A 57,671-nucleotide genomic window follows, 5' to 3' on the forward strand; every position below is an offset into this window, starting at 1 on the left:
GGGCGGCGGTGCACCGCACCGCCTGCCGCAGGACCTCGGCGTAGTCGGACAGGGGCAGGTCGGGGTGGTCGGCGTGCCAGCCCGGGTCGAACGGGGCGGCGGTGAACTGGCCGCGGTGCAGTTCGACCCAGCGGGTCGGGGAGTGCGGGCGGAGGGTGTCGATCAGGGCCGGCCAGTCGACCTGGCCCTCCCCCACCGGGCAGAGCAGCCGGGTGGCCGTGTCACCGTCGAGGACGAGCACGGCGTCGTCGAGGATCAGCTGGGCGACCGCCGCGCCGAGGCGGCCGGCGGCGACGACCGGATCCTCCAGGTTGACCAGCAGGTTCACCGGGTCCAGCGACGCGCAGGCGACGTCCGCGCCGACAGCGTCGACCAGCCGGGCGACCTCGCCGCCGGTGATCTCCTCGTGGGTCTTGAGGGCCAGGCGCAGCCCGTGGTCGCGCAGGACCGGCGCGAGCCGGCGCAGCAGTCGCGCGGTCAGGTCGAGCTGATCGGGCCAGGGGGTCAGCCGGTCGTAGCGGTCCTCGATCCGGCCGACGATGACCAGCAGCTCCCGCCCGGGCAGCAGGGCCGACGTCTCGACCATCCGGGCCAGGCCGGCCCGGACGTCGCCGTCGCCGGCGGCGAGCAGCCGGGCGTCCTGCCCGACGCGGAACGGGTGCAGGTTGACCGAGCCGACCGCCACCTCGACGCCCCGTTCCGCGGCGGCGTCGCGCCGGGCGGCGATCTCGCCCGGGTCCAGCGTCGGGCTGACCTCGAAGACCGAGCCGAAGAGGCAGGCGGCGAAGCCGTGCCCGGCGGCGCGGGCGATCGCGGTGTCCGCGTCGAGCCGCTCGTCGGCGAGGCTCCCGGCGAACACGCCCAGGCGGTCGGCGTCGGTCATCCGGCCAGCCCCGCCTCGGCGACGATCGTCCGCAGCACGTCGGCGCTGGCCCGCGCGGCCTGGACGGCCTCGTCGAACCCGAAGGTGTCCGGCGCGCACTCGTCGAACGTCGGCAGCGTGCCGGCGGCGATCAACGCGTCGCTGTGCCGGGCCAGTTGGAGGTAGGCGCCGAGTTCGGCGACCGACATGTCGGGGTGGCCGGCCTGCCACGCGGGGTCGAAGACCTCGACCAGGGTGCGGCCGCGCAGCGGTATCTGCTCGGTGGTGAAGGTGGGGTAGGTGACGGCCACCTCGTCCCAGGGCTGCGCGTTCTCGATGGTGATGGTGAGGTCGGGGTTGGCCGCGTGCAGGATCGGCAGGATCGCCCGGAGGTCGACGACGCCGAGGCCGACGGTCCGCTCCTGGTAGAGCACGCCGTCGGGGGTCAAGCTCAGCGCGGCGTCCTTGATGTGGGTCTGCCGGACGTACGGGGCCACCCGCTGGGCGGTGCGCAGCGGGTGCTCGCCACGCTGGAGCAGGTTGGAGGTGTCGAAGACGATGCCGAACGTGTCCGGGCCGGCCGCCTCGACGAGGCGGACCACCTCGAAGCTGGTGATCTCCTCGTGCGTCTCCAGGTTGACGTGCACCCCGTGGTCGCGGGCGATCGGGGCGAGCCGGCCCAGGAACTTGGCGGTGGCCGCCAGCTGGTCGGACCAGTCGACGTCGGTGCGGAACCGGTCGTAGGCGTAGCGGCCGCCGTAGGGCTTGTAGTTTGCGGTGCCGGCCCACAGCTCGGTGATGCCGACCCGGGCGCAGGCGGCGATCATGCGGGTGAAGCCGAGCAGCGTGTCGCCGTCGCCGGCAGCCCGCAGCTCGGGGGCCTCCGCCATCGCGTACGGGTTGACCTTGCCGAGGCCGGCTTCGAGGTAGAGGCCCAGCTCGTCGGCGCAGTCCCGCACGTCGCGGAGCACGCCCGCGTCGAGGGTCGGGGTCATGTCGAGGACGGTGCGGAAGAAGATGCCGTCCATGCCGAGTTCGTGCGCGTACCGGACGTTGTCGACCGGGCCGCGCCCCACGCTCCCCGGTATCTTGCGACCGTCGATGCCGATCCGCATGGCTGTCGGTGCCTCCTGTGGTCGTCCTGGCGGTGGCGACCGCAACCGCTGCGAGTTGTATACAGAACACAAGTCACAGAACAATTTCCGCGTGTTGCAGTCGTGTTTCCGGGGTCGGCAGGTGTTGGACCGTGTGCCACCATCGGCGCCATGACCAGAATCGACACCGCCGTCTCGCCCGGCGACCTCGACCGCGCCCCGGCCGGGGCGCTGGCCCGGCTCGCCACCGAGATCCGGGCGCTGCACCGTCGGATGCACCCCGCTGACGTGGTCGTCGTCGATGTGCCGTGCGGCGTCCTGGCGATGGGGCGGCACGAGGTGCCGGCGCTGGCGATGCTCTTCGAGCACCACGACGCCGACCCGTCCACCGCTGCGGTCGCCTGGGAGCGCGCGGTCGGGTATCTCGCCACCGGGCGGCTGGAGCGGGGCTGACCCGGCCCCCCGAAGCATCGCCGAAACAATCGGCTTCTAGTGTTCTGTATACCAAGAAGCCGAGGATTCCGGAGGTGTGCCGTGCAGGCAGTCGACCAGGACCAACTGATGAGCGAGGCGCTGGACATGGCCCGCGAGGCGCTCGCCGCCGGCGACCATCCGTTCGGGTCGGTGGTGGTCACCGCCTCGGGAACGGTCGCCGAGCGCAACCGGGTCGTCTCGACCAGCGACCCGACCGCGCACAGCGAGGTGATGGCCCTGCGGACCGCGGCGGCCCGGTGGGGCATCGACAGCCTCCGGGGCGCGCTGCTGCTCACCACCTTCGAGCCGTGCCCGATGTGCTTCGGCGCGATCCTGGAGGCGGGCGTCGGCGCGCTGGTGATCGGGGCCCGCCGCACCGTCGGGGAGGCCCCGCTCGGCGACTACACCGTCGAGGCGCTGCTGGGCCTGCTCGGGCGTGCCGGTGACATCGCCGTCGCCCAGGACGTGCTCGCCGCGCCGATCGCCGAGTTCTACGCCACGGCGGGCTGAGTGGGCACCGCTCCCCGCCCGCTGGCACTGCGCGCCGCGCGGATCCTCACCGGCGACGGCGAGCCGGCCCGACCCGACGCCGTGGTGCTGGTGCGCGGCGGCGCGATCGAGGCGGTGTGCGCCGCCACCGACCCGTTGCCCGACGACACCGTCGTGCTCGACCTCGGCGACGCCACGCTGCTGCCCGGCTTCGTCGACGCGCACGCCCACCTCACCCTGCCGGCCGACCGGCGCGGCTACGAGGCGGTGCACGAGCTGCCCGACCCCGACCTGCTCGCCTTCGGCCGCGCGAACGCCGAACGTCACCTGCGCTGCGGCGTGACGACGGTCCGCGACAACGGGGCGCGCGGCACGCTCGGCGTCCGGCTGCGGGACCTCCTCGCCGGCGCCCCGGCCGCGCCCCGGGTGCTGGCGGCCGGGCGTCCGCTCACCCCGCCCGGCGGTCACTTCCACTTCTGCGGCGGCACCGCCGGCACCCCCGCCGAGATCCGGGACGCCGTGCACCGGCTGGCCGACGAGGGCGTCGACCACATCAAGATCATCGCTTCGGGCGGCGGCACCGCCGGCAGCCGGCCCGAGGAGTGCACCTACTCCGGGGAGCACCTGCGCGCGGCGGTCGGCGCGGCCCGGGCCCGGGGACTGCGTACCGCCGCGCACTGCCGGGCCGCCGAGTCGGCACGCCAGGCCGTGGCCGCCGGCGTCGACTGCCTGGAACACCTGGACTTCCTGCGCCCGGTGGCCGGCGGCGACCCGACCGTCGAGTACGACGCCGAGACGGTGCGGATGATCCGCGACGCCGGGACGTACCTGAGCATGACCATGCAGGCCGGCGGCTACGACACGCTGCTCGACCAGCGGGGCCGACCCGACCCCGACGAGCGGGTCGTGGCCCGGCTGGAGCGGTACTTCCGCGACAAGCTCGGCGTGCTGCGCCGGCTGCTCGACGACGGACTGGGGGAGCGGATCGTGATCAGCACGGACGCCGGGCCGGCGGACACCCGGTTCGGCCGGTTCCACCTCGGTCTCGCCCTGGCCGCCGAGGCGGGCTACCCCGCCGCCGACGTGCTCCGCGCCGCGACTACCCGGGCCGCCGAGGTCTGCGGGCTCGGCGCGAGCACCGGCCGGATCACCCCCGGCCACGCCGCCGACCTCGTGGCGGTCGGCGGCGACGTGCTGGCCGACGTCGCCCGCGCGGCGGACGTCCGGCTGGTGCTGGCCCGGGGAACCGTCGTCGGCACCGGGATCCCCGCGTGAACGCCCACCCGGTGGACCTCGCGTCCCGCGCCCTCGGCGGTTCGGTGCCGTGGGCCACCGACGAGTTCTTCGCCGAGAAGGAACGCCTCGTCCAGCCCGGCCCCGCCGCCGCCCACCCCGAGTTCGGCCCGCGCGGCAAGGTGTACGACGGCTGGGAGACCCGCCGCCGCCGGCCCCGGGCCACCGCCGACGACGCCGACCGGGTGATCGTCCGGCTCGGGGCGAGCGGCGTGGTCGAGCGCCTCGTCGTCGACACCGCGCACTTCACCGGCAACTACCCGCCGCTGGTCTCCGTCGACGCCACCACGGTCGACGGCCACCCCGCGCTCGCCGACGTGCTCGCCGCGCCGTGGCAGCCGCTGCTGCCCCCGTCACCGGCGGCCGGCGACCGGGAGAACAGCTACCCGCTGGCCGACCCCCGGCGCTGGACCCACCTGCGGCTGGCCATCCACCCCGACGGCGGGGTCGCCCGGCTGCGGGCGTACGGCCGGGTGCTGCCCGACCCGCGGCTGCTGACCACGACCGTCGACCTCGCCGCCGTCAGCAACGGCGCGGTGGTCGAGGACTGCTCGGACCGGTTCTACTCCGACCCGACGCACCTGCTGCTCCCCGGCCGCGCCCGGTCGATGGGCGAGGGCTGGGAGACCGCCCGCCGCCGCGACGACGGGCACGACTGGGTGCTGGTCCGGCTCGGCCTGCCCGGGACCTGCGAACAGGTGGTGGTCGACACCACCCACTTCCTCGGCAACGCGCCCGACGCCGTGGAAGTGACCGGCCGGGTCGCCGGCACCGACGACTGGGTGCCGGTGCTGCCGCCCACCCCCGTGCAGCCCGACCAGCGCCACCGGCTCCCGGTCGCCGCCGGCCCCGAACTGTCGCACGTGCGGGTGGCGATCCACCCCGACGGCGGCTTCGCCCGGCTGCGGGTGCTCGGCACGGTGTCGGCCGCCCGCCGCCGCGCGGCCCTGGCCGAGTGGCAGACGACCGGCGGCACCGGAGGACCAGCGTGATCGTCCTGCGGGCCGACCGGGTGGTGACCCCCGACGGGATCCGCCCCGCCGCCGTGGTGGTCGGTGACGGCCGCGTCGTCGCCGTCACCGACCGGCACGCGCCCGTCGACGGCGACCAGGTCCGCCTGGCCGACGACGAGGTGCTGCTCCCCGGGCTGGTGGACAGCCATGTGCACGTCAACGAGCCGGGGCGCACCGAGTGGGAGGGGTTCGCCAGCGCGACCGCCGCCGCCGCGGCCGGCGGCATCACCACCCTCGTCGACATGCCGCTCAACAGCGTCCCGCCCACCGTCGACGCCGCCGCCCTCGCCGCCAAGCGGGCCGCCGCCCGGGGTCAACTCGCCGTCGACGTCGCGTTCTGGGGCGGCGCGGTGCCCGGCAACGCCGAGCGGCTGCGGGCGCTGCACGACGCCGGGGTCGTCGGGTTCAAGTGCTTCCTGGCCCCGTCCGGGGTCGACGAGTTCCCGCCGCTGGACGCCGTCGCACTGCACACCGCCATGACGACGGTCGCCGGCTTCGACGGGCTGCTCGTCGCGCACGCCGAGGACCCGGACGTCCTCGCCGCGGCACCGCCGCCGGTCGGCCGCCGCCACCTCGACTTCGTCGCGTCCCGGCCGCCCGAGGCGGAGTCGCGCGCCGTCGCGCGGCTGGTCGACACGGCCCGCCGCACCGGCTGCCGCGCCCACGTCGTGCACGTGTCCAGCGCGGCGGTGCTGCCGCTGCTGCGGGCGGCGAAGGACGAGGGGCTGCCCGTCACCGCCGAGACCTGCCCGCACTACCTCGTGCTGCGCGCCGACGAGGTCCCCGACGGAGCCACCGAGTTCAAGTGCTGCCCGCCGATCCGGGACGACGCCAACCGCGCCGCGCTGTGGGCCGGACTGCGCGACGGCACGATCGACTGCGTCGTCTCCGACCACTCGCCGTGCACCGCCGGGCTCAAGGCGCTCGACACCGGTGACTTCGCCGCCGCGTGGGGCGGCATCGCCTCCGTACAGCTGAGCCTGCCGCTGGTGTGGACCGAGGCCCGGCGGCGGGGAATCGGCCTCGACCGGGTGGTCGGCTGGATGGCCGCCGCGCCGGCCGCCCTCACCCGGCTGTCCGGACGCGGGGCGATCACCGCCGGCAACCGGGCCGACCTGGTGGTGTTCGCCCCGGACGAGACGTTCGTGGTCGACCCAGCGCGGCTCGCGCACCGCCACCCGGTGACCCCGTACGCCGGTCGCCGGCTGCGCGGCGTCGTCCGGCAGACCTGGCTCGCCGGCCGACCGGTGCGACCCGGCGAGCGCCGGGGCAGACTGGTGGCCCGGACATCGACGGAAGTCTTCGGGTAGGAAGGACGACAATGACCGTCATCGTCAGCGGGCCGGAGGTCGACCGGGCCGGGGAGATCCTCACCCCCGACGCGCTCGACTTCGTCGCCGGCCTGCACCGCCGGTTCGCCGCCACCCGGGCGGAGCTGCTGCGCAGCCGCGCCGAACGCCGCGCCGAGGTCGCCCGCACCGGGCGGCTCGACTTCCTCCCGGAGACGGCCGACGTCCGCTCCGGCGACTGGCGGGTGCCCCCGCCCCCGGCCGGCCTGACCGACCGGCGGGTCGAGATCACCGGTCCCACCGAACGCAAGATGATGATCAACGCGCTGAACTCCGGCGCGAAGGTGTGGCTGGCCGACCTGGAGGACGCCAACACGCCGCACTGGCACAACGTGGTGTCCGGCCAGGTCAACCTGCGCGACGCGATCGCCGGCACAGCCTCGTTCACCGCCGCCGACGGCCGGGAGTACGCGCTGCGCACCGACGCGCCGCGCGCCACGATCGTCGTCCGGCCCCGAGGCTGGCACCTCGACGAGCGGCACCTGCGCATCGACGGGACACCCGCGGTGGGGGCGCTTGTCGACTTCGGCCTCTACTTCTTCCACAACGCGCGGGCGCTGCTGGCCGCCGGCTCCGGCCCGTACTTCTACCTGCCGAAGATGGAGAGCCACCGCGAGGCGCGGCTGTGGCACGAGGTCTTCGCCGCCGCCGAGGAGCACCTGGGGCTGCCGGCCGGGACCATCCGGGCCACCGCGCTCATCGAGACCATCCCGGCGGCGTTCGAGATGGCCGAGATCCTCTACGAGCTGCGCGAACACGCGGCGGGGCTCAACGCGGGGCGCTGGGACTACCTGTTCAGCATCATCAAGTACTTCCGCGACGCCGGCCCGGCGTACGTCCTGCCCGACCGCGCATCGCTGACCATGACCGCGCCGTTCATGCGCGCGTACACGGAGCAGTTGGTGCGGACCTGTCACGCCCACGGCGCGATGGCGATCGGCGGCATGGCGGCCTTCATCCCGTCGCGCCGCGACCCGGAGGTCAACGCGCGGGCGCTGGCCAGGGTCCGGGCCGACAAGCAGCGCGAGGCCGCCGACGGCTTCGACGGCTCCTGGGTCGCCCACCCGGATCTCGTCCCGGTCTGCCGCGAGGAGTTCGACGCGGTGCTGGGCGGGCGCCCTCACCAGCTCGACCGGCGCCGCGACGAGGTGGCGGCCGACGGCGCCGCCCTGATCGACCTGTCCGCGTCGGTCGCGCCCCCGACGGCCGCCGGGCTGCGCGCCAACGTCTCGGTGGCGCTGCGCTACCTGGCCGCCTGGCTGGCCGGCAGCGGCGCGGTCGCCATCGACAACCTGATGGAGGACGCGGCGACCGCCGAGATCTCCCGCTCCCAGGTCTGGCAGTGGGTGCACGGCGCGGTCACCCTCGACACCGGCGAGCCGGTCACCGCGGAACTGGTGCGGCGGCTCGTCGACGCCGAACCGCTCGGCGGGCCGCACGCCGACGCGGCCCGGGAACTCTTCGTCGAGGTGGCGCTGGCCGACGAGTTCGTCGACTTCCTCACCCTGCCCGCCTACCGGATGATCGACTGATGGTGGACCCCGCAGTCCTGCGCCGGCTCGACGCCCTCCTCGCCGACGACGACCGGCAGCGGGCCGCGCGCTACCCGGGCCTGGCGCCGACGGGCCAGCCCGTGCACACCGTCTACGTGCCGGCCGACCGGTACGGCCCGGACACCGTCGACGAGTGGCGGGCCGCCGCGCTCGCGGCGCTCGACCGGCACGGCCCGCTGCCCGGCGTGGCCGACGCGCTGGCCGCCCGGGTCCGCGCCAAGCTCGCCGCCGAGCCCATCGAGGACCTGCGGATCGACTTCGAGGACGGGTACGGCGTCCGGGACGACGCCGAGGAGGACGCCGCCGTCCGGGCCGCCGCCACCGCGCTCGCCCGGGGGCCGGTGCCCCGCCACGTCGGGCTGCGGATCAAGTCGCTGGAGCCGGCGACGCGCCGCCGGGCGGTACGCACGCTCGACCTCTTCCTCGACGCGCTGCTGCGGCACCGGACCCTGCCCGACGGGTTCCGGGTGACCCTGCCGAAGGTGACGTCGCTGCCCCAGGTCGAGGCGATGGTGCAGCTCTGCGCCGAGTTGGAGGCCGCCCACCGGCTGCCGTCCCTGCGCTTCGAGATCCAGGTGGAGACCCCGCAGGCCGTGCTCGGGGCCGACGGCACCGCGACCGTCGCCCGGATGGTGCACGCCGCCGCCGGGCGCTGCGTCGGGCTGCACTACGGCACCTACGACTACTCCGCCGCGCTGGGGGTCGCCGCCGGCTGGCAGAGCCTGGAGCATCCGGTGGCCGACCACGCCAAGGCGGTGCTCCAGGTGGCGGCGGCCGGCACCGGGGTCGCGGTCAGCGACGGGTCGACCAACGTGCTGCCGGTCGGCGACCGCGCGGCGGTGCACGCCGGCTGGGAGCTGCACCTGCGGCTGGTCCGCCGGTCCCTGGAACGCGGCCTCTACCAGGGCTGGGACCTGCACCCCGGGCAGCTGCCCACCCGCTTCGCGGCGACGTTCGCCTTCTATCGGGACGGGCTGCCGGCGGCTGCCGGGCGGCTGCGGGCGTACCTCGACCGGGCCGACAGCGGCATCCTCGACGAGCCGGCCACCGCCCGGGCGCTCGCCGGGTTCCTGCTGCGCGGGCTGGACTGCGGGGCGCTGGACGACGCCGAGGTGGTCGGCCTGGCTGGCGTCGACCGATCCCACCTGCGCGAGACGGCGGGTGGCCGGCCGATGAGTTTGGGATGATGCGCCGGTCTGCCTACCGAATCACCTGATCCCAAGGGGGCATCCGATGGCGAAGGTCATCTCCACGCTCTTCATCTCGGCCGACGGGGTGGCCGAGATCGATCCCGACTGGCACATGCCGTACTTCGACGAGAACATGGGCCGCGCCGTCGGCGAGGACTACGACGCCGCCGACGTGCTGCTCATCGGCCGCGAGACCTACGACAGCTTCGCCGGGGCCTGGCCCGACCGCGAGGCCGCCGGTGGGGACGACGCGCCGTTCGCCAAGCAGCTCGGGGACATGCGCAAGGTGGTCGTCTCGCGCCAGCCGTTGGAGTTCTCGTGGCGCAACTCCGAGCTGGTCGACGGCGATCTCCTGGAGGCTGCCGCCTCGCTCAGGGCCGACGCCGGCATCCGGGGCGTTCTCATCCCCGGCTCGATCTCCGTGGTGCAGCAACTGCTCGCCGCAGGGCTGGTCGACGAGCTGCGCCTGCTGGTGCATCCGGTGGCGGCGCGCAAGGGGCGCAGGCTGTTCGACGAGGGGGACGCGCCGTACCACCTGAGGGTGACGGCGACGGAGGCGTATCCGACGGGTGTGCTCCGCGTGATCTACGCCCCCACCGCGGCGCCCGGGAAGGTCGGCTACGACGAGATCAAGGACCAGGTGCCGGGCGGGAGGTAGCGCGCGGGTCGGGTCAGCGGCTCCGGCGGCCCGGGTAGGCCGGTCGCGTGGGACGCCCGGAGCCGCGCCCCGCAGCCGGCCGCTCGGCCCGGGGCGGCTGCGGCGCGCGCCGCCGGTCGGCGAGGTTCCAGTGGGACCGCTCGTAGAGCGCGATCCCGGCGCAGACGGAGACGTTCAGCGACTCCGCGGCCGGGTTGATGGGGATCGACACCGAGTGGCTGGCGATGCTCTCGAAGGAGCTCGACGTGCCGGTCTTCTCGCTGCCGAGCAGGAGCGCGAGCTGCTCGTCGGCGTCGCGCAGGTCGCCGACCGCGAGGTCGCCCTCGGTGTCGAAGGCGACCAGGGGGACGCCGGTGCGCCGGAAGTGGGCGATGGCGTCGGCGCGCGACGCGAGCACGATCGGGAGCGAGAAGACGTAGCCCCGGCTGGCCCGGACCAGGCGTCGGTCCGCGATGGTGGTGAGGTCGCTGTCCACGAGCACGATGCCGCCGGCGCCGAGCGCGAAGGACGTGCGCACGATGGCGCCGATGTTGCCGACGATCTTCACGCCGTCCAGGACGATGATGTCGCCGGTCGTGCGGGCCAACTCGTCGAAGCTCCACGGCCTCGGGACCCGGGCGATCCCGAACGCCTTGGGCTTCTTGTCCGTCTTGAACAGGTCGTTCATGATCGGTGCCCCGACCAGGCGGACCGGGATCTCCCGCTGCCGGCAGGCCGCGAGCACCTCGCCGGGCAGTGGGGTGGTCTCCACCCCGTAGACCTCGATGAACTCAAGCCCGGCGCGGATGCACTCGACCAGCGGCTCGGCGTCCTCGATGAGCACGGTGCGGACGACGGACCGCGAGGGTTTGGTGACGTCGGCGATCCGCTGCACGGCCGGATCCGACCGGTCGGTGATGACGTCGAGGTTTACCACGAAATCGACCCTAACAGAGGCGTGATCGGCCCCGTCCGTGGTGGACCGGCCGTTCGTGGTGGGCCGGCCCGGCGCCACCGAGTCGCTTGCGCCGCCCGCCGGCCGCCGCTAACGTACAACCATATGGTTGTAGAAATGGTGAGCGGGGAGCATGCCGACCGCGTCTTCCACGCCCTCGCGGACGCCACCCGGCGCGACATCGTCGCCCGGGTGATCCGCCACGCGGAGTCCGTCTCGGCGCTCGCCCGGCACTACCCGATGAGCTTCGCGGCCGTGCAGAAGCACGTCGCGGTGCTCGAAAGAGCCTCGCTCGTGACGAAGGAGCGGCGGGGGAGGGAGCAGCTCGTGCACGCGGACATGACCGTGCTCCGCCGGGCCGCCAGGCTCCTCGACGCGTACGAGGAGATCTGGCGGGAACGTGTGGCCCGCATCGACCAGCTGATCGCCGAAGACTGAGAGGGAACCGAACCATGCCCGTGACGAGCATCCAGAAGGACGCCGAGGCGTTGACGCTGACCTTCGTCGCCGAGTTCGACGCCGGGATCGAGCGTGTGTGGCAGGTGTGGGCGGACGCCCGCCAGCTGGAGCGGTGGTGGGGGCCGCCGACCTGGCCGGCCACGTTCGAGCAGCACGACTTCGTGGTGGGGGGCTGGTCCCACTACTACATGACCGGCCCGGAGGGCGAGAAGGCGCGCGGCTGGTGGCGGATCACCGCCCTCGACGCGCCGCACCGGCTGGAGTTCGACGACGGCTTCTCGGACGAGCACGGCACTCCGACCGACACCGACCGGCCGACCCACGCCGTCGCGACGCTGACGGCCGACGGTACGCGCACCCGACTGACGCTGGTCAGCAGCTTCGTCGACGCCGAGCAGCTCGAGCGGATGGTGAACATGGGCATGGAGGAGGGCCTCCGCGAGGCCCTGGGCCAGATCGACGGCCTGCTCGCCGGGTAGGGCCAGCCCCACCCGAAGACTCGGTCCAGCGTCCTGGTTCGCACCGGTCCCCTTGGCTAGCTTGGGCGCATGACGTCGACGACCACGCTGCTCAGGGCGGTGATGCGGCCTGGTTTCCTCCTGTCGACGTGGCCGTGGCGCGGGATCGCCTACACCCTGACCACGGCCGTGGCCTCGGGTCTGCTCTGGCTCGTGCTCTCCGTCCCGCTGGCTCCGCTGGCCCTGGCCATCGGGGTGCTGAGGACGGAAGGGGCGCGGGCGGTCGAGGCGGCGCCACACTGGTGGGCCGGCACCTACGTGTCGGTCGCGGTGGTGCTCAGCCTGGTCGGGGTGGGCCTGCTCGCGCTGACGGTGCCGAGGCTGGCCACCGCCGTGGCCGGCATCGAGCGGTGGCGGTTGCGGCTGGCCGACGACGCCCCGGCGGTGGCGCGTCGAAGCGGCAACCTCTACACCGACCCGGCCACCTGGCGTTCCGTGGCCTATCTGCTGCTCCTCGGCATCGTCGCGCCGGTGTGGCTCGGCGTGCTGGGCCTCGCCGGCCTGCTCGTCGTCTCCACCCCGATCGCGGTGCACTACCGGCTGGTCACCATGGAGTCGACGGGCAGCGCGGTCAGCCGCGCCGTCCTGGGGCTGGTGCTGATCCCGGCGGTGCTCTATCTGACCTCGGCGTTCGGCGGCGGGCACGCCGCGCTCGCCCGGCTGCTGCTGTGCTGCGAGCCCGACCCGGCCGCAGCCGAACTGGTCGAGGTGACCCGGTCCCGGGCGCGGCTGGCCGACGCGTTCGACGCCGAGCGGCACCGCATCGAGCGTGACCTGCACGACGTCGCCCAGCAGCGGCTGGTGAGCCTGACCATGCAGCTCGGCCTCGCCAGGCTCGACCTGCCGAGCGGCTCGCCCGCGGCGGTCGCGGTGGCCTCGGCGCACGACCACGCAAAGACCCTGATGGCGGAACTCCGCGACCTGATCCGGGGCATCAGCCCACAGACGCTGCGCGAGCTCGGGCTGCGGGCTGCGATCGAGGAGCTCGCCGCCGGCAGCCCCCTCCGGGTCCACGTCGACGTCGACCCGGGTCGGTTCCCGCCGGCGGTGGAGACGGTGGCCTACGCCGCCGTGTCGGAGGCGCTCGCCAACGCCGTGAAGCACGCCGCCGCCACCGAGGCCACCGTCGCCGCCCGACGATCCGGCGTCATGCTGACGGTCCAGGTGCGCGACGACGGGCACGGCGGCGCCGACCCGTCGCGCGGGTCGGGCATCACGGGCCTCGCCGACCGGGCGGCCGCAGCCGGCGGTCGGCTGCTCATCTCCAGCCCGCCCGGCGGGCCGACGACCCTGCGGGTGGAGTTGCCGTGCGCGTCGTGATCGCCGAGGACTCGGTCCTGCTGCGCGAGGGGCTGGTCGGGCTGCTCTCCCGGTTCGGCTTCGACGTCGTCGCCGCCGTCGGTGACGCCGCCGCCCTGGTGACGGCGGTGGAACAGACCGCCCCCGACCTCGTCGTCACCGATGTCCGCATGCCGCCGGGCTTCACCGACGAGGGGCTGCGGGCCGCCGTGGCCCTCCGCGCAGCGCGCCCCGACCTCGCCGTGGTGGCGCTCAGCCAGTACGTGCAGCACAGCTACGCCGGCGAGCTGCTCGGCTCGGGCCAGGGCCGGGCCATCGGCTATCTGCTCAAGGATCGGGTGGCCGACGTCGCCGAGTTCGCCGACATGCTTCGGCGGGTGGCCGAGGGCGGCACGGTCGTCGATCCCGAGGTGGTGCGTCAGCTGATGCTGCGGGGCCGAGACCCGATCGAGCACCTCTCGCCCCGGGAGCGCGAGGTGCTGGCGTTGGTCGCCGAGGGCCACTCCAACGCCGCGATCGCCCGCATGCTCACCCTGACCGAGGCCGGCGTGGGCAAGCACATCGGCAACGTCCTCGCCAAGTTGCGCCTGCCGGTCAGCGACGACACGAACCGGCGGGTCCTCGCCGTCCTCACGTACCTGCGGGGTCGACCGTGACCCACGACCGGGACGGCGGGCCCCGCTCACCCACTCGATCGATCCAGGGAGCCCTCGTGATCAGTTCCGCTGCCCCGCCGCGCCCGGCGGGCGCCTCCGGCCGGGTCATCGCCGCGCTCGGCGTACTCGCCGCGGCCCTGGTCGTCGCCTTCGTCGTCGCCCCGCCCGCGCTGACGGCGGACCGGGCGGGTGGCATCGTCGACAGGCGCGACCTCAGCGAGGCCCTGCGGGCGGCGTTCGTCGCATACTGGCGCTCCGGCGACCGGGACCTTCCCCCGGACCTGGCGCGGGTGGTCGACTACTGGTCCCGCTACCACCTGGTCAAGGCCGTGCTCGCCGCGCTGTTGCTGACCGTGCTGGTCGCCCTCGGCTTTCGTCTCGCCAGGGCGTTCGTGACGACCGGCGGTCTCGGGGCGGGGAAGCGGGCCGCCCTCGCGGCGGCCGGCGTCCTCGTCGCGGTGCTCGCGCCGTTCTCGTTGGCGATGGTGATGGCCAACGTCCAGGGTGCCGTCGCGCCCTTCGCCTCGTTGCTGCCGATGCTGACCGAAGGCGTGACCGACGCGGACCTCGCCGACACCCTGACCCAGGTCGAGCAGGGACTGGCCGAGTCGGGCGGCACCGGCGGCAGCAGCTCGCCCGCCCTCGACCTCATGATCGACGACTTCTCCTGGTATCACGAGGCGATGGCCGGGACGGCCGCCGTCGTGGCGGTCGTCCTCGTCGCCACGAGCGTGCTGGCCTGGCGGAGATTCGCGGCGACCCGCCCCGCTCGGAAGCGGCAGGTGCTCGCGGCGTACGGCCTTCTCTCGGCGCTGTTGCTGCTGCCGGCGGTCGCACTGGCGGTGGCGAACGCGACCACTGCGGCGGACCCGGCGCCGGCGCTCCTGGCCTTCTTCCAGGGCGGCTGGTGATCGGGTTCCCCCTGGTCAGGTCGCCTGGTGCCGGGGAGCGTCCCGGACGGGCCTGGTCACCTGCTTCGACACGCAGGCCGGCAGCCCCACGGTGCTGAGCGCCGCGCGCTGCCGGTAGGTGCTGGGCGGCATCCCCACCAGCTCGGTGAAGCGGGTGCTGAAGGTGCCCAACGACGCGCAGCCGACCGCGAAACAGACCTCGGTGACGCTGAGGTCGCCGCGGCGCAACAGCGCCATCGCGCGCTCGATGCGTCGCGTCATCAGGTAGGAGTACGGCGACTCGCCGTAGGCGAGGCGGAACTGGCGGCTGAGGTGGCCGGCCGACATGTTCGCCCCCCGGGCGAGCGCCTCCACGTCCAGCGGCTGGGCGTAGTCCCGGTCGATCCGGTCGCGGACCCGCCGCAGCCGCGCGAGGTCACGCAGGCGCTGGGCTTCGGCGGCACCGCTGGTCACTCCCGGGATCATGCCACCCCGTCCGCGCCGCGACGAAGGACCGTGCCGCGGGCATCGCCATCTCCTGCGGTCGCTCCCTCCCGAGCGCCGATCGGTGACGTAGAGTCGCCGTCTCGCTCGACGGCCCACCCCACCGGGCTCCCTTTGCTCTGCACCCACCTGCGCAACAGCCACGTAGAGTCATCGGCCGTCGCGGCCTTGATCGTCGGTGCTCTGGTGCGAGCGCTGGTCGGGCGAGGTGCTGCGCCGATGGGTGCAGAGCAAAGCGGTCGAGGGCATCGGTGGGGGCCGGAGGAGAATCACGAAGAGTCAGGTCGACTGGCCGCAGGGTGCGCGGCCCCGCGCTCATCACGGGGAGTGCCCAAGGCATGCCGGGTTCCGCGGCCCACCGGAGGCTGCCCAGCCGGGAGGGCCCGGCCGAACGGCCGGGCCCCGGTGACCGACGGACGCCCGGGTCAGGGCGTGGCCACCTGGATCCGCACCGGCACGGAGTCCACGCCGACCAGCCCGGCCGAGTCGAAGACCTCCAGCCACACCGACCAGGTGGTGACATTGCCCGCGCCCAGGCCCAGCTCCGCGCTGAAGCCGGCGCAGCTCTTCGGCAGGACGATGTCGTCGACCGGGCCGCCGGTGGGCACCGCGCTGCCCTGGCAGAGCACCTTCTTGACGCCGCCGTCGCCGTAGGCGGTCCACCGGTAGCGGGTCCCGGCGACCGCGCCGTCCTCCACGTCGGTGGCCGTGCCGGCGAACGCGACGACCTTCGGCTTGCCGTCGATCACCGACAGGTCCAGCGCCGCCGCCGGCTTGGTGATCGTGGCGGTCGGCCGGTTCTGCCCGGCCAGCAGCGCGGTGACCGTAAAGCTGCGCTGCGCGCTCGCGCCGCCGGCCGTGAACGTCGCCGTGTACGACCCCGCCGTGACCTTGCTGGCCGGCAGGAGGGCCAGGTGCCCGGTCTGCTGGTGGACCACCGTCCCGCCCCGCCGGACCGTCCAGGACGCCTCGGCGTCGGGCACCGGCCCGAACGCGTCCGGGTCGTTGGAGGTGCCCACCAGGCTGACCGACTGTCCCGGGGCGATCGTCAACCCGACCGGCGGCGAGACGATGGCCGCGGTCGTCGGGCTGTCCACCACCGTGACGGAGACGGTCGCCGAGCCGGTGCGCCCGAGGCCGTCGGTGGCCTTGGCGGTGATGACGTGGGTGCCGGGCGACAACGACGGCACGAACGTCTGCGACTCGTGGCCCAGCACGCCGTCGAGGCTGCTGATCCAGGTGATCGGGAGCTGCTTGCCGAGGAAGTCGGTCGCCTTGCCCCACAGGTCGACCGACTGGCCCACCCCGACGTGCTGACCGGTCGTCGGCGCGCTGATGCTCACCGCGGGCTTGTCGACCTTGACCCCCAGTGCCTTGGCGACGGCGGCCAGGGCGTCGATGCGGCGCTGGCTGCCCGTCACGTGGGCACCGAGCCCGCCGACGTGCGCGGTGTCGTTGAGGATGTCCCGGACCTGCGCGGCGGTCAGGCTCGGGTCGGCGGCCATCACCAGCGCGGCGACGCCACCCACGAACGGCGCGGCGACGCTCGTGCCGCAGGCGTCGGACCGGGTCTCGTTGACGGCCGGCTTACCGGGGTCCTTGAGTCCCATGACGCAGTAGGGGCCGTAGATCTCCACCGAGGTGGTCAGGTCGCTGGTGCCGTAGTTCGACTTGTTCGCCAGCGTCGCGTCCGTCCTCATGCCGCCCACGCACATGACGTGGGTGCTCTCGCACGGCACGTAGAGGGTGTCGCCGTCGATGTTCACGGCGTCGTTGCCGGCGGACGAGACGATCAGTGCGCCCGTGTCGCGGACGTGCTTCATCCGCCGGTCGGTCCACTTGCTGGCGTGGGACTTGCCGAGGTTCACGTCCCGGGTGAAGCTGAGGTTGACCACGTCCGGGTGGCTCGCCTCGGCGGCCTTCTCCAGCCGGCGCAGCACCGTCCAGTAGTCGATGCCGTTGCGCACGGCGACCAGCTCGTCGACCACCGGCCCGGCCGGCCCGGCGGTGCCGTAGCCGTTGTCGACCCGGCCCATCGCGGCGAGCACCACGTCCGTGGCGTGCCACGGGCAGGGATTGCCGCCCGTGCAGTCGTTGGTGTTGGTCTTGCCCCACTCGACCGAGTGCAGGGACACCTTGGTCGGGAAGTCGGGGTTGGACTGGAACCCGCCGTCCTGCACCAGGTACTTCACCTGCTTGGTCAGCTTGCCCTTGGCCTCCAGCAGCTGCCAGGCCGGCGCGACCCCGATGTCCATCGCGCCGCCGTACTCCATGAACATCCAGTCGAAGACGTTGTTGGTGATGTCGGGGGCCTCGTAGACCTCGCCGTCGACGATGCCGGTCGGCTCCACCAGCCAGTCGAGGACCAGCTCGGTCCCCGCCCGCCACTCGGCGGCGGCGAGCGCGAGCAGCCGCAGCGCCCGCTCGTCGCCGACCCGGTAGGCCCCGGACTGGCCCGGCTCGGCGGCCCGCAGGTCCTCGACCAGCTTGGTGGGGTCTGCGCGGTCGGCGTCCACCCGGACCAGGTGGTCCTGCCCCTGCTCGTCCGGCGCGAACGAGTCGAGCACCTGACCGCCCCAGCGGGTCAGGAAGGCGTCCAACTCGGCCTGGTCGGCGACCCGCACCATCACCTCGTCGAGCACCAGGCCGGCGGGCGAACCGTCCGGCCCGGCCACCACGCCGAGCTGCCGGTCGGTGCCGAGCCGGCCGACGGGGTCGATCGGCAGCCGGGGAGCGGGCAGCCCCGGGTCGATCCGGAAGGCCAGCGGTTCGCTGCCGGTGCCGCCGGGCGTCGCGGCCGAGCCGGCGGGTGCCGGCGCGGCGGTGGTGGTGGTTGGCGCCGGCGCCGCGACGGCGGCCGCCCCGGTGTTCGTGACCATGCCTGCGGCGAGCGCCGCCGCCACCGCGGCGGCCAGGAACCGGCGCGGTACGGCGGCGGTAGGGCGGCTGGCGGGTGTCGGTGTCATGAGCGTCTCCTCGGTGTCGGCGGTGCGCTGACACCGGTGGGAGCGTGGACGGGTCGGCATGCCAACAGAAACGCACCGGGATTTATCTTTTCCGTTCTACTGGACCGGTCGGAGAGCGGTGGGGGCACGGATGGACACGGCGGCACAGGACGACAGGGCGCTCGTCGAGGCGGTGCGCCGGGGCGACCGGGCCGGTCTGGAGGGCATGTACCGGCGGTACGCCGACCGGCTCTACACGTACGCGCGGGTGCTGGTGCGCGAGCCGGAGGCCGCCGCGGACGTCGTCCACGACGCGTTCCTGATCGCCAGCGGGCGCATCGACCAGCTCCGTGACCCCGACCGGCTGCGGCCCTGGCTGTACGCGATCGTGCGCAACGAATGCCTCCGGCAGTTGCGGGAGCGGTCCCGCTCCTCCGCGCTGGAGGAGGCGGGCGACCCGGTCGCCGACACCGTCGACCCGGCCGCCGGGGTCAACGCCGACCAGGTGCGTGAGCTCGTGCACAGCGCGGCGGCGGCGCTCAACCCGGGCGACCGCGAGGTGGTGCACCTGGCGATCCGTCACGATCTGTCCTCCGTCGACATCGGCGCGGCTCTCGGGGTGCCCACCAACCACGCCCACGCCCGGCTGTCCCGGGCCCGTTCGCAGCTCGAACGGGCGCTCGGCGCGCTGCTCGTCGCCCGCAGCGGGTCCCGGGACTGCCCGGCCCTCGCCGGTGTGCTCGACGGCTGGCAGGGGCGGCTGACCCCGACCCTGCGCAAGCGGGTCGCCCGGCACATCGACGGCTGCGCCACCTGCGGGCTGCTCCGGCGCGAGCAGCTCAACCCGGCGGCGCTGCTCTCCGCGTACACGGCTCCGGGGTTCCTGGTCGTCGCGGACACGGTGTGGCCGAGACTGGCCGACTCGGTGTGGCCGGGGTCGCCCGACGGCGGGCCGGCGGAGGGCGCGGCGTCGGAGGGGGGCGGGCACACCGCGAGGTCGGCGGAGCGGCCCGCCGCCGGGCCCGCCACCGCGTTGGTCGGGGGCGGCGCGGCGGCTCCGCGGGCCGGGGCGGAGGCTCCGCGTACGGCGTCGCGGTCCCGGCGGCGGCGTCGGTTGGCGGCGAGCGCCGGGCTGCTGGTGTTGCTCGTCGCGGCCGGCACCTGGGCGCTCGGGCCCGGTCGTCCGGCTGCGGACCGGGTGGCGGCGACCTCCGGCGCGGCGGCCGACGGAACGGCGACGCCCCCGGTGGGGTCGGCGGGCTCGGCGGGCCCGACCGACGCCGCCGCGCCCGGTGGCTCCGGGGCTCCGGCGGGGCGGGGACCCGAGCCGGACGGCACCGGCGGTACGTCAACCGGTGCGGTCCCGCCCGGTGCGCCGCCGCCCGGCGCTGCCGGTCCGGTCGCCGGACCGGGCTCCGGGCCCGGACCGACGGCTTCGCCGACCGGGTCGCCGGTCGCGCCCCGGCCGACGGGCACGCCGAAGCTGGCCACGGCGTTCACGGTGCGGGCGAGCGCGCACGTGCGCTGCGGGGCGGACACCTACGCCCTGGTCGTGCAGGCCACCGGCAGCGCCGCGATCGACGCGGCCCAGGTGCGCTGGACCGCGTCCGGTGGGACCGCGTCGAGCCGGGCCATGACCGTGGACGGGACGTCGGCGCGGGCGAGCGTGGGCCAGCTCCGCGCGTCGGCCCTGACCTGGACGGTGCGGGCGACCGCCGCCGACGGCCGCACCGCGCAGAGCCCGTCCTACCCGGTCACCGATCCGTGCCTGCGGCCGGGCTAGCGGGGCGGAGTCGACGCGACCCCGCCCCGCCCGTGCCACCCGCCGGGGCCTGCCCGGCCCGGCGTCAGGCCGGCCGGGCCCGAGCGCCCGGGCGGCCGACTGCGGCGCGTGGATCAGGCCCGCAGCGTCCAGCGCTGGTTGGCCTGGCCGCTGCAGGACCAGAGGATGATCTTCGTGCCGTTGGCGGTGCCCAACCCGCTGGCGTCCAGGCAGAGCCCGGACTGGGCGTTGGTGATGGTGCCGTCGGCGTTGACGTTCCACTGCTGGTTAGTGCCGCCGTGGCAGTCCCAGATGATCACCGGAGTGCCGTTGCTGGTGCCGGCGCCACTGGCGTCCAGGCACTTGGTGCCGTTGACCGTGAGCTGCCTGCCCGCCGTGTAGGTCCAGCGCTGCTGGGTGGCACCGTGGCAGTCCCACAGCTGGATCTGGACGCCGTTGCCGCCGTTGGTCGGCACGTCCAGGCAACGGCCCGACTGGGTGCCGACAACCGTCACCCCGGCCGCCGGCGGCGGGGTCGTCGGGGTCGGGGTCGTCGGGGTCGGGGTCGGCGTGGTGGTGGTGCCGTCGAGGCCGAGGAAGGCGATCGAGTACGCGATCTGACCGGCCTGCGGCAGCTCGTGCCCGACGCCGCTGATGCTGATGCCCTCGACCGTCGCCCGGGTTCCCGTGTCGCCGTACCGGGTGCGGGTCCAGTTCGACTGCGGGCGGTCGGTGAACGCCGGCGTCTGGCTCAACCCGTGCAGGTTGGTCCACTGCTTGATTTCTTCACCGAAGTTGACGTACGACAGGGTGGTGTCGGTGGTCCCGTGCAGGAACTGCATCCGGGGGTACCGGCCGGTGTAGCCGGGGTACATGGCGCGGGCGGCGTCGCCCCACTGCTGGCCGGTCTTGGTGATCTGCCCACCGGCGCACTGGCCGTTCCAGGTGTTGGTGCTGCTGCCGGTCGCGAAGCAGGTGGCGGGGACCCCGCTGAACGCCGAACCGGCGGCGAACACGTCCGGATACTCGGCGGCCATCACGTTGGTCATCATCGCCCCGGAGGAGAAGCCGCTGACGACGACCCGGGCGGGGTCGACGTTGTGCCGCTGCTTCGCATAGTTGACCATGGAGATGATGCCGTCGGAGTCGCTCCCGCCCCCGCGCCGCAGCCCCTGCGGCGAGTAGACGTCGAAGCACTTGCTGCTGCGCGTGACCTCGGGCAGCACGATGATGTAGCCGTACCGGTCGGCGGCGGTGACGTAGTCGCGGCCGTTGCCGTTGAAGATCGCCGGTCCGGAGCCGCCGCAGTAGTGGATCAGCACCAGCAGCGCCGGCCTGGGCGCGACGTTGTCGGGCACGTAGAGGTACATGTTGAGGCCGCTGGGGTTGTTGCCGAAGTTGGTGACCTGGGTCAGGGCCGCCGCCGAGGCCGGCTGCGCGGCCATCAGCACCGTCATGGCGAGCAGTGGCACGACCGCGAGGGCCGCCACCGCCCTGAGTAGACGCTTCACGGACATGGGCTCCGATCTGGTGGAACGGGGATGGTGGTGGGGTGGGGCTAGCCGCCGAGCGTCACCTTGAGGATCCGCTCGTTGCTGTTGTTCGGGACGCTGTCCTTGTCGCCGCCGGTGCTCGTCGTCAGCCACAGGTTCCCGTCGATGGTCGGCTCGACGGTGCGCAGGCGGCTGTAGGTGCCGACGAAGTACTGCTGCACGTCGGTGAGGGTGTCGCCGCTGATCACCTCCCGGTACATCCGGTTGCCGCGCAGGCAGGCGAGGTACACCACGTCGCGGACGATGGCGAGGCCGCTGCACGAGGCCTCGGCGACGGGGTACGTGCGTACCGGTGCGAGGTAGTTGGGGTTGGCGCAGTCGCCGACCGTGCCCTCGCAGGCCGGCCACCCGTAGTTGCCGCCCCGGACGATGATGTTGGTCTCGTCCATGACGTTGTTGCCGAACTCCTGCTCGAAGAGGCGGCCCCGGGAGTCGAACGCCAGCCCCTGCGGGTTGCGGTGGCCGTAGCTCCACACCTGGTTGCCGAACGGGTTGTCCGCGGGCACGCTGCCGTCGGGGCGGATCCGCAGCACCTTGCCGGCCAGGTCGTTGACGTCCTGGGCGCGGTCCGGGGTCTGCCCGTCGCCGGTGGCGGCGTAGAGCATCCCGTCGGGGCCGAAGCGCAGCCGACCGCCGTTGTGGTACTTGTTGCGCGGGATGCCGGTCACCAGCACCTGGAGGCTGCTGGTCTGGAGCGTGCCGTCGTAGCGCATGCGGACGATCCGGTTGTCGGTCGCCGTGGTGTGGTAGATGTACAGCCACCGGTCGGTGGCGAAGGTCGACGCCACGGCCAGCCCGAGGACGCCGCCCTCGCCGTTGGTGCCGGCGGCGTTCGGCACCGAGCCGATGCTGCGCTTGTTGGTGCCGTCGGGGTTCATGGCGACGACGTCGAACAGGTCGCGCCGCCCGTAGAGGACGGTGCCGTCGGCGAGCTGCACCAGCCCCCACGGCAGGTCCCGCTCGGTGGTGACCACCGTCGTGCCGCAGACCGCGCTCGTGCAGGCCGAGCCGGTGCGTACGGTCACCGGGGCGCTCGCCGTCGAGGCGTTGCCCTGGGCGTCGCGGGCGACGACGGTGTAGCTGAACTGGGTGTTCGCCGCCAGCCCGGTGTCGGTGAACGTGGTGGCGGGCGGGTTGGTGGCCGTGCCGGTGACGGAGCCGACGGTCGTGCCGCCGCGCAGGACGTCGTACCGGGTGACGGCGACGTTGTCGGTGGCGGCCGACCAGGTCAGGCGCACGTCGGTGCCGTTGGCGGTGGCGGCGAGGTTGGTCGGCGTGCTGGGCCGGGACGTGTCGACCTGGCAGAACGGTGGCGTGACGGTGAGCGTGGCGCTGGCCTGCGACACGTTGCCGGCGGCGTCCCGGGCGTTGACGTACCAGCCCCAGGTGACGCCCTGCGCGACGGTGAGCGTGGCGGTCAGCGTGCTGCCGCCGACGGAGGTGACGAGCTGCCCGTCGTGGTAGACGTCGTAGCTCGCGACGCCGACGTCGTCGCGGGACGCGGACCAGGTGAGCGTGACGGACTGGCAGGTCAGCCTGCTGCTGCGCAGGTTCGTCGGCGGGGTGGGCGGCCTGGTGTCGGCCGCGGACCGGGCGGCTGCGGCCGTCGACCCGCCGGCCGGCGGTGGCGCGGCGATGGCGGGTGCACCTGCCAGGACGGTGCAGGCGCTGGTCAGCAGTGCGAGGGTGGCGAGGGGGCGGGTTGGCACGTGATTCGTCCCTTCCGGTGGATCCTGGCGGTCAGTACGGGTAGCCGGGCACGTTCAGCCGCACGCTGTAGAGCCCGGAGTCGTTCGTCGGGCCGGAGGTGACGTAGAGGGTCCGCCGGTCGGACCCGCCGAACGCCACGTTGGTGGTGCCCGTGGAGCCGGAGCGGACGGTGCCGAGCTCGACGCCAGTGGGCGAGTAGACGTGGACCAGGCCGTCGAAGCCCGACGCCCAGTACACGTTGCCGGCGCAGTCGATCGTGGCGCCGTCCGGGCCGCCGACGTAGTTGACGAAGACGCTGCGGGGGCCGGTGCTGCCGTCGGGTGCGACGGCGTACTTGTAGATCTTGTTCTCGCCGTAGGCGCCCACGTAGAGCGTCGCGCCGTCCGGGGAGAGCGCGATGCCGTTGGGCTGGCGCAGCGCGTCGTCGACGAGCGACACCTGGCCGCCGGAGACGCGGAACACGCTGGTGCGCCCGCTCATCTGGTCGGCGCGGGCCCCGCGCTGGAAGTTGGGGTCGGTGAAGTAGACGACGCCGTCGGAGCGGACCGCCACGTCGTTCGGCGAGTTGAACGCCCGGCCCTGGTAGTTGGCGGCGACCACGCCGCGGGTCAGGTCGTCGATCCGGTACGACGAGACGCTGCGCTGGTCGTGTGTGGCGGCGACGAGCTGCCGCCCGTCGGGGCTGAGGGCGAGCCCGTTGCTGCCGGAGTTGGCGAGGAACGTGTCGAAGGTCGCCGGCGGGGTGAAGCGGCGGATGGTCGACGGCTGGACCCGCTCCGGCCCGGTGGCCGCGCCCATGTCGGACACCAGCAGGTAGCCCCGGTCGGCGAGCCAGACGGGCCCTTCGAGGAACGAGAAGCCGCCCCGGATCTTCGCCGCCGTGACCGAGGTCGCCGGCAGCGGCGGGCCGTAGCTGGCGCCGGACGGGCAGACGCCGGGCGGGGCCCCGGGTGGCCCGGCCAGCGCGGTCGTGGTGTGAGCGCTCACATGGCCGGCGCGAAGAATCTGCGGGGGCGAGGCGGCGGCGCCCACCGGGACGGCGGCGGGCAGGGCGAGGCAGAGGCTGGCCAGCGCGGCGAGTGTGGGAGTCGGGACCATCGGGGGCTCCGATCGGCGAGGGCCCGCCGCCGATGGCGGGCGCGGGGTGGTGCGGCGACGGATCCGCCGAGTGGCTCCGGTGGTGGCGGGGCGAGCCCGTCGGGCACGATGGGGACATCGGGCAGCATAAGTCCTAATCCATCGATCCGCATGATTTCGTTGCCGCCAACTTCCCATGTGGGGCGCGGTGGGCCGCAGTGCTTGAGTTCAGCGAAATGGCCCGGTAATATCGCCACGCTTCAATGGGTTGCCGTCGAGGTGGGCAACTTCTGCGCCCCGGCCGTCCGGACTGTCGTGGGTGGAATCGACGTTTCAGGGTTGCTCATCTACCCTCAGGGCACATCCGGTCTCAACTTTCGTGGGCCGGCGTCGGTTCGGCAGCCATGGGTGTCGTGTGTGGTCTCCCCGCCAGTCTGTGAGCGACCATGGCCGTGTACGGAGGGGTCGAAGCGTTGACCAGCGAAAATGTGGCGCCTCCGGGCGTCGACACCACCCGGCCCAGCATTGCCCGGGTCTACGACTACTACCTAGGCGGCAAGGACAACTTCGCGGTCGACCGGCAGGCCGCCCAGATGGCCATGCAGATCACGCCGGACGGTCCCGAGGCGGGGCTGGCCTGCCGGGCCTTCCTCCGTCGATCGGTCAGATTCCTCGCGGCCGAGGCCGGCATCCGGCAGTTCCTCGACATCGGCTCCGGGCTGCCCACCCAGGGCAACGTGCACGAGATCGCCCACGAGGTGGACCCGAACGCTCGGGTGGTCTATGTGGACAACGACCCGATGGCCCTCGCCCACGGCCGGGCCCTGCTCGCCGACGCCCGCACCACCACCGTGCTCGGGGGTGACGCCCGCCGGCCCGAGGAGCTGCTGGCGCAGCTCACCGAACGCAAGCTGATCGACTTCGACCAGCCGGTCGGCCTGCTGCTCCTGGCGATCCTGCACCACCTCAACGACGAGGACGACCCCGCCGGCGTCGCCCGGCGGCTCGTCGCCGCCCTGCCCTCCGGCAGCTACCTGGCCATCTCCCACTTCCACGATCCGGGCGACGCCCAGCCGGAGGTCTCGGAGCGGGCGCGCGCGGTGGAGAAGGTGTTCAACGCGACCCTCGGCACCGGCCGGTGGCGCACCCGCGAGGAGATCATGGGCTTCTTCGGTGACCTGGAGCTGCTGCCGCCCGGGCTGGTCCCGCTGGCGGAGTGGCACCCGGACGGCGAGGAGGACCCCAAGCAGACCGCCACCTACCACACCATCGTCGGCGGGGTGGCCCGCAAGCCCTGAGGCCCGTCGGGCGGCGGCTCCGCGCCCGAAGTCCGTTCACGATGTCCGGGTGTCCGTCCACGATGCCCAGCGAGCGGGCGGCGGACCTCCTCGGGGGCCCGCCACCAGGTGCGGGGCTGCGTCATCCAGGTTCGGCTGTCGGTGCCGGCCCCGCCCCCGGCGCCCGCCCAGGCCGGCAACTCCTCGCCGAGCAGGGCGAACCACCGCTCGGCCTGTTCCACCCACGACCGGCCGGCCGGCGTGAGGTGGACGTGGAAGCGGGGATGGCGGGCCAGCCAGGCCCGCACCGCCGCCGATCCCTGCACGGCGGCGTCGTCGCAGATGACGTGCACGTCCAGTGCGGCCGGCACCGCCCGGTCGACGGCGAGGAGGAACCTGCGGTACTCGGCGGACCGGTTCCCCCCGCGCCCCGTCGCGGCCCCGCCGGCCGGCGTGCGGGGGGTCGGCACGCTCGTCGGCCGGCTCCACCCGGGCCCCCGTGCCGGCGGAGCGTCGGCCGTGCACAGCACCACCGCCCGCCCCGGCGGATGCCGATAGAGGCCGACGACGCCGACGACCCGCGCCACGAACCGCGGGTCGGCGGCGAGCCGGTGCCCGTCCTGGACGTGCGGCCGCAGGTCGAACCGCCGCCAGATCCGGCCGACCGTCGAGGCGGACAGCCCGCTGTGCGCGGCCATCGACGCCCGGGACCAGCGGGCCGCCCGCTCCGGCTGCGAACCCAGGGTGGCGGCCACCACCTGCTCCACCCGGCCCGGCCCGATCGCCGGGGGCCGACCGGCGCGCGGTGCGTCGGCGAGGCCCGGCAGCCCGCGCGCCACGAACCGGGACCGCCACTTGCCCACGGTCGGCGGCGACACGCCGAACCGGGCCGCGACCTCCGCGTTGCTGGCCCCGTCGGCGCAGGCCAGCACGATCCGGCAACGCAGCGCGTACGCCTGTGTCGAGCGGGCGGCCCGCGCGCCCCGCGCCAGCCGTGCCCGCTCCTCCTCGCTCAGCATCAGCTCGGCCTTCGGCCGGCCCTTTCCCCCCATGCGGCCGATGGTACATATATGTAAACGAATTTGTGGCGCAGATATCCGGACGTCGCAGGTGGTGGGACGAATCGATGTCCCTTCTGGACAGCGTCAGGCCCCCTCGGTATGGTCCCGACGAGTTCCCAAGCGAGGGATTCGCTCGCTGCTGCAAGGTCGCGGTGGCCCGTGGAATCACATTGACATGGAGACCGCTTCAGTGACTATGACCGATTTGCAACTGAAGATGACATCCATCTGCGCCGACGTGCTGAACCGTTCCACCCTCGGGCCGGACGAGGACCTCGTCGCGCTGGGCATGGACTCGGTCGCGGCGGTGGAGATCGTGACCCGCGTCGAGACGGCCTACGGGGTCGACGTCGTCGACGTCATCTTCGACAACCCCACGGTGAACCGCCTCTGTGACCTGGTGGGGGCGACCGCCGGCAGCGACAGCACACATGCCTAGTCCGTTGGACGAGCCGGATCTCGCGGTCACCACGAACCTGCTCGACCTCGTCCGCGCCGCCGCCGAGCGCCACGGCGACCGCCCGTACCTGGTCCCCGCCGAGCCGGGCGGCCGGACGGCGAGCTTCGCCGACGTCCTGACCTTCACCCGGGGCTGCGCCGCACTGCTCGACGAGCACGGGGTGCCGCCGGGCGGCCGGGTGGCGGTGGTCATGCACAACTCCTCGCTGACGGCGCTGCTGTTCATCGGCGTCATCGCCGCGCAGCGCGTCCTCGTGCCGCTCAACCCGAAGTCGGGGCCGGGAGAGCTGGACGCGCTGCTCGCGCACTGCGCGCCCGCACTGGTGCTCGCCCCCACGCCGGTCACCGCGAAGATCGGCCCGGGGCCCCGCCGGGTCGCCGTGGACGACGCCGAGGCCCTCCTGGCCGACGTGCTGGCGCGCGGCGCGGCGTACCAGGGGGAACTGACCGCCCCCCGCGACGGCGGGGCGGGCGACGCGGAGATCGTCTACACCTCCGGCTCGACCGGGGTCCCCAAGGGCGTCGTGCTGTCGCACCGCAGCCTGCTCGCCAACTCGCTGGCCATGGTGAAGTGGGCCGACGCGGGCCCCGACGACGTCTTCCTCAACGTCGTCCCGCTGTTCCACGCCGGCGGGCAGGGGTTCCCGACGCTCACCCCGCTGTGGAGCGGCGGCCGGTCGGTCTGCGTGCGCTCCGAGACGGCGCTGGTGCGGTTCTGGCACTACGTCGACCGGCACCGCCCGACCTGGACGCTGGTCGTCAACGCCTACCTGGCCAACCTGGTGGAGCGGCCGGAGCGGCCGGCGACCGGCAGCCTCAAGGGCGTCCTCGCCGGGGGCTCGGCGCTCGGCCCCGAGCTGATCCACCGCTTCGAGGACACCTTCGGCATCGGCGTCTACCAGGTCTACGGCATGACGGAGATGACCTCCCTGACGACGGTGGAGCCGCGCGACCGCCGGCCGGGGGAGCCCCGCAGCGCCGGGCTGCCCGTGCCGTTCGCCCGGGTGCGCGTGGTCGGCCCGGACGGGCGGGACGTCCCGGCGGGCGAGAACGGCGAGGTCCTGCTCAGCGGCCCGAGCATCTTCACCCGCTACGAGGCCGCGCCGGAGCTCACCGCGAAGCGGCTCGACGACGGCTGGGTGCGCAGCGGCGACCTGGGGCACCTCGACGAGCGCGGCGAGCTGTCCATCGTCGACCGGATCGACAGCATGGTCATCGTCAGCGGCGAGAACGTCTACCCCGCCGAGATCGAGAACGCGGTGCCCCACCTGGCGGGCGTCGAGGACGCCGTCGTCGCGGCGCTGCCGCACCCGGTCACGGGCGTGGAGCTGATCCTCGTCTACACGCTGCTGCCCGGTGCCGTCGCCGACGACGACGCCTGGCGCGCGACGCTGCTGCGGTTCCTGAGCCCGTTCAAGGTGCCCCGCAGGTTCGTCGCGCTCAAGGAGATCGGCGTCGACGCCTTCCCCCGTACCCCGCTCGGGAAGATCCAGCGGCCGGAAGTGCAGCGGCTGGCCGTCGACAGTCTTTCCCCGACCCGGACCTGATTCGGGCCACCAGAACTCCACGCGATTAGGCGGGAATGCCGTAACGGTGCGGCAGATCCCTTTCTTTCCGGCCGGCACCATTCGGGCTTTAGTCGACAGGAGGTGGTTTGTCATGTCAGTCGAGATCCTCGACGACGAGGAAGTCGTGGTGCGCACCCCCGAAGAGTTCAAGCGCATGCCCCGGGCGTACCAGAAGGCGCTCATCAGCCAGGTCATGATCAATACGGAGGGCGAGCTCTCCGGCGGCGACGACTACACCATGATGTTCATCCCGCTGGCCCCCAACGCCGAGGAGCGCCAGGTGTGCGCCGAGCGGGCGGCGGAGGAGTACGACCACTACAAGATCGGCAAGCGGGTCCTCGCCGAGATCGGCATCGACACGACCTACATGGAGGAGCAGACGATCGAGGAGCGGCGGCTCTTCTCCGACAAGCGCCTGCACCAGTGCACCACGTGGGCCGAGCGCGGGATCTACTCCTACATCGGCGAGGAGAGCGCCCTGCTGATGATCAGGGAGTTCGCCGAGAGCAGCTACAAGCCCTGGGCCGACGCCGTCCGCACGATCATCCTGGACGAGAAGATCCACATCGCGCACGGCGCGCGGGTCTGCCGCAACCTGGCCACCACCGACGAGGGCCGCGAGCAGCTCCAGGCGGGCCTCAACCGCCTGTGGCCGGTGTTCCAGGGCCTCTTCGGCACGCCGGACTCCGAGCGCTCCAAGCGGGCGGTCCGGTTCGGCCTGCGCAGGACGACCAACCGCGAGGCCCTGGAGAAGTGGTTGCAGACGGTCACGCCCCGCATCCACTCCCTCGGGCTCGTCGTACCGGACTGACGGAAGGGACGACCGCGTCATGCCCACCCCTGTCGCCATCAATCCACGCCCGCCCTCCCGCAAGGAGGCCAAGGCCCGGCTCCAGGCGCTGCTCGCCGGCCGCCCCGACCTGGCCGGGCGGCTCGCCGCCGTCCGGGACATGGGCCTGCGGGTCACCGCGTCCGAGGTCCACCTGACCACCACGTGCAACATCCGGTGCAAGGGCTGCTGGTACTTCGAGGGAGGCTTCGACGCGGCCGTCCCCGAGACGTCGGACCCCGTCGTCATCTCCGACTTCGTCGACTCGCTCGTCGCCCGGGGCGTCACCCAGGCGACGCTCATCGGCGGCGAGCCCACGCTGGTGCTCAACCGGGTCGTGCCGTTCGTCGAGCGGCTCCCGTACGTCACGATCTCCACCAACGGGATCCGGCCGCTGCCGCGCGCCGGGTTCGAGGACGTCGCGGTGGCGATCAGCCTGTTCGGCGGCGGCCCGCTCGACGACTCCCTGCGCGGCTACCGCCCGAACGGGTCGGCGTTCACCGGGCTCTTCGAGACCGCCCTCGGGCACTACCGCAACGACCCGCGCGTCATCTTCGTGTACGCGCTGTCCGAGGAGGGCCTGCAGTACGTCGAGCCGACGGTGCGGGCCATCCAGGACAACGGCAACCAGGTCACCTTCAACTTCTACTCCGACCACGGCAGCGACCACGCACTGCGGATCGACAACGAGCAGCGCACCCTCGCCGAGGCGCTGCGGATCAAGGAGAAGTACCCGGAGACCGTGGTCAGCCACCCGTACTTCATCGAGACGCTGATCACCGGGCGCAGCCACTGGGGCGGCCAGTTCGGCTACGACGTCTGCCCGAGCATCAGCGTCGAGCACCCCGACCACGCCGACCGGATCGCCAACGGCAACCCCGTCCTGGACGGCTTCGCCGTCTACGGTGCCGACTACCAGACCCTCCAGTTCTGCTGCACGTCCGGCAACTGCGCCGACTGCCGCGACAGCCAGGGCGTCTACAGCTGGCTCCTGGTCAGCGCCAACCGGTTCCTCGACGACGTCGGCCGGCTGGAGACCTGGCTGGACCTGGCGGAGAGCTACTGGCGTCAGTGGTACTGGGCGCAGCGGCACCACGCCAACTTCGCCCGCCGCGCGCCGCTGGCCGCGTAGCCAACCCATCCGATCGAAGGAGCGCCCCGCATGTCTTCCCCCTCTGCCCCGATCACCGAGTCCGTCGTCGCCGACCGGCTCCGCGTGGAGCTGATCGACCTCGGCGTCGACGAGGAGGCGATCACCCCGGACGCCAAGTTCGACCAGCTCGACATCGACTCGCTGGACGTCGCCGACCTGATGGCCATGGTCGTCAAGGAGTTCAAGGTGGAGATCCCGCGCAGCGAGCTGGCCGACGTCACCATCGGGCAACTCGTCACGCGGATCGTCGCGGGCGCGTCACATTGACCTCCCTGCTCAGCCTGGACAAGCGCCGCTACCTCGTCACCGGCGTCCTCAACAACGAGTCGATCGCCTGGCACGTGGCGGCGGCCCTGCAACGGGAGGGCTGCGAGGTCGTCCTGACCTCATTCGGTCGGGTGGCCCGCATCACCCGCAAGGTGGCCGACCTGCTGCCGTCCCCGGCCGAGGTGCTCGACCTGGACGTCATGTCCGACGAGAGCGTCGCGTCCCTGGCCGAGCAGATCGAGAGCCGCTGGGGGCAGCTCGACGGCGTGCTGCACAGCATCGCCGCCGCGCCGCCCGACGCGCTGGGCCCGGGCTTCGTCAGCGCGCCGGCCAGCGGCGTGCTCGACGGGTTCCGGGCTTCGGCGTACTCCTTCCAGCAGCTCACCACCGCGCTCGCGCCGCTGCTCGCGCGCGCCCCGGGCGGCGGCGCGGCCGTCGGCCTGACCGTCGACTCCACCCGCGCCCTGCCCGGCTACGGCTGGATGGGGGTCTACAAGTCGGCGCTGGAGGCCGTCGCCCGCTACCTCGCGCTGCACCTCGGGCCGTCCGGCATCCGGGTCAACCTGGTCGCCGCCGGCCCGGTCGAGACCGTGTCGGCGCGCGGGGTGCGCACCTTCGCCGAGCTGGCCGACCAGTACGAGCGGTGGGCCCCGCTGGGCTGGGACCGCGCCGACCCGGCGCGTGTCGTCGGCGCGGTCCTGTTCCTGCTGTCGGACCTGTCCCGGCACACCACGGGGCAGGTGGTGCACGCCGACGGCGGCATGCACGCCGTCTTCGGCGGGGTCGGCGTGTCGCCGGCGACGGGCACCGGCGTGCCCCCCGCCGCGACGGCTCAGGCCGGCGGGACGACGGCGTCGCGCGGCGAGACCGCGACCGGCTGACACACACTGCGGGGAGCGACCGTGCGTCTTGTCATCAAGGGGACCAGCGAACCCCTCGTGGGGGAACTCGACATACCGGCATCGAAATACCATGCCCACCGCGCGCTGATGCTGGCGTCGCTCGCCGACGGGACGAGCCGCATCCACGGCGCCTGCGGCGCCGGCCACGTGCGCCACACCATCGGCGCCCTGCGTGACCTCGGCACGTCGATCACCGTCGATGACGACACGTTCGTGGTGCGGGGCGGCCCCTACCGGCCGGTCCGGCCGGAGGTCTCGGTCGGCAGCTCCGGCACGACGCTCTACTTCCTGACCGGGCTGGCCGCGCTGGCCGGGTCGCCGGTCACCATCACCGGCCAGAAGTACTTCCGGCGGCGGCCCATCGGCCCGCTGCTCGACGCGCTGGCCGGCATCGGCGTGGAGATCGGGTCCACCGGCGGGCTCCTGCCGATCCGGGTCCCGGCCCGTCCGCCGACCGGGGGCCGGGTGGAGATCCCGGGCACCCTCTCGCAGTGGATCTCCAGCCTGCTGCTGGTCGGCCCGTTCGCCACGGGCCCGACCGTGGTCGACGTCGTCGGCCCGTTCAACGAGCGCTCCTACGTCGACCTGACCATCGCGATGATGCGACGGTTCGGCCTGCACGTGAGCGTCGGCGCGGACGGGCGGCGGTTCGAGATCGAGCCGGGGCAGCGGGCCACCCCCGCCGAGATCCACCTGCCGCCCGACGTCGGCGCGGCGGCCTTCGGCCTGGCGGCGGCGGCCCTGCACCCGTCCGACGTCCTGTTCCGGGGGCTGCCGGCCGGCCCGTCGGGCGAGGTCGACCACCCCGAGGCCGACCTGCTGGACCACCTGCGGGAGATGGGCCTGCCGCTGCTGCGCGACCCGGCCACCGGCTGGACCCGGGTGCGGCACGACGGGTCGCGGCTGGCCGGCGTACGCGTCGACTGCCGCGCCGTGCCCGACATGCTCCCGGTGCTCAGCGTGCTCGGGGCCCACGCCCGGGGCAGCACCGTCCTGGAGAACGTGGCGCACGTGCGGCTCAAGGAGTCCGACCGGGTGGCCGCGATGCTCCAGCTCAACCGGATGGGCGGGCGGGTGCGGCTGGACGCCGACCGGCTCGTCTGCGACGGCGTGGACCGGCTGCGGGAGGCCGACCTGTCGTCGTTCAACGACCACCGGGTGCTGATGGCCCTGGCCGTGGCCGCGTCCCGGGCCTCCGGCGAGAGCCGGCTCACCTACCCCAACGCCCACCGGATCTCCTACCCGCAGTTCCTCGACCAGATGAACGCGGTCGGCCTGAACATGTCCGTCGACCGGGCACCGGTCGACAGGCCGCCGGCCGACCGGGAGCCGGCCCGGCCGGCGGCGCTGCCGTCCCCGGCCCGGCTGGCCGCCACCGGCCCCGCCGACCTGGTACGCCGGCACGCCCGCGCCCACCCGGGCACCGCCGCCGTGATCGAGGCCGCCTCGCCGGGGCGGCCGGGCGGCGTACTCACCTGGCGGGAGCTGGACCGGCGCGCGGACGCCGCGGCGGCGCTGCTGCTGGAGCTGGGCGTCGGGCCGGGCGACGTGGTCGCCTGGCAGCTGCCCAACTGGCACGAGTTCGTCGTGCTCTCCCTCGCCACCCTGCGCGTCGGCGCGGTCTGCTGCCCGATGATGCCGTTCTTCCGCGAGCGGGAGGTCGACGACCTGCTGCGCCGCTCGCGGGCGCGGGTGTTCGTGGTGCCCGCCGCCTTCCGGGGGCGCGACCACGTCGCCGAGACCGCGTCGGTGCTGGCCGCGCCCGGCGCGCCGGCCGTGGCGCACGTCCTCGTCGTCGGCGGCGACGGCCCGCTGCCGGCGGGCCCGGCGTCCCCGGGCCCGGAACCGGCGGGTCCGGTGGCGCCCGTTTCGCCGCCGGAGGGCGGCCCGGCCGCGCGGTGGCAGCGGTTCGACGGGGCCCTCGCGCGGCAGCGCCCCGACGCGGCGGCCCTGGCCGCCCGCCGGCCCGCCCCGGACGCCCTCGCCCAGCTCATGTTCACCTCGGGCACGTCCGGCCAGCCCAAGGGCGTGCTGCACCGCGCCGACACGCTGACCCGCGCGGCGGCCATGCAGGCCCGCCACCTCGGGCTCACGGCAGCCGACCGGTTGTACGTGCCGTCGCCACTGGCGCACCAGACCGGCTTCCTCTACGGCATGTGGGTCGGCTTCGTCCTCGGCGCGCCGGTCGTGCTGGAGCCCATCTGGAGCGGCCCCGCCGCCCTGGCCACCCTGCACCGCACCGGCGCGACCTTCGTCCAGGCCGCCACGCCGTTCCTCGCCGACCTGGTGGACGCCGTCGAGACCGGCGGCGGGCCGCCCGAGGCGCTGCGCGTCTTCGTCGCCACCGGCGCGGCGGTGCCCCGCACGCTGGCCGAGCGGGCCACCCGCACCCTGGGGGCGGCGGTGTGCGGCGCGTGGGGCTCCACCGAGTCCTGCCTCGGCACGCTCGCCGCGCCGACCGACGAGCCGGCCCGCGCCTGGGGCACGGACGGCCGCGCGCTGCGTGGCGTGCGGATCCGGGTCACCGGCGACGACGGCAGCGTCCTGCCCGCCGGCACCGAGGGCAACTTCGAGGTCGGCGGCGACTGCCTCTTCGCCGGCTACCTAGACCATCCGGAGTGGACGGCTGCCGCGCTGACGCCGGACGGCTGGTACCGCAGCGGGGACCTGGCGGTCATCGACGAGGCCGGCTTCGTCCGGATCACCGGCCGGGTGCGCGACGTCATCAACCGGGGCGGGGAGAAGATCCCGGTGGCCGAGCTGGAGCAGCTCCTGCACACCCACCCGGCCGTCCGCGACGTGGCGATCGTCGCGATGCCGGACCCGCGCCTCGGCGAGCGGGCCTGCGCCTTCGTCGTGCCGCAGCCGGCACCGGAGGCGACCGGGCCAGCGGAGGCGACCGGGCCAGCGGAGGCGACCGGGCCGGGGAGTTCGCCGGAACCGCTCACGCTCGACGGGATGCGGCGGTTCCTGGACGCGCGCAAGGTCGCCAAGCAGTACTGGCCCGAGCGGCTGGAGACCGTGCCCGAGCTGCCCCGCAACGTGGTCGGCAAGGTGCAGAAGTTCGTGCTGCGAGACCAGCTCAAGCAGATCATCAGCGAGGAGGCCACGTGACCGACGACGACGGCGAGGCGTTCGCGACGCTCGCCCGCGAGGTCGAGGCGTTCGTCCGCGGGCCCGGCGAGGAGTACGCCGAGACCATCGAGCGCACCCGGGCGGTCCCGCCGCAGCTCTGGGACGACCTGCGCGACCGTGGCTACCTGCGGCTGGCCGCCCCGGCCGAGTACGGCGGCGCGGGGCTCTCCTTCACGCAGTACCTGCGGCTGCTCGAACTGTTCTCCATGTCCCACGCGTCGCTGCGGATGATCGTGCACGTCTGCAACGGCGTCTGGCGGGCCATGGACCAGTTCGCCACCGACGAGCAGCGCAAGCGGTTCGTCCTCCCGCAGGTGGCCGGCGACCTGCGGGTGGCGTTCACCCTCACCGAACCCACCGCCGGCACCGGGGCCGACCTGCGCGCCAGCGTGGTCCGCGACGGCGACACCTATCTCCTCTCCGGCGAGAAGCACCTGATCACCTTCGGGGTGAGCTGCGACTACTGGCTGCTGTTCGCCCGGCTCGCCGGCACCACCGGCAAGGACGGCACCGTCGCGCTCATGGTGGACCGGCACGTCCCGGGCGTCCGGGTCGAGCCGATGGCCGACACCATGGGGGTACGCGGCACCGACCACGCCCACCTGATCTTCGACGGGGCCCCGGTGCCGGTGGCCAACCGGCTCGGCGAGGAGGGCGCGGGCCTCGCGGTCGCCCTCGGCGGCTTCCTCACCCCCAGCCGCATCGGCGTCGCCATGACCTGCGTCGGACTGGCCCGCCGCGCCCAGGAGCTGGCGGTCGCCCACGCGCGCCGCCGGGTCACCTTCGGCAAGCCGCTGACCGCCCGCCAGGCGATCGCCTTCGCGCTCGCCGAGAACGCCGCCGACATCGAGGCCGCCCGGCAGCTCACCCTGCACGCGGCGCGGCGGTGGGAGGCGGGGGCCGCCGACGCGGACGCGCTGTCCTCGATGGCCAAGCTGGTCTCCGTCGACATGCTGACCCGGGTCACCGACAAGGCGCTGCAGGCGCACGGCGGCATCGGCTACTGGGAGGGCAGCCCCATCGAGCGCGTCTACCGCGACGCCCGCGCCCAGCGGTTCGAGGAAGGCACCAACGAGATCCAGAAGACGGTCATCGCACGAGAGATCCTGGCGGAGCAACGGTGACGAGCTACCACGGCAAGACCGCACTGATCACCGGCAGCTCCCGGGGCATCGGGCGGGCCCTCGCGCTCACCCTGGCCCGGGGCGGCGGCTCGGTCGTCGTCAACTACAAGAAGAACGCGGAGCTGGCCGACCAGGTCCGCAAGGAGATCGAGCAGCTCGGCGGCCGGGCGCTCACCGTGGCCGCCGACGTCGAGCAGCCCGAGGAGATCGACCGGCTGTTCGCCGCCGCCGAGCAGGAGTTCGGCACCCTCGACTACTTCGTCTGCAACGCGGCGGCCAGCTCGTTCAAGAACATCATGGACCTGAAGGTGCACCACCTCGACCGCTCGTACGCGATGAACCTGCGCGCGTTCGTGCTCGGCTGCCAGCACGCGGTGCGGCTGATGCCCGACGGCGGCCGGATCGTGGCCCTGTCCAGCTACGGCAGCATCCGCGCCTACCCCACGTACGCGAACCTCGGCGCGGCCAAGGCCGCGATCGAGGCGTGGGTGCGCTACATGGCCCTGGAGTTCGGCGGGCGCGGCATCAACGTCAACGCCGTCAACGGCGGCATCATCGAGACGGAGTCGTCGCAGTACTTCTACGACGTGCCCGGGATGGCCCCGCTGTCCACGGTGCTGCCCAAGATCCCCAAGGGCCGGATGGGCACCGCCCAGGAGATCGCCGACGTCGTCGCGTTCCTGCTCTCCCCGGCGGCCGAGTACATCACCGGGCAGACGATCGTCGCCGACGGCGGACTGTCGATCGTCTCGCCGCCGTTCGTCCAGGACCTGACCGCCCCCCTGACATGACGTCCGGCCTGGAGCACGTGCTGCGCCCCGGCCGGATCGGCCGGCTGGCGCTGCCGCACCGCGTCGTCACCGGGGCCATGCACCTGGGCTGGGAGGCCCGCGACGACGGCGGGGCGGCGCTGGCGGCGTTCTACGTCGAGCGGGCCCGGGGCGGGGCCGGGCTGATGGTGACCGGCGGCGCGGCCGTCAGCCCGGAGGGCGCCGGGGGGCCGGGCTACGGCGTGCTCGACGACGCCCGCTTCCGCGCCCGGCTGCGGCGCGTCGCCGCCGAGGTGCGCGCGGCCGGAGGGCTGCTCGCGCTGCAGTTGTTCCACGCCGGCCGGTACGCCCGGCCGGCGGCGGGCGGCCCCCACCCGGTCGCCCCGTCCGCCGTCTACAGCGCCTTCTCCCGGCACACCCCGACCGCGCTCGACGCCGCCGGCATCGCCCACACGGTCGCGGACTTCGCCCGGGGGGCCGCCCACGCCCGCGACCTCGGCTTCGCCGCCGTGGAGATCATGGGCTCCGAGGGCTACCTGCTCGACCAGTTCCTCTCCCCGCTGACCAACCTTCGCGACGACGAGTGGGGCGGCGACCCGCGGCGGCGGTCCCGCTTCCCGGTGGAGGTGGTCCGGGCGGTGCGCGCGGCCGTAGGCACCGACTTTCCGGTCATCATGCGGATGACCGGTGACGACCTGATGGCCGGCGGCACGACCCGCGACGACGTCCTGGCGTACGCCCGCGCGCTCGCCGCCGCCGGTGCGGACGCCCTCAACGTCGGGGTCGGCTGGCACGAGTCCCCGGTCCCCACCGTGCAGGCCGTGGTCCCGCCGGGGCACTGGGTGCCGGTGGCGGCGGCGGTCAAGGAGGCCGTCGGCGCGTTGCCCGTGCTGGCCAGCAACCGGATCAACCGGCTGTCGCAGGCCGAGGCCGTCCTCGCCGGCACGCCGTTGGACCTGGTGTCGATGGCGCGGCCGTTCCTCGCCGACCCGGCGCTGGTCGCCAACGCCCGCGCCGGCCGGCCGGTGAACGTCTGCGTGGCCTGCAACCAGTCCTGCATCGACCGGTCGCTGGCCGACGAGCCGGTGTCCTGCATGGTCAACCCCCGGGTCGGGCGCGAGCACGAGCCGGCGGCGACGCCCGCCGCGTCGCCCCGCCGGGTCGCCGTCGTCGGGGCCGGCCCGGCGGGCCTCAGGGCCGCCCGCGAGCTTGCGCTGGCCGGGCACCGGGTCACCGTGTACGAGGCCGCCGACGAGCCCGGCGGCCAGTTCCGGCTGGCGGGCCGGGTGCCCGGCAAGGCCGACTACCTCGCCGCGATCGGCTTCCTCGTCGCCGAGCTGGCCCGGCTCGACGTCGAGCTGCGCACCGGCCGTCGGATGACCGCCGCCGACCGGGACCTGCTCGGCGGCTACGACGGGGTGGTCGTCGCCACCGGCGTGCTGCCCCGGCCCGTCGCCATTCCCGGCGCGGACCTGCCGCACGTGCTCGACTATCCGGCCGCCTTCGCCGACGGGGCGCTGGCCGAACGCGTCGTCGTGATCGGCGGCGGCGGCGTCGCCGTGGACGTGGCGCACCTGGCCAGCCACCCGGCCGGGCCGGCACGGCGGGTCACGGTGCTGCACCGGGGCCGCCGGCTCGGCTCCCGGCTGGGGCGCTCGACGCGGTGGGCGGTGCTCGCCGAGCTGCGCCGGCAGCGGGTCGACGTCGTGCCCGGCGTCCGCGACCTGCGGATCAGCCCGGACGGGGTGCACTTCGCCGACGCCGAGGGACAGGAGCGCGTCGTACCCGCCGACACCGTGGTGATCGCCGCCGGGCAGGTGCCCGACGACGGCCTCGTGGCGACGGTGCGCGCGGCCGGCGTCTGGCACCACGTCGTCGGCGGCGCGCGGGACACCGCCGGGCTGGACGCGGTGCGGGCCTTCGCCGAGGGCACGGCGGCGGCGGAGGCGTTCCGGCGCGCGCAGGACCACGCCGACCAACTCGCTGGGATCGAGGAACGGGTATGACCGTCGACGGGCCGGAACGCATTACCGCGCTCGGCGTGCTGCGGCGCACCGCCGTGGACCGGTGGCGCATCTTGCGGCTGCTGCCGCGCGCGGGCTGGGCGGCGGTGACCGCCGCCGTCGTCAACAACGTGCTGCTGGCCGCCGCGCCGGTGCTGTTCATCGTGATGACGAGCCTGCTCGTCGGGCGGCTGCCCGCCGCCGTCCGCGACGGCGTGGACTCGCCGGCGTTCGGGCGGCTGGTGACCGCGTTCGTCGTCGCCGCCGCCGCGCTCAGCGCGCAGCAGCTGCTGGCCCAGCTCCAGCTCACCACCGGGCTGCTGGTCCAGCGCCGCGTCGACGGGTGGGTCGCCGACGAGCTGATGGCCGCCGCGCTGAGCAGCCCGGGCATGGAACCGCTGGACGACCGGGCGCTGACCGACCGGCTCAGCGAGGCGTCCCGCGAGGTGGAGCAGGGCATCCAGAGCCCCGGGGCCGCCTGCGCCGGGATGCTGGCGCTGCTCGCCCGCTACGGCCAGCTCACCGGGTACGCGGTGGTCGTCGGCGTCGTGTTCTCCTGGTTCGCGGGCGTGGGCCTGCTCGCCGCCGTCCTGGCGTTCCGCCACGGCCAGCGCGGTGGCCTGCGCAAGTACGCGGCGATCTACGGCACGATCGTGGCCCGGGTGCGCCGGCTGACATACTTCCGCTCCGTCGCCACGGGCAAGCCGGCCGCCAAGGAGATCCGCGTCTTCGGTCTCCTGCCGTGGCTGCGCGAGCAGTACGCGGCGGCGTACCTGGACTGGATGCGCCCGGTCTGGGCCGAGCGGCGCCGCGTCTACCTGCGGCCCTACTTCGGCTACACGGCCCTCGGGCTGGTGGTGCTCGTCGCGGTCCTCGCCGCGCTGGGCCTTGCCGGCGGGCAGCGGGAGGTCGACCTCACCCGGCTGGCGCTGGTCATCCAGGCCGTCCTGGCGGCGATCCAGCTCGGCGAGTTCTATCCCGAGGCCGACGTGCAGACCCAGTTCGGCATGAACGCCTACCGGGCGGTCGACGAGTTCCGCGCCGGCATGCGGGCCCGGTCCGCCCCGGACCAAGCCCCCGCCCTCGTTCCCGGGCCCGCATCGACACCCCCGCCGGTGCCCGCGCCGCGCCCGGCCGGGGAGCCGGGCGCGCCGCCCGCCGCCGTGCCGATCCGGTTCGAGGCGGTGTCCTACCGCTACCCGCACCGGTCCGCGCCCGTGTTCACCGACCTCGACCTCACCCTGCCCCCGGGCAGGTGCACCGCGATCGTGGGGCTCAACGGCGCCGGCAAGACCACCCTGGTCAAGCTGCTCGCCCGGCTGGCGACCCCGACCTCGGGCCGGATCACCGTGGGCGGGCAGCCCGTCGACGCCCTGCCCGTGGCGCGCTGGCGCGGCAACCTCGCCGTGATCTTCCAGGACTACCTGCGGTACGAGGCCAGCGCCGCCGACAACATCGCGCTCGGTGCCGCCGGGCACGCCGGTGACCTCGCCGGCATCCGGGCGGCGGCCGAGGCGGCGGGCATCCTGGGCACGCTCGACGCGCTGCCGCGAGGGCTGGACACCCCGCTGTCCGGGCAGCTGCGCGGCGGGGTGGACCTCTCCGGCGGCCAGTGGCAGCGGCTCGCCATCGCCCGGGCGCTGTTCGCCGTCCGCCACGGCGCGTCGGTGCTCGTGCTCGACGAGCCGACGGCCAGCCTGGACGTCCGCGCCGAGGCGCGGTTCTTCGACGAGATCATCGCCGCCACGGCGGGCGTCACCACGGTCCTCATCTCGCACCGGTTCGCCACCGTGCGCCGCGCCGACCACATCGTCGTGCTGGCCGAGGGGCGCGTCGTCGAGCAGGGCTCGCACGACGAACTGTTGCGCCACGGCGGCCGGTACGCCCGGCTGTTCGAGTTGCAGGCGGCCCGGTTCCTCGACGACCGCCCGGACGGCGACCCGGACCACCCGGACGGCGACGACCCGGGCGGCCCGGAGGGCGACGGCGCGCCGGCGGAGATCGGACAGGAACGGAGCCTCGGATGAGTCGCGGACTGCTGTCGGCCGCCTGGTCGCTGTGGCGGACCTCGCTGCGGCAGGACCGGCGCAAGGCCGTCACGGCGCTGGTGCTCGTCGTCGCCGGCGCGGCGGCGTGGCCCCTGGTGGCGATCATGCTGCGCGTCCTGTTCGAGGCCGCGAACGCCGGGCGGCCGGTCGCCGCGAGCCTCGCCGGGGTCGCCGTGGCGGTGCTGCTGATCGCCGGCCTCACCCTCGGCCACTTCGCGCACATCGCCTACTTCGAGCTGTCGGAGCTGGACGTCCTGCACCTGCACCAGGAGCTGATGGACGCCACCAACGGCTCGGCCGGGATGGCCCACTTCGAGCAGCCCGAGTTCGCCGACAAGGTCAGGATCCTGGAGGAGGACGTCGAGCAGCTCCGCGTCGGCCTCCAGGCGGTGCTGACCGGCGTCGGCCTGGCCGTGTCCATGACGCTGACGACGGCGGTGCTCGCCTCGCTGCACCCGCTGCTGCTGTTGCTGCCGCTGGTCGCCGTGCCGCCGCTGCTGGCCGGCCGGCGGGCGGAGCGGATGGTGGACCGGTCTCGGGAGGCCAGCGCCGAGTCCACCCGCCGGGCCCTGGGCCTGTTCCGCCTCGCCACCCACGCCGCGTCCGGCAAGGAGCTGCGGGTCTTCGGCCTGGAACAGGAGGTACGCCGCCGGCACGGCGCGTTCTGGCAGGACGCCACCCGGCGGCTGTGGCGCACGCAGGCCGTGGCGAGCCTCGTCCGCATGCTCGGGCAGTTGGCGTTCGCGGGCGGCTACATCGCCGCCGTGCTCCTGATCCTGCGCGACGCCGTCGCCGGCCGCCGGGGCGTGGGCGACGTCATCCTGGTCATCACCATCGCGGCGCAGGTCAACCAGCAGGTGGCCGCCGCGGTCGGTGTCCTCCAGGACCTCCAGCGGCTGCGCAGCGTCTACCAGCGGCTCGACGAGGTCCACGAACTGGTCCGGGCCGGGGAGCGCGCCGACCGGGACGAGGCCCGACCCGCCGGTTCCGCTGACCCGCCCGGCCCCACTGACCCGCCCGGCCCCGCCGGCTCACCCGCCCCGCCGGCCGGGTCGCCGCCGCCGGAGCGGCTGCGCGACGGCATCCGGCTCGTCGGCGTCGAGCTGCGCTACCCCGGCGGGGAACAGCCGGTGCTCGCCAACCTCGACCTGCACCTGCCGGCGGGCGCGACCGTGGCGATCGTCGGCGACAACGGCGCCGGCAAGACCACCCTCGTCAAGCTCGTCTGCGGGCTGCTGCGCCCGACCGCCGGCCGGGTCCTCGTCGACGGCGTCGACCTGGCCGACCTGCCGCTGCCCGGGTGGCGGGCCCGAATCGCGGCCGGCTTCCAGGACTTCGTCCGCCTCGAACTGCCGGCCCGGCGGACCGTCGGCGTCGGTGACCTGCCCCGGCTCGACGACGAGCCGGCGGTGCGTGCCGCGCTGGAGCGCGCCGGCGCCGGCGACCTCGTCGGGCAGCTCGAAGCCGGCCTCGACACCCAGCTCGGCCGCGAGTACGCCGACGGGGCCGAACTCTCCGGCGGCCAGTGGCAGAAGCTCGCCCTCGGCCGGGCGTTCATGCGCGACGACCCCCTGCTGGTCGTCCTCGACGAGCCCGCCGCCGCCCTCGACGCCGAGGCCGAACACGCGATGTTCGAGCGGTACCGCCTCCAGGCCGCCCGGGTCGCCGCCGCCACCGGCGCGGTCAGCGTGTTCGTGTCGCACCGCTTCTCCACCGTCCAGTTGGCCGACCTGATCGTGGTGCTCGCCGACGGCCGGGTCGCCGAGCTGGGCGGCCACGCCGACCTGATCGCCGCCGACGGCCTCTACGCGGAGATGTTCGAGCTGCAGGCGAGGGCGTACCGGTGACCGGGGTGGACGCCGACGTCCGGCCCACCAGCCACAGCGAAGTCCGGAGGACCCGTCAGTGACCAGCGCAACGCACACCGCAGAGTTCGACCCCTTCTCCCCGAGCGCCATGGACGACCCCTATCCCGCGTACGCGGAGCTGCTGCGCCACGAGGAGCCGCTGTACCTGGCCGACCGCGACATGTGGCTGGTCATCCGGTACGACCACGTGCGCGCGGCGGCGAAGGACCACGGCGGCCTCTCCTCGGCCGAGGGGATCGCCTACCACCGGTCCACGCTGCCCGTGCTGTTCGGGCTCGACCAGCCCGACCACACCCGGATGCGCGGGCTGATCCGGCACGACTTCTCGCCCCGTGGCGTGCAGTTCTGGCGGCCGTTCATCGAGCAGGTCTGCGGCGAGCTGCTCGACGAGGCCGTCGCCACCGGCGACATCGACCTCGTCCAGCAGGCGATCATCCTGCTGCCCGTCAAGGTCGTCACCACGATCGTCGGGGTGCCCAGCGACAACCTCGCCAAGCTGAAGCTGACCGCCGGGGTGCTGGAGAGCTTCATCGCCAACGCGAAGGTCGGCGAGGACGCCCCGGACGACCCCGACGAGAACGCGCTGCGGCTGCGGGCCGCCAAGTCCGCGCTCTCCTCCGTCGCCGGCCTGTCCACCTTCCTCGGTGGGCTGCTGGAGGAGCGCCGGGCGCAGCCGCCCCGCAGCGACGTGGTGTCGAAGCTGTTCGCCGCCGCCGAGAAGGGCGGGGTGACCGAGAACGAGATCCTCTGGCTCTGCCTCACCCTGCTCGTCGGCGGCCAGGAGACCATGACGCACTTCCTGGGCAACATGTTGGACGCCCTGCTGAACCACCCCGACCAGTTCCGCCTGGTGCGCAGCCGGCCCGACCTGATCCCGGCGACGATCGAGGAGACGGCCCGCTTCTACCCGCCCGTGCAGAACGTCTTCCGCACCGCCACGACCGACGTCGTCGTCGGCAACACCACCATCCCGAGGGACGCCCGGGTCGAGCTGTCGTTCGCGGCGGCCAACCGCGACCCGCGCAAGTTCCCCGACCCCAACGCCTACCGGATCGACCGCCGCACCGACGGGCACCTGGGTTTCGGGGCGGGCATCCACACCTGCGTCGGCATGCACCTGGCCCGCCTCCAAGCGGCGACGTTCCTGCGCCTGCTCATCGAGCGCACCGACGACATCGAGCTGATCGGCGAGCTGGTCAAGATCCCCAGCCCGGCGTTCCGGGGGCTCGACCACCTGCCGCTGCGGCTCACCCCGAAGGGCGGTCGCCCGGCCGCCGCGCCGGTGAACGGGGGGCACCGTGCGTGACGCGACCACCGACGGCCCGCCGGACCCGGCCGTGCTCGACCTGCCGTTCGCCGTCGGCGAGGCCGCGTCCGGGCCGCTGACCTGGGCGCAGAGCGTGATGTGGGACGCGATGCAGTGGTTCGGCAAGGAGGCGAACCAGTTCAACATCGGCCAGCCCCTCGTGCTCGCCGAACCCGTCGGGCAGGCCCGGCTGCTCGCGACCCTGCGGGGCCTGGTCGAGGCGCACCAGACGCTGCGGACCCGGTACGTGGCCCGGTCGGGCCAGCCCCGCCAGGAGGTCCACGCCTCGGGGGCGTACGACGTCGTGGTGGCGGACGGGCACGACGACCCGGCGCGCGTCGCGGAGGAGCTGGCCGGGCGGTTGGCGGAGACCGCGTTCGACCACGAGGCCGAGTGGCCGCTGCGGGTCGGCTGCGTCGTCGACGGGGAGCGCCGGGTCACCGCCGTGGCGTTCGTCGGGTCGCACCTGGCGTTCGACGGCTGGGCGTTCAACACGTTCGTCGACCTCCTGCTCGCCGGGCTCACCGGCGAGCAGGACCAGCCGGAGCAGGCGTCGCCGCCGGTCGCCGTGCCGCAGTCGGCGTCGCCCGTCGGTGCGCAGCCGTCGGCCGGTGAGGGCGTGCCGCAGGCGCTGGAGCAGGCCGCCTTCGAGGGATCACCCGCCGGCCAGCAGCAGAGCCGGCTCGGGCTCCGGCACTGGGAACAGGGCCTGTCCGCCGCGCCGGCGTCCATGTTCGACCTGCCGCGCGCGGCCACCGGCGACCAGCCCATCGAGCGGCACCTGCTCGACTCGGCGGCGGTGGCCGCGGCGGCGGCCACCCTCGCGGCGCGCACCCGCACGTCGTTCTCGACCGTGCTGCTCTGCCTCACCACGCTCGTCCTGACCGCCTACAACGGCCACGACACGGCCGTGCTCAAGCTGATCACGGGCAACCGGCTCGACCGGCGCAGCCGCGACCTGATCGCGCTGAACACCCTGGACGCGCTGCTGGCGTTCACCGTCCCGCGCGACGTGGACCTGCTCACCGCCGTCCGGCAGACGCACCGGCCGGCGTTCGACGCGTACCGCCGGGCGCAGTGCGACCCGCGCGCCGTCCGGACGGTGGTCGAGGAGGTGGGCCGGCGGCGGGGCGTGTCGTTTGACCTGTCCACCTACTTCAACAACGGGCACCGGGGCAACGACTGGGCCGTCACCGGCCCGGAACCGGGGCCGGACCGGCTCGCCGAGCTGCGCGCCGGGTCCCGCTACACGCGGCTGGACCCGCTGCCCCGCAGCGACATGAAGTTCATGGTCGCCGCCAGCAACGCCGGGGAGGGGGTCTGCCGCCTCGGCCTGCTGGTGGACACGACGTACCTGCCGGGTGCGCTCGGCGAGACCATCGTGCGGGGCATCGAGACGCTGCTGTGCGACGCGGTCGCCGACGAGATCGGCGTCGCCGAGATCCCCGGCCGGATCGGCCTCACCCCCGCCGTCCGGGGCGCGGACTGGGTGCGTACCCCCGCCGGCTGGGTGCGCCCCGCCGACGTGGCGGAGCTGGTCCGCGAGGCGGCCGGGGGCGTCGAGGTCGCCGTCCTCGCCGCCGGGCCCGCGCCGGGCACCGGGCTGACGGCGTACGTCGCCGACGCCTCGGCCGTACCGGAGGAGTTGCACCGGCGCGTGCTCGACCTGCTGCCGGGCCGCACGGGCGTGGCCGCCCCCGACGGGTACGTCGCCTGCGTGGCGGCCCCGCCCGCCGGGGCCGGGCCCGACGCCTGGCGGGGCGTGCCCGTCGCGGCGCGCGGCCCGGGGCGGCCGGCATGACCGGCCGGGTCCCCGGGACGACCGGCGGGAGCGGCGACCGCCGCACGGACGCCTGCCGCGCGGTCACGGCGATTGATAGTCTGCGGTGGGTCGTTCGATGCCTGAGAAGTGGGGCCGTGGCGGGATGGTAGGGGGCGACGTCGTCATCACCGGCATCGGCGCCGTCACGCCGCTCGGCCTCGACCGGGAGAGCACCTGGCACGGCCTGCTGGCCGGCAAGTCCGGCGTCGGCGCGATCACCGCGTTCGACGCCGCCGACCTGCCCACCCGCATCGCCGCCGAGGTGCGGGGCTTCGACCCGGCGGCGCACTTCACCCCGAAGCGGGCCCGCCGGATGGCGCGGTTCAGCCAGTTCGCGGTCGTCGCCGCGCGGGAGGCGGTCGCCGACGCGGGCCTGACCGTCGACCCCGACCACGCCGACCGGGTGGGCGTGGTGGTCAACGCGGCCGTCGCCGGCTTCGACACCGTCGAGGCGGCCACCCGGGGGCTCCTCGCGCCCGTGCCGTCCGCGCCCAGCGCCCAGTTCGTGCCGTCCTCCCTGACCAACATGCCGGCCTGCGAGATCGCCATCGACCTGGGCGCGCACGGGCCGGTCAACGCCAGCGCCCTGGCCTGCGCCAGCGGCGCGTACGCGCTGCTCGACGCCCGCCGCCTGATCCTCAGCGGCGAGGCGGACGTGGTCGTCTGCGGCGGCACCGACGCGGCGATCACCCCGGCCATGTTCGCCGGCCTGGTGAGCATGGGCGCGATGTCCGAGCGCAACGCCGACCCGGCGGGCGCCAGCCGGCCGTTCTCCGCCGACCGCGACGGCTTCGTCTTCGGCGAGGGCGCGGTGGTGCTGGTCCTGGAGTCGGCCGAGCACGCCCGCCGCCGGGGGGCCACCCCCTATGCCACCCTCGCCGGTGGCGCGCTGACCAGCGACGCGTTCCACGTGAGCGCCCCCGCCCCGGGCGGCGTGCACGCCGCCGCCGCGATCCGGCAGGCCGTGGCCCGCTCCGGGCTGCGCCCCGACGACGTCGACTACATCTGCGCCCACGGCACCTCGACGAAGGCCAACGACCGCACGGAGACCGTCGCGATCCGTGCCGCGCTCGGCGACGCCGCCGACCGGGTGGCGGTCAGCGCGCCCAAGTCGATGCTCGGCCACCTGATCGGCGCGGCCGGGGCGCTCGGCGCGATGGTGTGCGCCATGGCGATCCGCGAGCAGGTCGTGCCGCCCACGATCAACCTGCACGAGCCGGACCCGGAGTGCGACCTGGACTACGTGCCGCACCAGGCCAGGGAGATGCCGGTGCGGGCCGCGCTCACCAACGCCTTCGGCTTCGGCGGGCAGAACTGCGTCGCCGTCTTCACCGAGCCACCGTCCCGAGGAGAGCCCAGATGACCGCCGAGTTCCGGTTGAGGCGAACCGACCACCCGACTCCCCAGCAGCAGCGGGAGGAGATCCTCGCCGATCCCGGGTTCGGCCGGCACTTCACCGACCACATGGTCACCGTGACGTGGACGCCGGACGCGGGCTGGCACGACCACCAGGTCACCGCGCTGGCCCCGTTCACCCTGCACCCCGGGGCGGCCGTCCTGCACTACGCGCAGGAGATCCTCGAAGGGCTCAAGGCGTTCCGCCGCGCCGACGGCAGCATCTGGCTGTTCCGGCCCGGCCTCAACGCGCGCCGGTTCGCCGCGTCCGCCGACCGGCTCGTCCTGCCCGAGCTGGACGAGGAAACCTTCGTCGAGTCCGTCGCCGCGCTGGTCCGCGCCGACGAGGCGTGGGTGCCGCCGTACGGCGGGGAGCAGAGCCTCTACCTGCGCCCGTTCATGTTCGCCGCGGAGGCGTTCCTCGGGGTGCGGCCGGCGCAGCAGGTCACCTACTGCGTGATCGCCTGCCCGGCCGGGTCGTACTTCCCGAACGGGGTCACCGGCGTGACCCTGTGGATCTCCACGAAGTACAGCCGGGCGTCGATCGGCGGCACCGGCGCGGCCAAGTGCGGCGGCAACTACGCCGCGAGCCTCGCCCCGCAGCGCGAGGCGCTGGGGCACGGCTGCGAGCAGGTGCTCTACCTGGGCGGCGAGCAGCGGCGCGACATCGACGAGTCGGGCACCATGAACGTCTTCTTCGTGACCCGCGACCAGCAGCTCGTCACCCCGAGCCTCGGCACCATCCTCGACGGGGTGACCCGCGACAGCGTGCTGGCGCTCGCCGCCGAGCACGGCCTCGACCCGGTGCAGCGGTCGATCGGCATGGACGAGATCCGCGACGGGCTCGCCGACGGCACGGTCACGGAGGCGTTCGCGGCCGGCACCGCCGCCGTGATCACCCCGATCATCGGGTTCAAGAGCGAGGAGTTCTCCGCCCCGGTCGGCGACGGCACCCCCGGCAAGTACACCCGCCAGTTCCGCACCCACCTGCTGGACATCCAGTACGGCCGGGCCGAGGACACCCACGGCTGGATGCACCGGGTCCTGTAGTGGGCACACCCATCGCGGTGGTCGGGATGGCCGTCCGCGCGCCGGGCGGCATCGCCGACCTCGACGCGTACTGGTCGGCCATCCTGCACGCCCGCGACCTCACCGGCGACCTGCCGGCCGACCGGCGCGACGCGTTCGGCGCGGCGTGGGACGGCATGGTCACCCGGGGCGGATACCTCGACGGGGCGTTCGACTTCGACCCGAAGTTCTTCGGCATCGCGCCGAAGGAGGCCCGGGTGCTCGACCCGCAGCACCGGCTGCTGCTGGAGGTCGCCTGGGAGGCGTTCGAGCACGCGGCGATCCCCGTCGCCGCCGTCGCCGCGTCCACCGGCGTGTTCGTCGGCATCACCGGCCGGGACTACTGGCAGTGGCTCTCCGGCGACCCCAACTCGTACTGGACCATCGGCAACGGCCACGCGTTCGCCGCCGGCCGGGTCGCGTACACCCTCGGGTTGGGGGGTCCGGTGTTCGCGCTGGACACGGCGTGCTCGTCGTCGCTGGTGTCCGTGCACACCGCGTGCCGGGCGCTGGCCGCCGGCGACTGCGACGTGGCCCTCGCGGGCGGCGTCAACCTGGTCCTCGCCCCGGGCACCACCCGGGCGGTGGCGCAGACCGGCGCGCTGTCGCCGCAGGGCCGCTCCCGCCCGTTCGACGCCGACGCGAACGGGTTCGTCCGGGGCGAGGGCTGCGGCCTGCTGGTGCTCAAGCGGCTCGCCGACGCCCGCCGGGACCACGACCGCGTCCTCGCGGTGATCGGCGGCACCGGCATCAACCACGACGGGCGCACGGCGACGTTCACGACGCCGAACGTGTCGGCCCAGGCGGGGCTCATCGACACCGTCCTCGCGGCGGCCGGCGTGTCCGCGCGGGACGTCGGCTACCACGAGGCGCACGGCACCGGCACCCCGCTGGGCGACCCGTCCGAGCTGGAGGCGGTCGTGGCCGCGCTCGGCCGCCGCGACGGCCGCCCGCTGTACGTGGGCTCGGTGAAGGGCAACGTCGGCCACACCGAGTCGGCCGCCGGGGTGCTCGGGCTGGTGAAGGCCGTGCTGTGCCTGCACCACCGCACGATCGCCCCGCAGGCCAACTACCGGGAGCTCAACCCGCGCGTCGACCTCGCGGGCACCGGCATCGAGATCGCGGCGGTGGCGGTGCCCTGGGACGACCGGCTGGGCCCCTGCGCGTCGACGAGCTCGTACGGGATGAGCGGCACCAACGCCTTCGCGGTGCTGTCCCCGGCACCGCCGCCCGAGCCGGCCGCAGCGGTGCCCGCCCCGCGCGGCTTCCCCGTGTCGGCCGCCACCCCGGGCGCGCTCGCCGAGCTGGCCGGCCGGTACGCGGCGCACCTGGCCGCCCTGCCCGACGCGGACTACCCGGCGTTCGCGTCGACCGCCACCGGCGGCCGCACCCGGCTCAAGCACGCGGTGTGGGTCGAGGCGGCCGAGCCGGCCGGCGCGGCGGCGGCGCTGGCGGCCCTGGCCGCAGGCGAGGCGCACCCGGCCGTGCGGGCGCTCGGCGCGGACGAGCCGGTGCCGGCCCCGCCCGGCCGGGCGGTCGTCTCGCTGCCCGGCTACCCGTGGCAGCGCGGCACCTACCTCTCCGCCCCGGCCTGAGCCCTCTCCGCCCCGGCCTGGGCGGCGAGCGTGGCCGCGCGGGCGGCCCGCGACGGCAGCGCGAAGTGCAGCGTGGCCATGGCGACCAGGCGGCCACGGTGGTCCGTGGCCCGCGCGTCCACGACCGCCGAGCGGCTGGCGATGTTGACCACCTCGGCGGCGACCCGCAGCACGCCGGGCTCGGCCGGCTCCAGGAAGCTGATGCTGCTGTTGGCCAGCGCCATCGCGGGCGCCGGCCCGACCAGCACGTTCACCGCGACGAAGCCGGCCAGGTCGATCGCCCAGAACATGGCCGGCCCGGACAGCGCCCCGTCGATGCGGCGTTCGAGCCCGTCGGGGCCGGCGGCGCAGACCACCCGGCCGCCGTCGATCGCCTCCACCCGGAGCCGGTCGGTGCCGGACAGGATCTCGGCGAGCCACGCCCGCGCCTCGTCGATCGCCATCACCGGTTGCCACGCCATGGCCACACTATAAGTCGTGATCGATCTTTTCCGGTCGTCTCGTACGGTGGGGCGATGGGGGAGAGAACGGTCCTGATCGTCGGCTACGAGGGCGCGGAGCTGATCGACATCGCCTGCGTCAGCTCCAGCCTGGACATCGCCAACCGCATCGGCGCGGACCCGCCGTACCGGATCGTGCTGGCCACGCCCGGCGGGCAGCCCATCACCTGCGACTCCGGCCTGCGACTCTGCGCCCAGGAGACGCTGGAGCGGTGCACGGGCCCCGTCGACACGCTGGTCGTCTCCGGCGGCCTGGGCCACACGCGGGCCGCCGCCAACCCGCTGGTGACCGGCCACGTGCGCCGGCTGGCGGCGCTGGCCCGCCGGGTCGCGTCGGTGTGCACCGGGGCGACCGTGCTCGCCGAGGCCGGCCTGCTCGCCAACCGCCGGGCCACCAGCCACTGGATGTACGCCGACCAGCTCGCCCGCAGCTATCCCGACGTCACCGTCGACCCGGAGCCGATCTACATCCGCGACGGCAACGTCGCCACCTCCGGCGGCGTCACCAGCGCCCTCGACCTCACCCTCGCCTTCGTCGAGGAGGACCACGGCATGGCCCTGGCGCGGGGCGTCGCGCTGGGCGTGGTCGCCTACCTGCAACGCCCCGGCGCCCAGGCACAACTGAGCATGTTCCTGGCCCGCTGCTCGACCGACGACCTCGTGGTGCGCCGGGCCCGTAGCCACATCGCCACCCATCTGGCCGACGACCTCGGCACCGCCGCCCTGGCCCGGCTCGCCGGGGTCAGCGAGCGGCAGCTCTCCCGGCTCTTCCTCGCCCACGCCGGGTCGACCCCCGCCCAGTACGTGCGGCGGGCGCGCACCGAGGCCGCCGCGCACCTGCTGACGTCGACCGCGCTGCCGCTCGCGGCGGTGGCCCGGCGGTGCGGCTTCGGCTCCACCGAGTCGCTGCGCCAGGCGTTCCTCACCCACTACGCGGTGACCCCGTCGCGTTTCCGGGCCGAGCGCCGCAGGACCGTCGACGCCCCGTGACCCCGTCGGGCGGGGCCGGGGTTGGGCACCGGCCCTCGGTTTCTGTAACTATCCGTGGGGTGACGTTCACGGATGGGGTCGGCGTCTCGGTGGCGTCGGGATGAACGGCCGGCTGGGGGCCCTGCTGCGGCGGCACCGCACGGACGCCGGCCTGACCCAGGAGGAGCTGGCCGACCTCGCGGGCGTCGCCGTGCGTACGGTGCGGAACCTGGAGCTCGGCCGCGTGGCCCGGCCGCAGCGCCGCACCGTGCAGGAACTGGCCGACCGCCTCAGCCTCTCCGAGCCGGACCGGTCCCGGTTGCTCACCGCGGCCCGCGGGGGCGGGTGGGACGACGGGGCGGGCTCCCTCCCCGGTGACCTCGCCGACTTCGCCGGCCGGGCCGGGGAACTGCGCCGGCTGGCCGGCGCGGCCGAGGCGGCCGGACGGTCCGGCGTCAGCCGGGTCGTGGTCGTCAGCGGCGCGCCCGGGGTCGGCAAGTCCAGCCTGGTGGTGCACGCCGCACACGAGCTGGCGCGCCGCTTCCCGGGCGGGCCCCTGTACGTGGACCTGCGGGGCATGGACGACGAGCCGACGACCCCGGCGCAGGCCCTCGACCAACTGCTGACCGCCCTCGGCGTGGCGGCCCCACCGCCTGCCACGGACGCCCGGCTGACCCTGTGGCGCACCCTCGCGGCCGCCCGCCGCGGGCTGCTGGTGCTGGACGACGCGCGCGACGAGGCGCAGGTGCGGCCCCTGCTGCCGGGCGGGCCGGGCTGGCTGGTGCTGGTGTCCAGCCGCAACGCCCTGGCCGGGCTGGTCGGGGCGGACCGGATGCCGCTGGGCGTGCTGTCCGACGCCGAGACGCGCACCCTGCTCGCCGCGTCGGTGGGTGGCGGGCGGATCGCCGCCGACGACCCGGCGGCGGCGGAGCTGGGCCGGCTCTGCGGCGGGCTGCCGCTCGCCGTCCGGGCTGCCGCGAACCGACTCGCGGTCCGGCCCGAGTGGAGCGCGCGGTGCTTCGTCGAGCGGCTCCGCGACGAGCAGCGCCGGCTCGACCTGCTGCGGGCCGGCGACATCCAGGTGCGGGGGGCGTTCGAACGGTCGTACCGGCTGCTCGACCCATCCGTCCGGCGCACGTTCCGGCTGCTGGGCGCGGCCCCGCTGCCGGAGTACACCGCGCCGGTGGTCGCGGCGCTGTCCGGCGAGCCGGTGCCGGTCGCCGAGGACCGACTCGACAGGCTGGTCGACGCGGGACTGCTCGGCACCGGCGCGGCCCCCGGCCGGTACGTCCTGCACACGCTGCTGGCGCTGTTCGCCGCCGAGCGGTTCGCCGGTGACGAGGCGGCCGGGGACCGGGAGGCGGCCCGGGGGCGGCTGGCCGCCCACCTGCGCGGTCGGGGCGCGGCGACACGGCCAGCAGCCAGCCCAGGGGCCGGCGGGCCCGGCTCCCTCAGGTGACCGGGTCGGTGCTCCCCGACCGCCGCCGCACCAGGCCGAGGGTGATCGCCTCGCGGGTCAGCTCCGCCTTGTTCCCGACGTCCAACTTGGACCTGATCCGGGTGAGGTAGGTGTTCACCGTCGCCTCGGAGATGCCCAGCCGGCGCGCGGCCTGGGCGTGCGTCAGCCCCTGGGCGATCAGCGTTAGCGTCGCCGCCTCGCGGGGGGCGAGCGCCGGGCGGCCGGGCGGCCGGAAGCGCGCCCGGTCGCGGCCGGGGCCGGGCCCCGGCGCGCAGGCCGGGGCCCGACCTCCGCCGGCCGCCGGCCGCCCCGCCTCCGGGCCGGTCGCGCAGGCCCGGAGCCGCGCCGACAGCGTCGGGCACAGGTAGAACCCGCCGGCCGCGACCACGTCGAGGGCCGTCCACAGGTGGACCCGCTCGGTCGCGGTGGTCACCACCGAGCGGGCGCCGGCCCGGATCGCGTCCAGCGTCGCGCCCTCCGCGGACTCCGGCACCATCACCAGCGTCGGGTGCCGGGCGCACGACCAGCGGAGCACCTGCGGTGGCGGGTCGACCAGGACCACGACCGCCACCGTCCCGGCCGCCACCTCGCCCACCGCGTCGACGGTGCGCAGGCTCCGCACCCGGTCGTTGCCGTCGATGAGCTGGCGCACCCCGCGCCGGGCCAACGGCTCGGCCACCACCACACACACGTCGAACATCGCCCCACCCCTCGGTGAGCAGTCAACTACGCTGCGGGTGGCGGGGCGAGGCAAGATGACCGGCAAGAACGGGTTCACACCGACAAATAGCCGAGTTCCACCGCCCGCCGGGTCAGCTCCGCCTTGTTGGCCGCCCCGAGCTTGCGGCGCAGCCGCTTGGCGTACGTGTTGACGGTCTGCTCCGTCACCCCGAGGCGGTGGGCGACCTGCCGGTGGGTGAGGCCCTGCGCGATGCACCGCAGGGTCTCCACCTCGCGGGGGCCGAGCGACACTTCCGACCCGCCCGGCGACGCCCGGCCGCCGCCGTCCGGTCGGCCGCCGACCAGCGCCGCCACGCTCCGCGACAGGTACGACCCGCCGGTGAGCACCGCCGACCGGGCCAGCTCCAGCTCGTCGACGCCGTCGCCGTCGCGCAGGACGGCCCGGGCCCCGGCGGCGAGCAACGCCAGCGGGTCGACCGTGGTGGCGCGGGGCAGCACGAGCAGCACCAGCCCGTCGGCGGTGAGCGTGGCCAGCTCCGGCCAGCGTTCGCCGGTCAGGCGGTCCCACCGGACGACGACCGGCGCGGGGCCGGCGTCGGGTGGATCGACGGTCGGCATCAGGTTGCTCCCGGGAAGGAGGGGTGCCCGAACTCCAGCGTGTACCGAGCGCTACCGATGGTAGATGCCGGAGAAGTCCCCAAAATGACGGCTGTCCATGTCCCCCGCGCGCCGCGCACACTGTCCCCCGCGGCGTCGACGTCGCCACCTCCCCAGCACCGGCCGTCGCGCCTGGGCCGCCCCGGCGTCGTCGCCCCGCGCGGCCCGGTGTCGGCGTCCGGCGCGTGCCGGCGCGCGGTCGGCGTCGCCGTGGCGGCAAGGGAGACAGATCACATGATTTCGAGGGATCGCCCGATCGTTGCGGCAGAACACCCCCGCCTGTGGCTGCGGTGCTTCGGCGGATTCCGGCTGGAACTGGACGGCGTCCCGGTGGCCTGGTCGGGCGTCCGGCCCCGGGTCCGGGCCCTGATGCGCTACCTGGCGGCCGAGGCCGGCCGGCCCGTGCACCGGGACCGGATCATGGCGGCGCTCTGGCCGGAGCTGCCGGAACGGGCCGCCGTCAACAATTTGCACGTGAGCGTGTCGACGCTGCGCACCTTCCTGGAGCCCGGGGTGGCCCGGGGCGCGTCCCGGTTCGTCGTCCGGGACGGGTCGTCGTATTTGCTGGACCCGGGGCCGGGCGGCGGCAGCGACGTGCTGGCCTTCGAGGCGGCGCTGGCCGTCGCCCGGCACGCCGGGCCGACCGGCGACGCCACCGCGGTCACCGGGGCGCTGCGCGGCGCCCTCGACCACTACGGCGGTGACCTGCTGCCCGAGGACGGGGCCGCCGAATGGGTGGTCGCCGACCGGGAACGGTACCGGGCACGGGCGACGGAGGCGGCGGCGCTGCTCGCCCGGGTGGAACTGGACCGGGGGCGGGCGCGGGCGGCGGTGCTGGCCGCCCGGCGGGCGCTGGAGCTGGACGGCTACCACGACGACGGCTGGCGGCTGCTCGTGGCCGCGCAGCGGCGGGCCGGCGACGTGGCCGCGTCCCGGCGCAGCCAGCAGACGTACGAGCGGGTGCTGCGCTCGCTGGGCGTGACCCACCCGTCGGCCGCCCGGCCCGTGCACGTCACGGCCGCCTGAACACCTCCACCTCGGCCAGCGCCACCTCCCGCCCCCGCTGCGCGCCGTAGCTGGCGTCGATCGTCAACCGGAGCCGGGTCACCCCGCCCACCACGTGGTGGAAGGTCTGCGGCCCCGGCCGGTCGGTCAGCCGCAGCTGCCGGGCGCTGCTCGGGCCGTCCCCGGTCCACAGGGTCATCGTCAGCTCGGCCGGGCGCGCCTGCCGGACGAAGGCGTCCTGCTGCGGCGACGCCCCGGTGTGCACGATCAGGTCCATCAGCCGGATCGGCGGGTCGAAGGTCAGCTCCACGTACTGGCCGGTGGCGGGCCGGTCGGCGGCGGGCGCCCAGTAGCGGTTGTTCAGCCCGTCCACGACGGACCGGGCGGGGTGCCCGCGCGCCTCGCTGGAGGCCACCACGGCGCTGGGCAGGACGGCCTCGGGCGTCGCCGTGCGGTCCCGCACCGCGTCGACGGCCCGGGGACCGAACCGGACCGCCGCCCAGACCGCCACGGCGAGCAGGGCCAGGACGACCAGCACCGTGAGCAGCCGGCGCAGCCCGCCCCGGCCGGGGCGCCGCCGGGGCCAGTGCAGGCGACGCCACCACGGCACGGCCCCCGCCGGGCCCATCGGCGCGGCCAGCGGCCCGCCGCAGCGGCGGCAGAACGACCGGCCCGCCGGGTTGCCGGTGCCGCAGGCCGGGCAGACCACGTCGCCCGGCGCGCCGGCGGTGTCCCCGGCGAAGTCGCGGACCACCGGCGCGGGGGCCACGGGCAGCCCCGGCTGCACCGCGCGGGGCTGGTCGGCGGCGGGCGGCGGCTCGGCGGGGGCCGACGCGGGCACCGGGTCGGGCGGCCTGCCGGGGCCGTCGTCGTCGGCGGGGCGCACCGGTACGACGAGCGCGGCGGCCCGCCGCGCGGCGGTGTCCCCGGCGTCCGCGACGGGCTCGGCGGCGGTGTCCTCGACGGCCGCGGCGGGCTCGGCGGCGGTGTCCTCGACGGCCGCGGCGGGCTCGGCCCCGGCGTCCGCGACGGGCTCGGCCGTGGCGTCGTGGACTGTGGCCGCCGGGGCGGGCGGCGGCGTGGGATCGTTCCAGGCGAGGAACGCACCGCAGTTGCCGCAGAACCCGTCGCCGGGGGAAACCTCGGCACCGCAGTTGTCGCAGGTCCTCACCGCGCCCCGCCCGTCGCCGGTCCGCCGTCGGGCGGCAGCACCTCCACCGTGTACGGCACGTGCGCCGGCCGGTTCGCCTCGATGACCGCCCGCAGCCGCGCCGCGAGCGCCGGACCCGGCTCGGCGACGCGGATCCGCACCGTCAGGGCCGGCTCGGGCGACCCGGGCAGCGCGCCGCCGGGGGTGGCCGACCAGGCGGTGCCGCCGCTCTCGACGATCTCCGCAGCGATCCCCGTGGCCAGCCGCACCTCCTCGGCGAGCGCGGCGGCCGTGCCGCGTACGCGGTGCCGGCCGACCGCACCGGCGACCACCCGCCGCCGGTCGTCGCCGGCCCCGTCGGGCGGGCCACCGGCGGCGACCCAGCCGCCGAGCCAGTCCACGAAGTCGGGCGGGGCCAGCGCCGGGTCGAAGTACGCCCACAGGTTGTCCAGGGTGGCGTGCACCGGCGCGATCACCTGGTCGTACGCGCCGGTCAGGCGCTGGGCCAGGTCGTCGGCGGCGTAGACGGCGGGTAGCCGCCGACCCAGCGGATCGGGCGTGGCCAGCCCCTCGACGGCGGCGCGCATGCGAGCCCCCTCCTGTTCAGGCACCCGACCGGTGCTCGTCGACGCGGACCTGGTGCTGGTGGGAGAAGACGAGGGCGTGCCGGTCCAGCTCGATCCGGGTCACCTGCTCGCCCCGGCGGCCCGTCAGCGGGTCGGCGGGGAACATGCGTACCTCCTCGACGACCTCGACCCCCGGCAGCCGTTGCAGCACCCCGAACACCTCGCCGGAGTGCACCTGCCGCCCGAACGGCCAACCGGTCCCCTCCGGCCCGCCGTGCACAGGGTCGAGATAGCGGTAGAGGGTGGCCGTCGCCTCGGCCCGCAGCTGGGCGACGGCGGTGTCGGGGCGGGGGACGAGCCGGGCGACGACCGTGACGCCCTGGTAGAACGGCGGCTCCACGACCAGCCGCGCCCCGATCGGGCGGCGGGCGTCCAGGTGTTCGGCGATGGTGGCGAGCATCCCGTCCGGGGGGACGAGGTCCTCGAAGTGGAGGCGGCCCTCCTCGTCGGCGACGGCCTCCGGCACCACCAGCAGGCGTACGCCGCCGGCCGCGCTGCCGTCACCGGCGGGCAGGCACCGGACCCGGGCGGCGGCCGGGCAGGCCTGCCTTGCCAGCAGCTCGTAGTCGCGGGCGGTGACCGCCCGGTCCTGGGCTCGTAGCTGCACCGGCCCGCGCAGCCGGGCCTCCGCGACGGTCTCCCCGTCGACGCCGCCGGTGGCGGGGGCCCGGTTCTCCACCCGCGACACGTAC

General features: G+C 74.7%; 50 protein-coding genes (2 of these 50 cut by a window edge). 35 read left to right on the top strand and 15 right to left on the bottom strand.

Annotated elements, in window-relative coordinates; translation table 11 throughout:
• Both LPA42_RS07280 and LPA42_RS07285 read right to left on the bottom strand, forming a co-directional pair.
• Positions 1-883: the 5' portion of a sugar phosphate isomerase/epimerase gene (locus LPA42_RS07280; RefSeq protein WP_077935137.1), read on the bottom strand. The gene continues 125 nt to the left of window position 1, outside the view; the window shows 883 of its 1,008 coding nt (coding positions 1-883); its start codon is at positions 881-883; the stop codon falls past the left edge of the window.
• Positions 880-1,977 carry a sugar phosphate isomerase/epimerase gene (locus tag LPA42_RS07285; RefSeq protein ID WP_077935136.1) on the bottom strand — a complete coding sequence of 366 codons (1,098 nt, stop codon included), beginning with the start codon at positions 1,975-1,977 and terminating at the stop codon, positions 880-882. Before LPA42_RS07285 ends, LPA42_RS07280 begins: the two co-directional genes overlap by 4 nt.
• Positions 1,978-2,127: 150 nt before the next feature.
• On the opposite strand from LPA42_RS07285, the gene LPA42_RS07290 reads away from it, so the two are divergent.
• The 8 genes from LPA42_RS07290 to LPA42_RS07325 all read left to right on the top strand — a co-directional run bounded on the left by LPA42_RS07290 (position 2,128) and on the right by LPA42_RS07325 (position 9,975).
• Positions 2,128-2,409, top strand: coding sequence for a hypothetical protein (locus LPA42_RS07290; RefSeq protein WP_077935135.1), 282 nt, complete (start codon positions 2,128-2,130; stop codon positions 2,407-2,409).
• Between the two features lie 81 nt (positions 2,410-2,490).
• A complete protein-coding gene (locus LPA42_RS07295; RefSeq protein WP_198956375.1) occupies positions 2,491-2,940 on the top strand; it encodes a nucleoside deaminase in 450 nt (149 codons plus the stop codon).
• Positions 2,941-4,194, top strand: coding sequence for an amidohydrolase family protein (locus LPA42_RS07300; RefSeq protein WP_077935134.1), 1,254 nt, complete (start codon positions 2,941-2,943; stop codon positions 4,192-4,194).
• Entirely contained in the window at positions 4,191-5,204 is a 1,014-nt protein-coding gene (gene alc, locus LPA42_RS07305; RefSeq protein WP_077935133.1) for an allantoicase, read from the top strand. Before LPA42_RS07300 ends, alc begins: the two co-directional genes overlap by 4 nt.
• Entirely contained in the window at positions 5,201-6,535 is a 1,335-nt protein-coding gene (allB, locus tag LPA42_RS07310) for an allantoinase AllB (protein WP_198956374.1), read from the top strand. The genes alc and allB overlap by 4 nt, the downstream gene beginning before the upstream one ends.
• Before the next feature lie 11 nt (positions 6,536-6,546).
• Complete coding sequence (gene aceB / locus LPA42_RS07315; RefSeq protein WP_077935131.1) at positions 6,547-8,106, top strand: malate synthase A; 1,560 nt, start codon at positions 6,547-6,549, stop codon at positions 8,104-8,106.
• Positions 8,106-9,314, top strand: coding sequence for an aldolase/citrate lyase family protein (locus LPA42_RS07320; protein ID WP_077935130.1), 1,209 nt, complete (start codon positions 8,106-8,108; stop codon positions 9,312-9,314). The genes aceB and LPA42_RS07320 overlap by 1 nt, the downstream gene beginning before the upstream one ends.
• A 46-nt stretch (positions 9,315-9,360) precedes the next feature.
• The gene (locus tag LPA42_RS07325; protein WP_077935129.1) at positions 9,361-9,975 is read left to right on the top strand and encodes a dihydrofolate reductase family protein; all 615 of its coding nucleotides are present in this window, start codon (positions 9,361-9,363) and stop codon (positions 9,973-9,975) included.
• Between the two features lie 13 nt (positions 9,976-9,988).
• Here LPA42_RS07325 and nshR read toward each other — a convergent pair whose 3' ends face one another.
• A complete protein-coding gene (gene nshR / locus LPA42_RS07330) occupies positions 9,989-10,891 on the bottom strand; it encodes an NshR/TsnR family 23S rRNA methyltransferase (RefSeq protein WP_077935128.1) in 903 nt (300 codons plus the stop codon).
• A 135-nt stretch (positions 10,892-11,026) separates the two neighbouring features.
• On the opposite strand from nshR, the gene LPA42_RS07335 reads away from it, so the two are divergent.
• The 5 genes from LPA42_RS07335 to LPA42_RS07355 all read left to right on the top strand — a co-directional run bounded on the left by LPA42_RS07335 (position 11,027) and on the right by LPA42_RS07355 (position 14,752).
• A complete protein-coding gene (locus tag LPA42_RS07335; RefSeq protein ID WP_228986435.1) occupies positions 11,027-11,347 on the top strand; it encodes a helix-turn-helix domain-containing protein in 321 nt (106 codons plus the stop codon).
• 14 nt (positions 11,348-11,361) lie between these two features.
• Complete coding sequence (locus LPA42_RS07340) at positions 11,362-11,847, top strand: SRPBCC domain-containing protein (protein ID WP_077935126.1); 486 nt, start codon at positions 11,362-11,364, stop codon at positions 11,845-11,847.
• Between the two features lie 69 nt (positions 11,848-11,916).
• Entirely contained in the window at positions 11,917-13,206 is a 1,290-nt protein-coding gene (locus tag LPA42_RS07345) for a histidine kinase (protein ID WP_077935125.1), read from the top strand.
• Complete coding sequence (locus LPA42_RS07350; RefSeq protein WP_077935124.1) at positions 13,194-13,841, top strand: response regulator transcription factor; 648 nt, start codon at positions 13,194-13,196, stop codon at positions 13,839-13,841. The genes LPA42_RS07345 and LPA42_RS07350 overlap by 13 nt, the downstream gene beginning before the upstream one ends.
• Before the next feature lie 56 nt (positions 13,842-13,897).
• Positions 13,898-14,752 (top strand): hypothetical protein, encoded by an 855-nt coding sequence (locus tag LPA42_RS07355; RefSeq protein WP_077935123.1) that lies wholly within the window; start codon positions 13,898-13,900, stop codon positions 14,750-14,752.
• A gap of 15 nt (positions 14,753-14,767) precedes the next feature.
• Here the strand turns inward: LPA42_RS07355 and LPA42_RS07360 are convergent, their stop codons facing one another.
• Positions 14,768-15,205 (bottom strand): helix-turn-helix transcriptional regulator, encoded by a 438-nt coding sequence (locus LPA42_RS07360; RefSeq protein WP_077935122.1) that lies wholly within the window; start codon positions 15,203-15,205, stop codon positions 14,768-14,770.
• 455 nt (positions 15,206-15,660) lie between these two features.
• The gene (locus tag LPA42_RS07365) at positions 15,661-18,201 is read right to left on the bottom strand and encodes a S8/S53 family peptidase (RefSeq protein ID WP_077935121.1); all 2,541 of its coding nucleotides are present in this window, start codon (positions 18,199-18,201) and stop codon (positions 15,661-15,663) included.
• 130 nt (positions 18,202-18,331) lie between these two features.
• Between LPA42_RS07365 and LPA42_RS07370 the strand changes: the two genes are divergently transcribed.
• Complete coding sequence (locus LPA42_RS07370; protein ID WP_158229348.1) at positions 18,332-19,963, top strand: sigma-70 family RNA polymerase sigma factor; 1,632 nt, start codon at positions 18,332-18,334, stop codon at positions 19,961-19,963.
• Between the two features lie 113 nt (positions 19,964-20,076).
• Here LPA42_RS07370 and LPA42_RS07375 read toward each other — a convergent pair whose 3' ends face one another.
• From LPA42_RS07375 to LPA42_RS07385, 3 genes are read right to left on the bottom strand one after another with little or no spacing between them, the layout of a single operon-like run.
• Positions 20,077-21,459, bottom strand: a complete 1,383-nt coding sequence (locus LPA42_RS07375) for a PHB depolymerase family esterase (protein ID WP_228986436.1) — start codon at positions 21,457-21,459, stop codon at positions 20,077-20,079.
• Between the two features lie 41 nt (positions 21,460-21,500).
• Entirely contained in the window at positions 21,501-23,204 is a 1,704-nt protein-coding gene (locus LPA42_RS07380) for a PQQ-dependent sugar dehydrogenase (protein WP_077935118.1), read from the bottom strand.
• Positions 23,205-23,235: 31 nt separating this feature from the next.
• On the bottom strand, positions 23,236-24,303 hold the full coding sequence (locus LPA42_RS07385; protein WP_052503547.1) for an SMP-30/gluconolactonase/LRE family protein: 1,068 nt from the start codon (positions 24,301-24,303) through the stop codon (positions 23,236-23,238).
• A gap of 452 nt (positions 24,304-24,755) precedes the next feature.
• Between LPA42_RS07385 and LPA42_RS07390 the strand changes: the two genes are divergently transcribed.
• Entirely contained in the window at positions 24,756-25,580 is an 825-nt protein-coding gene (locus LPA42_RS07390; protein WP_077935145.1) for an SAM-dependent methyltransferase, read from the top strand.
• On the opposite strand, the gene LPA42_RS07395 is transcribed toward LPA42_RS07390, so the two are convergent.
• Positions 25,541-26,611 carry an IS630 family transposase gene (locus LPA42_RS07395; RefSeq protein WP_077935117.1) on the bottom strand — a complete coding sequence of 357 codons (1,071 nt, stop codon included), beginning with the start codon at positions 26,609-26,611 and terminating at the stop codon, positions 25,541-25,543. The genes LPA42_RS07390 and LPA42_RS07395 overlap by 40 nt on opposite strands.
• 226 nt (positions 26,612-26,837) lie before the next feature.
• On the opposite strand from LPA42_RS07395, the gene LPA42_RS07400 reads away from it, so the two are divergent.
• The 17 genes from LPA42_RS07400 to LPA42_RS07480 all read left to right on the top strand — a co-directional run bounded on the left by LPA42_RS07400 (position 26,838) and on the right by LPA42_RS07480 (position 49,932).
• On the top strand, positions 26,838-27,059 hold the full coding sequence (locus LPA42_RS07400; protein WP_158229347.1) for an acyl carrier protein: 222 nt from the start codon (positions 26,838-26,840) through the stop codon (positions 27,057-27,059).
• A complete protein-coding gene (locus LPA42_RS07405) occupies positions 27,052-28,626 on the top strand; it encodes a class I adenylate-forming enzyme family protein (protein ID WP_077935115.1) in 1,575 nt (524 codons plus the stop codon). The genes LPA42_RS07400 and LPA42_RS07405 overlap by 8 nt, the downstream gene beginning before the upstream one ends.
• A gap of 112 nt (positions 28,627-28,738) precedes the next feature.
• On the top strand, positions 28,739-29,458 hold the full coding sequence (locus tag LPA42_RS07410; RefSeq protein WP_176734421.1) for a Phenylacetic acid catabolic protein: 720 nt from the start codon (positions 28,739-28,741) through the stop codon (positions 29,456-29,458).
• Between the two features lie 19 nt (positions 29,459-29,477).
• Positions 29,478-30,608 (top strand): radical SAM protein, encoded by a 1,131-nt coding sequence (locus tag LPA42_RS07415; protein ID WP_077935114.1) that lies wholly within the window; start codon positions 29,478-29,480, stop codon positions 30,606-30,608.
• A gap of 30 nt (positions 30,609-30,638) precedes the next feature.
• Positions 30,639-30,896, top strand: a complete 258-nt coding sequence (locus tag LPA42_RS07420; protein ID WP_043960761.1) for an acyl carrier protein — start codon at positions 30,639-30,641, stop codon at positions 30,894-30,896.
• Positions 30,893-31,777, top strand: coding sequence for an SDR family oxidoreductase (locus tag LPA42_RS07425; RefSeq protein WP_228986437.1), 885 nt, complete (start codon positions 30,893-30,895; stop codon positions 31,775-31,777). Before LPA42_RS07420 ends, LPA42_RS07425 begins: the two co-directional genes overlap by 4 nt.
• Before the next feature lie 21 nt (positions 31,778-31,798).
• The gene (gene aroA, locus LPA42_RS07430) at positions 31,799-34,912 is read left to right on the top strand and encodes a 3-phosphoshikimate 1-carboxyvinyltransferase (protein WP_077935113.1); all 3,114 of its coding nucleotides are present in this window, start codon (positions 31,799-31,801) and stop codon (positions 34,910-34,912) included.
• Positions 34,909-36,057, top strand: a complete 1,149-nt coding sequence (locus LPA42_RS07435; protein WP_077935112.1) for an acyl-CoA dehydrogenase family protein — start codon at positions 34,909-34,911, stop codon at positions 36,055-36,057. The genes aroA and LPA42_RS07435 overlap by 4 nt, the downstream gene beginning before the upstream one ends.
• On the top strand, positions 36,054-36,848 hold the full coding sequence (locus LPA42_RS07440) for an SDR family oxidoreductase (RefSeq protein ID WP_077935111.1): 795 nt from the start codon (positions 36,054-36,056) through the stop codon (positions 36,846-36,848). Before LPA42_RS07435 ends, LPA42_RS07440 begins: the two co-directional genes overlap by 4 nt.
• Positions 36,845-38,833: an FAD-dependent oxidoreductase gene (locus tag LPA42_RS07445; protein WP_077935110.1), complete on the top strand. Its 1,989-nt coding sequence runs from the start codon at positions 36,845-36,847 to the stop codon at positions 38,831-38,833. The genes LPA42_RS07440 and LPA42_RS07445 overlap by 4 nt, the downstream gene beginning before the upstream one ends.
• Positions 38,830-40,857: an ABC transporter ATP-binding protein gene (locus LPA42_RS07450; RefSeq protein WP_077935109.1), complete on the top strand. Its 2,028-nt coding sequence runs from the start codon at positions 38,830-38,832 to the stop codon at positions 40,855-40,857. The genes LPA42_RS07445 and LPA42_RS07450 overlap by 4 nt, the downstream gene beginning before the upstream one ends.
• On the top strand, positions 40,854-42,725 hold the full coding sequence (locus LPA42_RS07455) for an ABC transporter ATP-binding protein (RefSeq protein ID WP_228986438.1): 1,872 nt from the start codon (positions 40,854-40,856) through the stop codon (positions 42,723-42,725). Before LPA42_RS07450 ends, LPA42_RS07455 begins: the two co-directional genes overlap by 4 nt.
• A 58-nt stretch (positions 42,726-42,783) precedes the next feature.
• Positions 42,784-44,052: a cytochrome P450 gene (locus LPA42_RS34375; protein WP_077935107.1), complete on the top strand. Its 1,269-nt coding sequence runs from the start codon at positions 42,784-42,786 to the stop codon at positions 44,050-44,052.
• Positions 44,045-45,853 (top strand): condensation domain-containing protein, encoded by a 1,809-nt coding sequence (locus LPA42_RS07465; RefSeq protein WP_077935106.1) that lies wholly within the window; start codon positions 44,045-44,047, stop codon positions 45,851-45,853. Before LPA42_RS34375 ends, LPA42_RS07465 begins: the two co-directional genes overlap by 8 nt.
• 124 nt (positions 45,854-45,977) lie before the next feature.
• Positions 45,978-47,237, top strand: coding sequence for a beta-ketoacyl-ACP synthase II (gene fabF, locus LPA42_RS07470; RefSeq protein WP_077935105.1), 1,260 nt, complete (start codon positions 45,978-45,980; stop codon positions 47,235-47,237).
• Complete coding sequence (locus LPA42_RS07475; RefSeq protein WP_077935104.1) at positions 47,234-48,319, top strand: branched-chain amino acid aminotransferase; 1,086 nt, start codon at positions 47,234-47,236, stop codon at positions 48,317-48,319. The genes fabF and LPA42_RS07475 overlap by 4 nt, the downstream gene beginning before the upstream one ends.
• Positions 48,319-49,932, top strand: coding sequence for a polyketide synthase (locus tag LPA42_RS07480; RefSeq protein ID WP_228986439.1), 1,614 nt, complete (start codon positions 48,319-48,321; stop codon positions 49,930-49,932). The genes LPA42_RS07475 and LPA42_RS07480 overlap by 1 nt, the downstream gene beginning before the upstream one ends.
• Here LPA42_RS07480 and LPA42_RS07485 read toward each other — a convergent pair.
• Positions 49,911-50,393, bottom strand: a complete 483-nt coding sequence (locus LPA42_RS07485; RefSeq protein WP_077935103.1) for a PaaI family thioesterase — start codon at positions 50,391-50,393, stop codon at positions 49,911-49,913. The genes LPA42_RS07480 and LPA42_RS07485 overlap by 22 nt on opposite strands.
• Before the next feature lie 54 nt (positions 50,394-50,447).
• On the opposite strand from LPA42_RS07485, the gene LPA42_RS07490 reads away from it, so the two are divergent.
• A complete protein-coding gene (locus LPA42_RS07490) occupies positions 50,448-51,422 on the top strand; it encodes a GlxA family transcriptional regulator (RefSeq protein ID WP_077935102.1) in 975 nt (324 codons plus the stop codon).
• A 100-nt stretch (positions 51,423-51,522) separates the two neighbouring features.
• Positions 51,523-52,860, top strand: a complete 1,338-nt coding sequence (locus tag LPA42_RS07495; RefSeq protein WP_228986440.1) for a helix-turn-helix domain-containing protein — start codon at positions 51,523-51,525, stop codon at positions 52,858-52,860.
• Here the strand turns inward: LPA42_RS07495 and LPA42_RS34130 are convergent.
• Positions 52,853-53,560 carry a response regulator transcription factor gene (locus LPA42_RS34130; protein ID WP_077935099.1) on the bottom strand — a complete coding sequence of 236 codons (708 nt, stop codon included), beginning with the start codon at positions 53,558-53,560 and terminating at the stop codon, positions 52,853-52,855. The two genes, LPA42_RS07495 and LPA42_RS34130, sit on opposite strands and share 8 nt — an antisense overlap.
• A 74-nt stretch (positions 53,561-53,634) precedes the next feature.
• A complete protein-coding gene (locus LPA42_RS07505; protein ID WP_096761530.1) occupies positions 53,635-54,159 on the bottom strand; it encodes a LuxR C-terminal-related transcriptional regulator in 525 nt (174 codons plus the stop codon).
• A 273-nt stretch (positions 54,160-54,432) separates the two neighbouring features.
• On the opposite strand from LPA42_RS07505, the gene LPA42_RS07510 reads away from it, so the two are divergent.
• Positions 54,433-55,224, top strand: coding sequence for a BTAD domain-containing putative transcriptional regulator (locus LPA42_RS07510; protein ID WP_158229346.1), 792 nt, complete (start codon positions 54,433-54,435; stop codon positions 55,222-55,224).
• Here LPA42_RS07510 and LPA42_RS07515 read toward each other — a convergent pair.
• The 3 genes in view from LPA42_RS07515 to LPA42_RS07525 are tightly spaced (at most 16 nt apart) and all read right to left on the bottom strand, a layout consistent with a single transcriptional unit that may run on beyond the window.
• On the bottom strand, positions 55,211-56,374 hold the full coding sequence (locus LPA42_RS07515; protein WP_077935097.1) for a zinc ribbon domain-containing protein: 1,164 nt from the start codon (positions 56,372-56,374) through the stop codon (positions 55,211-55,213). The two genes, LPA42_RS07510 and LPA42_RS07515, sit on opposite strands and share 14 nt — an antisense overlap.
• Entirely contained in the window at positions 56,371-56,940 is a 570-nt protein-coding gene (locus LPA42_RS07520) for a phage tail protein (RefSeq protein ID WP_043960749.1), read from the bottom strand. Before LPA42_RS07520 ends, LPA42_RS07515 begins: the two co-directional genes overlap by 4 nt.
• A gap of 16 nt (positions 56,941-56,956) precedes the next feature.
• Positions 56,957-57,671, bottom strand: partial view of a putative baseplate assembly protein gene (locus tag LPA42_RS07525; RefSeq protein ID WP_077935096.1) — the final stretch only. The gene runs 1,247 nt beyond the window's last position; 715 of the gene's 1,962 nt are visible here — the last part of the coding sequence; its start codon lies off the right edge, out of view; it ends in the stop codon at positions 56,957-56,959.

This window comes from Micromonospora sp. DH13 (genome assembly GCF_020873825.1).
In the GTDB taxonomy this organism is placed as follows: domain Bacteria; phylum Actinomycetota; class Actinomycetes; order Mycobacteriales; family Micromonosporaceae; genus Micromonospora; species Micromonospora haikouensis.

Excerpts from the sequence above, each read along its gene's own strand:
- LPA42_RS07285 (WP_077935136.1), bottom strand. The coding sequence starts at position 1,977 with ATGCGGATCGGCATCGACGGTCGCAAGATACCGGGGAGCGTGGGGCGC.
- LPA42_RS07290 (WP_077935135.1), top strand. The coding sequence starts at position 2,128 with ATGACCAGAATCGACACCGCCGTCTCGCCCGGCGACCTCGACCGCGCC.
- aceB (WP_077935131.1), top strand. The coding sequence starts at position 6,547 with ATGACCGTCATCGTCAGCGGGCCGGAGGTCGACCGGGCCGGGGAGATC.
- LPA42_RS07320 (WP_077935130.1), top strand. The coding sequence starts at position 8,106 with ATGGTGGACCCCGCAGTCCTGCGCCGGCTCGACGCCCTCCTCGCCGAC.
- LPA42_RS07325 (WP_077935129.1), top strand. The coding sequence starts at position 9,361 with ATGGCGAAGGTCATCTCCACGCTCTTCATCTCGGCCGACGGGGTGGCC.
- LPA42_RS07335 (WP_228986435.1), top strand. The coding sequence starts at position 11,027 with ATGGTGAGCGGGGAGCATGCCGACCGCGTCTTCCACGCCCTCGCGGAC.
- LPA42_RS07340 (WP_077935126.1), top strand. The coding sequence starts at position 11,362 with ATGCCCGTGACGAGCATCCAGAAGGACGCCGAGGCGTTGACGCTGACC.
- LPA42_RS07345 (WP_077935125.1), top strand. The coding sequence starts at position 11,917 with ATGACGTCGACGACCACGCTGCTCAGGGCGGTGATGCGGCCTGGTTTC.
- LPA42_RS07365 (WP_077935121.1), bottom strand. The coding sequence starts at position 18,201 with ATGACACCGACACCCGCCAGCCGCCCTACCGCCGCCGTACCGCGCCGG.
- LPA42_RS07370 (WP_158229348.1), top strand. The coding sequence starts at position 18,332 with ATGGACACGGCGGCACAGGACGACAGGGCGCTCGTCGAGGCGGTGCGC.
- LPA42_RS07375 (WP_228986436.1), bottom strand. The coding sequence starts at position 21,459 with ATGTCCGTGAAGCGTCTACTCAGGGCGGTGGCGGCCCTCGCGGTCGTG.
- LPA42_RS07385 (WP_052503547.1), bottom strand. The coding sequence starts at position 24,303 with ATGGTCCCGACTCCCACACTCGCCGCGCTGGCCAGCCTCTGCCTCGCC.
- LPA42_RS07395 (WP_077935117.1), bottom strand. The coding sequence starts at position 26,611 with ATGGGGGGAAAGGGCCGGCCGAAGGCCGAGCTGATGCTGAGCGAGGAG.
- LPA42_RS07400 (WP_158229347.1), top strand. The coding sequence starts at position 26,838 with ATGACATCCATCTGCGCCGACGTGCTGAACCGTTCCACCCTCGGGCCG.
- LPA42_RS07405 (WP_077935115.1), top strand. The coding sequence starts at position 27,052 with ATGCCTAGTCCGTTGGACGAGCCGGATCTCGCGGTCACCACGAACCTG.
- LPA42_RS07410 (WP_176734421.1), top strand. The coding sequence starts at position 28,739 with ATGTCAGTCGAGATCCTCGACGACGAGGAAGTCGTGGTGCGCACCCCC.
- LPA42_RS07415 (WP_077935114.1), top strand. The coding sequence starts at position 29,478 with ATGCCCACCCCTGTCGCCATCAATCCACGCCCGCCCTCCCGCAAGGAG.
- LPA42_RS07420 (WP_043960761.1), top strand. The coding sequence starts at position 30,639 with ATGTCTTCCCCCTCTGCCCCGATCACCGAGTCCGTCGTCGCCGACCGG.
- LPA42_RS07445 (WP_077935110.1), top strand. The coding sequence starts at position 36,845 with ATGACGTCCGGCCTGGAGCACGTGCTGCGCCCCGGCCGGATCGGCCGG.
- LPA42_RS07450 (WP_077935109.1), top strand. The coding sequence starts at position 38,830 with ATGACCGTCGACGGGCCGGAACGCATTACCGCGCTCGGCGTGCTGCGG.
- LPA42_RS07455 (WP_228986438.1), top strand. The coding sequence starts at position 40,854 with ATGAGTCGCGGACTGCTGTCGGCCGCCTGGTCGCTGTGGCGGACCTCG.
- fabF (WP_077935105.1), top strand. The coding sequence starts at position 45,978 with ATGGTAGGGGGCGACGTCGTCATCACCGGCATCGGCGCCGTCACGCCG.
- LPA42_RS07475 (WP_077935104.1), top strand. The coding sequence starts at position 47,234 with ATGACCGCCGAGTTCCGGTTGAGGCGAACCGACCACCCGACTCCCCAG.
- LPA42_RS07485 (WP_077935103.1), bottom strand. The coding sequence starts at position 50,393 with ATGGCGTGGCAACCGGTGATGGCGATCGACGAGGCGCGGGCGTGGCTC.
- LPA42_RS07490 (WP_077935102.1), top strand. The coding sequence starts at position 50,448 with ATGGGGGAGAGAACGGTCCTGATCGTCGGCTACGAGGGCGCGGAGCTG.
- LPA42_RS07495 (WP_228986440.1), top strand. The coding sequence starts at position 51,523 with ATGAACGGCCGGCTGGGGGCCCTGCTGCGGCGGCACCGCACGGACGCC.
- LPA42_RS34130 (WP_077935099.1), bottom strand. The coding sequence starts at position 53,560 with ATGTTCGACGTGTGTGTGGTGGTGGCCGAGCCGTTGGCCCGGCGCGGG.
- LPA42_RS07505 (WP_096761530.1), bottom strand. The coding sequence starts at position 54,159 with ATGCCGACCGTCGATCCACCCGACGCCGGCCCCGCGCCGGTCGTCGTC.
- LPA42_RS07510 (WP_158229346.1), top strand. The coding sequence starts at position 54,433 with ATGATTTCGAGGGATCGCCCGATCGTTGCGGCAGAACACCCCCGCCTG.
- LPA42_RS07520 (WP_043960749.1), bottom strand. The coding sequence starts at position 56,940 with ATGCGCGCCGCCGTCGAGGGGCTGGCCACGCCCGATCCGCTGGGTCGG.